At 65.4% G+C, this 57,078-nt stretch carries 51 protein-coding genes (2 of these 51 only partly in view); 16 read left to right on the forward strand and 35 right to left on the reverse strand.

Annotated elements, in window-relative coordinates; genetic code table 11:
- Positions 1 to 650, forward strand: the 3' portion of a protein-coding gene (locus CI41S_RS20905) for a LysR family transcriptional regulator (RefSeq protein WP_139861388.1). It extends 289 nt beyond the left edge of the window; 650 of the gene's 939 nt are visible here — the last part of the coding sequence; its start codon lies beyond the left edge, outside the window; the stop codon is at positions 648 to 650.
- Positions 651 to 809: 159 nt separating this feature from the next.
- On the opposite strand, the gene CI41S_RS20910 is transcribed toward CI41S_RS20905, so the two are convergent.
- Both CI41S_RS20910 and CI41S_RS20915 read right to left on the reverse strand, forming a co-directional pair.
- Positions 810 to 1,424, reverse strand: coding sequence for a TetR/AcrR family transcriptional regulator (locus CI41S_RS20910; protein ID WP_139861389.1), 615 nt, complete (start codon positions 1,422 to 1,424; stop codon positions 810 to 812).
- Positions 1,425 to 1,490: 66 nt separating this feature from the next.
- Positions 1,491 to 2,027 (reverse strand): PaaI family thioesterase, encoded by a 537-nt coding sequence (locus tag CI41S_RS20915; protein WP_139861390.1) that lies wholly within the window; start codon positions 2,025 to 2,027, stop codon positions 1,491 to 1,493.
- A 133-nt stretch (positions 2,028 to 2,160) separates the two neighbouring features.
- Between CI41S_RS20915 and CI41S_RS20920 the strand changes: the two genes are divergently transcribed.
- Positions 2,161 to 2,931 carry an enoyl-CoA hydratase gene (locus tag CI41S_RS20920; RefSeq protein WP_139861391.1) on the forward strand — a complete coding sequence of 257 codons (771 nt, stop codon included), beginning with the start codon at positions 2,161 to 2,163 and terminating at the stop codon, positions 2,929 to 2,931.
- A gap of 108 nt (positions 2,932 to 3,039) precedes the next feature.
- Here the strand turns inward: CI41S_RS20920 and CI41S_RS20925 are convergent, their stop codons facing one another.
- Positions 3,040 to 4,452, reverse strand: coding sequence for a sensor histidine kinase (locus CI41S_RS20925; protein ID WP_139861392.1), 1,413 nt, complete (start codon positions 4,450 to 4,452; stop codon positions 3,040 to 3,042).
- A 52-nt stretch (positions 4,453 to 4,504) separates the two neighbouring features.
- Between CI41S_RS20925 and CI41S_RS20930 the strand changes: the two genes are divergently transcribed.
- Positions 4,505 to 5,269, forward strand: a complete 765-nt coding sequence (locus tag CI41S_RS20930; protein ID WP_139861393.1) for a hypothetical protein — start codon at positions 4,505 to 4,507, stop codon at positions 5,267 to 5,269.
- A 78-nt stretch (positions 5,270 to 5,347) separates the two neighbouring features.
- Here CI41S_RS20930 and CI41S_RS20935 read toward each other — a convergent pair whose 3' ends face one another.
- A complete protein-coding gene (locus tag CI41S_RS20935; RefSeq protein WP_139861394.1) occupies positions 5,348 to 6,610 on the reverse strand; it encodes an MFS transporter in 1,263 nt (420 codons plus the stop codon).
- A 275-nt stretch (positions 6,611 to 6,885) separates the two neighbouring features.
- On the opposite strand from CI41S_RS20935, the gene CI41S_RS43600 reads away from it, so the two are divergent.
- Positions 6,886 to 7,053, forward strand: a complete 168-nt coding sequence (locus tag CI41S_RS43600; RefSeq protein WP_172628119.1) for a hypothetical protein — start codon at positions 6,886 to 6,888, stop codon at positions 7,051 to 7,053.
- Between the two features lie 12 nt (positions 7,054 to 7,065).
- Here the strand turns inward: CI41S_RS43600 and CI41S_RS20940 are convergent, their stop codons facing one another.
- From CI41S_RS20940 to CI41S_RS20980, 9 genes are all read right to left on the reverse strand, one after another.
- A complete protein-coding gene (locus CI41S_RS20940; RefSeq protein WP_139861395.1) occupies positions 7,066 to 7,428 on the reverse strand; it encodes a hypothetical protein in 363 nt (120 codons plus the stop codon).
- Between the two features lie 301 nt (positions 7,429 to 7,729).
- Positions 7,730 to 8,689 carry a carbamate kinase gene (gene arcC, locus CI41S_RS20945; protein ID WP_139861396.1) on the reverse strand — a complete coding sequence of 320 codons (960 nt, stop codon included), beginning with the start codon at positions 8,687 to 8,689 and terminating at the stop codon, positions 7,730 to 7,732.
- A gap of 4 nt (positions 8,690 to 8,693) precedes the next feature.
- Positions 8,694 to 10,202, reverse strand: coding sequence for an acyl-CoA synthetase FdrA (gene fdrA, locus CI41S_RS20950; protein ID WP_139861397.1), 1,509 nt, complete (start codon positions 10,200 to 10,202; stop codon positions 8,694 to 8,696).
- Positions 10,199 to 11,449 (reverse strand): YlbE family protein, encoded by a 1,251-nt coding sequence (locus tag CI41S_RS20955; protein WP_139861398.1) that lies wholly within the window; start codon positions 11,447 to 11,449, stop codon positions 10,199 to 10,201. Before CI41S_RS20955 ends, fdrA begins: the two co-directional genes overlap by 4 nt.
- Positions 11,450 to 11,459: 10 nt before the next feature.
- On the reverse strand, positions 11,460 to 11,648 hold the full coding sequence (locus CI41S_RS20960) for a hypothetical protein (protein ID WP_139861399.1): 189 nt from the start codon (positions 11,646 to 11,648) through the stop codon (positions 11,460 to 11,462).
- Positions 11,649 to 11,830: 182 nt separating this feature from the next.
- Positions 11,831 to 12,772: an oxamate carbamoyltransferase subunit AllH family protein gene (locus CI41S_RS20965; RefSeq protein ID WP_139861400.1), complete on the reverse strand. Its 942-nt coding sequence runs from the start codon at positions 12,770 to 12,772 to the stop codon at positions 11,831 to 11,833.
- A 15-nt stretch (positions 12,773 to 12,787) separates the two neighbouring features.
- Positions 12,788 to 15,322, reverse strand: coding sequence for a branched-chain amino acid ABC transporter ATP-binding protein/permease (locus CI41S_RS20970; RefSeq protein WP_139861401.1), 2,535 nt, complete (start codon positions 15,320 to 15,322; stop codon positions 12,788 to 12,790).
- A complete protein-coding gene (locus CI41S_RS20975; protein WP_139861402.1) occupies positions 15,319 to 16,194 on the reverse strand; it encodes a branched-chain amino acid ABC transporter permease in 876 nt (291 codons plus the stop codon). The genes CI41S_RS20970 and CI41S_RS20975 overlap by 4 nt, the downstream gene beginning before the upstream one ends.
- A 40-nt stretch (positions 16,195 to 16,234) precedes the next feature.
- Complete coding sequence (locus tag CI41S_RS20980) at positions 16,235 to 17,371, reverse strand: ABC transporter substrate-binding protein (RefSeq protein ID WP_172628120.1); 1,137 nt, start codon at positions 17,369 to 17,371, stop codon at positions 16,235 to 16,237.
- 205 nt (positions 17,372 to 17,576) lie between these two features.
- Here CI41S_RS20980 and CI41S_RS20985 point away from each other — a divergent pair, with 205 nt between their 5' ends.
- From CI41S_RS20985 to CI41S_RS20995, 3 genes are all read left to right on the forward strand, one after another.
- Positions 17,577 to 18,560 carry a polysaccharide deacetylase family protein gene (locus CI41S_RS20985; protein WP_139861404.1) on the forward strand — a complete coding sequence of 328 codons (984 nt, stop codon included), beginning with the start codon at positions 17,577 to 17,579 and terminating at the stop codon, positions 18,558 to 18,560.
- A gap of 17 nt (positions 18,561 to 18,577) precedes the next feature.
- Positions 18,578 to 19,798: an amidohydrolase family protein gene (locus tag CI41S_RS20990; protein WP_139861405.1), complete on the forward strand. Its 1,221-nt coding sequence runs from the start codon at positions 18,578 to 18,580 to the stop codon at positions 19,796 to 19,798.
- A gap of 142 nt (positions 19,799 to 19,940) precedes the next feature.
- A complete protein-coding gene (locus tag CI41S_RS20995; RefSeq protein ID WP_139861406.1) occupies positions 19,941 to 20,678 on the forward strand; it encodes a TetR/AcrR family transcriptional regulator in 738 nt (245 codons plus the stop codon).
- A 151-nt stretch (positions 20,679 to 20,829) separates the two neighbouring features.
- Here the strand turns inward: CI41S_RS20995 and CI41S_RS21000 are convergent, their stop codons facing one another.
- Complete coding sequence (locus tag CI41S_RS21000) at positions 20,830 to 22,422, reverse strand: gamma-glutamyltransferase family protein (RefSeq protein ID WP_139862083.1); 1,593 nt, start codon at positions 22,420 to 22,422, stop codon at positions 20,830 to 20,832.
- Between the two features lie 231 nt (positions 22,423 to 22,653).
- Here CI41S_RS21000 and CI41S_RS21005 point away from each other — a divergent pair, with 231 nt between their 5' ends.
- A complete protein-coding gene (locus CI41S_RS21005) occupies positions 22,654 to 23,850 on the forward strand; it encodes an acetyl-CoA C-acyltransferase (RefSeq protein ID WP_139482842.1) in 1,197 nt (398 codons plus the stop codon).
- 271 nt (positions 23,851 to 24,121) lie between these two features.
- Complete coding sequence (locus CI41S_RS21010) at positions 24,122 to 25,426, forward strand: MFS transporter (protein WP_139861407.1); 1,305 nt, start codon at positions 24,122 to 24,124, stop codon at positions 25,424 to 25,426.
- Positions 25,427 to 25,434: 8 nt separating this feature from the next.
- Here CI41S_RS21010 and CI41S_RS21015 read toward each other — a convergent pair whose 3' ends face one another.
- The 3 genes from CI41S_RS21015 to CI41S_RS21025 form a co-directional block, all read right to left on the reverse strand.
- A complete protein-coding gene (locus CI41S_RS21015; RefSeq protein ID WP_139861408.1) occupies positions 25,435 to 26,784 on the reverse strand; it encodes a carbohydrate porin in 1,350 nt (449 codons plus the stop codon).
- Positions 26,785 to 26,808: 24 nt separating this feature from the next.
- Complete coding sequence (locus CI41S_RS21020; protein ID WP_139861409.1) at positions 26,809 to 27,828, reverse strand: transporter; 1,020 nt, start codon at positions 27,826 to 27,828, stop codon at positions 26,809 to 26,811.
- Positions 27,829 to 27,994: 166 nt separating this feature from the next.
- The gene (locus CI41S_RS21025; protein ID WP_139861410.1) at positions 27,995 to 28,777 is read right to left on the reverse strand and encodes an acetoacetate decarboxylase; all 783 of its coding nucleotides are present in this window, start codon (positions 28,775 to 28,777) and stop codon (positions 27,995 to 27,997) included.
- A gap of 221 nt (positions 28,778 to 28,998) precedes the next feature.
- Here CI41S_RS21025 and CI41S_RS21030 point away from each other — a divergent pair, with 221 nt between their 5' ends.
- Positions 28,999 to 30,174 (forward strand): patatin-like phospholipase family protein, encoded by a 1,176-nt coding sequence (locus tag CI41S_RS21030; RefSeq protein WP_139861411.1) that lies wholly within the window; start codon positions 28,999 to 29,001, stop codon positions 30,172 to 30,174.
- Positions 30,175 to 30,274: 100 nt separating this feature from the next.
- Here CI41S_RS21030 and CI41S_RS21035 read toward each other — a convergent pair whose 3' ends face one another.
- Together CI41S_RS21035 and CI41S_RS21040 are read right to left on the reverse strand one after the other, a co-directional pair.
- Complete coding sequence (locus tag CI41S_RS21035) at positions 30,275 to 31,834, reverse strand: acyl-CoA carboxylase subunit beta (RefSeq protein ID WP_139861412.1); 1,560 nt, start codon at positions 31,832 to 31,834, stop codon at positions 30,275 to 30,277.
- Positions 31,764 to 32,738 (reverse strand): IclR family transcriptional regulator, encoded by a 975-nt coding sequence (locus CI41S_RS21040; protein WP_139482855.1) that lies wholly within the window; start codon positions 32,736 to 32,738, stop codon positions 31,764 to 31,766. Before CI41S_RS21040 ends, CI41S_RS21035 begins: the two co-directional genes overlap by 71 nt.
- Positions 32,739 to 32,883: 145 nt before the next feature.
- Here CI41S_RS21040 and CI41S_RS21045 point away from each other — a divergent pair, with 145 nt between their 5' ends.
- From CI41S_RS21045 to glsA, 4 genes are all read left to right on the forward strand, one after another.
- The gene (locus CI41S_RS21045) at positions 32,884 to 33,105 is read left to right on the forward strand and encodes an acyl-CoA carboxylase biotin carboxyl carrier protein subunit (protein WP_139861413.1); all 222 of its coding nucleotides are present in this window, start codon (positions 32,884 to 32,886) and stop codon (positions 33,103 to 33,105) included.
- Between the two features lie 155 nt (positions 33,106 to 33,260).
- Complete coding sequence (locus CI41S_RS21050; RefSeq protein WP_139861414.1) at positions 33,261 to 34,424, forward strand: TAXI family TRAP transporter solute-binding subunit; 1,164 nt, start codon at positions 33,261 to 33,263, stop codon at positions 34,422 to 34,424.
- Positions 34,425 to 34,572: 148 nt separating this feature from the next.
- A complete protein-coding gene (locus CI41S_RS21055) occupies positions 34,573 to 36,636 on the forward strand; it encodes a TRAP transporter permease (RefSeq protein WP_139861415.1) in 2,064 nt (687 codons plus the stop codon).
- Between the two features lie 22 nt (positions 36,637 to 36,658).
- A complete protein-coding gene (gene glsA, locus CI41S_RS21060; protein WP_139861416.1) occupies positions 36,659 to 38,518 on the forward strand; it encodes a glutaminase A in 1,860 nt (619 codons plus the stop codon).
- Between the two features lie 338 nt (positions 38,519 to 38,856).
- Here the strand turns inward: glsA and CI41S_RS21065 are convergent, their stop codons facing one another.
- The 16 genes from CI41S_RS21065 to CI41S_RS21140 form a co-directional block, all read right to left on the reverse strand.
- A complete protein-coding gene (locus tag CI41S_RS21065; protein WP_244626617.1) occupies positions 38,857 to 39,492 on the reverse strand; it encodes a class I SAM-dependent methyltransferase in 636 nt (211 codons plus the stop codon).
- Between the two features lie 104 nt (positions 39,493 to 39,596).
- Positions 39,597 to 40,124, reverse strand: a complete 528-nt coding sequence (locus CI41S_RS21070) for a carboxymuconolactone decarboxylase family protein (RefSeq protein WP_139861417.1) — start codon at positions 40,122 to 40,124, stop codon at positions 39,597 to 39,599.
- 544 nt (positions 40,125 to 40,668) lie between these two features.
- A complete protein-coding gene (locus CI41S_RS21075) occupies positions 40,669 to 41,028 on the reverse strand; it encodes a Zn-ribbon domain-containing OB-fold protein (RefSeq protein WP_139861418.1) in 360 nt (119 codons plus the stop codon).
- Entirely contained in the window at positions 41,025 to 42,161 is a 1,137-nt protein-coding gene (locus tag CI41S_RS21080; RefSeq protein WP_139861419.1) for a thiolase family protein, read from the reverse strand. Before CI41S_RS21080 ends, CI41S_RS21075 begins: the two co-directional genes overlap by 4 nt.
- A 163-nt stretch (positions 42,162 to 42,324) precedes the next feature.
- The gene (locus CI41S_RS21085; protein WP_139861420.1) at positions 42,325 to 43,491 is read right to left on the reverse strand and encodes an acyl-CoA dehydrogenase family protein; all 1,167 of its coding nucleotides are present in this window, start codon (positions 43,489 to 43,491) and stop codon (positions 42,325 to 42,327) included.
- Positions 43,492 to 43,502: 11 nt separating this feature from the next.
- Positions 43,503 to 44,705, reverse strand: a complete 1,203-nt coding sequence (locus tag CI41S_RS21090; protein WP_139861421.1) for a CaiB/BaiF CoA transferase family protein — start codon at positions 44,703 to 44,705, stop codon at positions 43,503 to 43,505.
- A gap of 123 nt (positions 44,706 to 44,828) precedes the next feature.
- Entirely contained in the window at positions 44,829 to 45,035 is a 207-nt protein-coding gene (locus CI41S_RS21095) for a hypothetical protein (RefSeq protein ID WP_139482877.1), read from the reverse strand.
- Positions 45,036 to 45,086: 51 nt separating this feature from the next.
- Positions 45,087 to 46,619 (reverse strand): class I adenylate-forming enzyme family protein, encoded by a 1,533-nt coding sequence (locus CI41S_RS21100; protein ID WP_139861422.1) that lies wholly within the window; start codon positions 46,617 to 46,619, stop codon positions 45,087 to 45,089.
- A gap of 17 nt (positions 46,620 to 46,636) precedes the next feature.
- Positions 46,637 to 47,809: an acetyl-CoA acetyltransferase gene (locus tag CI41S_RS21105; protein WP_139861423.1), complete on the reverse strand. Its 1,173-nt coding sequence runs from the start codon at positions 47,807 to 47,809 to the stop codon at positions 46,637 to 46,639.
- Between the two features lie 45 nt (positions 47,810 to 47,854).
- Positions 47,855 to 48,505: a bifunctional 4-hydroxy-2-oxoglutarate aldolase/2-dehydro-3-deoxy-phosphogluconate aldolase gene (gene eda, locus CI41S_RS21110; RefSeq protein WP_139861424.1), complete on the reverse strand. Its 651-nt coding sequence runs from the start codon at positions 48,503 to 48,505 to the stop codon at positions 47,855 to 47,857.
- Positions 48,502 to 49,458: a sugar kinase gene (locus CI41S_RS21115; protein WP_139861425.1), complete on the reverse strand. Its 957-nt coding sequence runs from the start codon at positions 49,456 to 49,458 to the stop codon at positions 48,502 to 48,504. Before CI41S_RS21115 ends, eda begins: the two co-directional genes overlap by 4 nt.
- Before the next feature lie 30 nt (positions 49,459 to 49,488).
- Positions 49,489 to 50,475, reverse strand: coding sequence for a D-erythronate dehydrogenase (gene denD / locus CI41S_RS21120; RefSeq protein WP_139861426.1), 987 nt, complete (start codon positions 50,473 to 50,475; stop codon positions 49,489 to 49,491).
- 49 nt (positions 50,476 to 50,524) lie between these two features.
- Positions 50,525 to 51,448, reverse strand: coding sequence for a carbohydrate ABC transporter permease (locus CI41S_RS21125; protein WP_139861427.1), 924 nt, complete (start codon positions 51,446 to 51,448; stop codon positions 50,525 to 50,527).
- Positions 51,441 to 52,400, reverse strand: a complete 960-nt coding sequence (locus tag CI41S_RS21130; RefSeq protein WP_139861428.1) for a carbohydrate ABC transporter permease — start codon at positions 52,398 to 52,400, stop codon at positions 51,441 to 51,443. The genes CI41S_RS21125 and CI41S_RS21130 overlap by 8 nt, the downstream gene beginning before the upstream one ends.
- A gap of 106 nt (positions 52,401 to 52,506) precedes the next feature.
- The gene (locus CI41S_RS21135) at positions 52,507 to 53,826 is read right to left on the reverse strand and encodes an ABC transporter substrate-binding protein (RefSeq protein ID WP_139861429.1); all 1,320 of its coding nucleotides are present in this window, start codon (positions 53,824 to 53,826) and stop codon (positions 52,507 to 52,509) included.
- Between the two features lie 75 nt (positions 53,827 to 53,901).
- Complete coding sequence (locus CI41S_RS21140) at positions 53,902 to 54,969, reverse strand: ABC transporter ATP-binding protein (RefSeq protein WP_139482892.1); 1,068 nt, start codon at positions 54,967 to 54,969, stop codon at positions 53,902 to 53,904.
- 206 nt (positions 54,970 to 55,175) lie between these two features.
- Between CI41S_RS21140 and gntR the strand changes: the two genes are divergently transcribed.
- Entirely contained in the window at positions 55,176 to 56,204 is a 1,029-nt protein-coding gene (gene gntR / locus CI41S_RS21145; RefSeq protein ID WP_139861430.1) for an HTH-type transcriptional regulator GntR, read from the forward strand.
- Positions 56,205 to 56,416: 212 nt separating this feature from the next.
- Positions 56,417 to 57,078, forward strand: partial view of an IlvD/Edd family dehydratase gene (locus CI41S_RS21150; RefSeq protein ID WP_139861431.1) — the 5' portion only. It continues 1,189 nt past the right edge of the window; 662 of the gene's 1,851 nt are visible here — the first part of the coding sequence; the start codon lies at positions 56,417 to 56,419; the stop codon falls past the right edge of the window.

Consider the following 57,078-nt stretch of genomic DNA (forward strand, 5'->3'; position numbering starts at 1 on the left):
TCACCGGCACGGTGCGGATCGGGGCGCCCGACGGCTTCGGCAGCCACTTCCTGGCCTCGCGGCTGGTCAAGTTCACCGAGCGGTATCCCGATCTCGATCTGCAGCTGGTCGCCACCGCGCGGCTGTTCTCGCTCTCCAAGCGCGAGGCCGATATCGCCATCAGCCTGACCATGCCGAAGGAAGGCCGCATCGTCGGCCGCAAGCTCCTGGACTACACGCTCGGGCTTTATGCCGCACCGGCCTATCTCGCCAAGGCGCCTGATATCGCCGCGCGCGCCGATCTGTCAAAGCACCGCTTCGTCGGCTACATCGAGGAATTGCTGTTCACGCCGGAACTGGACTATCTGCCGCAGGTCTCGCCAAAGATTTCCGCCAAATTCCGCAGCGCCAATCTGATCGCGCAGCTCAACGCCACCATCGCCGGCTTCGGCATCGCCGTGCTGCCGCACTTCATGGCGACGGCGCATCCGGAGCTGGTGCCGGTGCTGCCCGACGAGGTGCGGATCTCCCGCACCTTCTGGCTCCTGATGCACGCCGACAGCAAGGACCTGGCGCGCATCCGCGCGGTGGCGGATTACATCTACGAGACGGTGGAAGCCGAGCGGGCGTTGTTTGGGGGAAGTGTAACTCCATCCACCCCGTCATCCTGAGGTGCGAGCCTTGCGGCGCACTTGCGCCGCTGGGCGAGCCTCGAAGGATGAATCGGCCCGGCTGGTGGCCGCCGATCCTTCGAGGGCCGCTGAAGAAGCGGCCACCTCAGGATGACGGGTCTGGCTTTTGAGCGCGCTGCGCCAGTCCAGCTCGACGGCTTAATTCACCTTCTTCTTCGCCGGCGCTTTCGCCGCCGGCGCGGCGCGGCCGAGCACCGCCTCGCGGCCGGCGCCCAAAATCTCGTCCGACAATTCGCCGGTGCCCGCGATCCGCGACATCACGATGGTGCCCATCATGGTGGCCAGCACACCCATCGCCTGCTTGCGCGCGGCCTTGCGCGGCACGTCGACGATCTGGTCGGCGATCATGTCGATCATCTGCTCGAGCTTGAGCGCAAACGCCTTGCGGGTCTTCGGGCTCTCGCGGGCGATCTCGGCGCCGAGCGACGGCACCGCGCAGCCCTGGCCCGGATCGTCGCGGTGAGCCGCGGTCAGGTAGCCGTCGACGACGGTGGCCAGCCGCTTCTCCGGCGCCACATCGGCGGTGACCTTGCGCCAGCGCTCGGTGGCGCGGTCCATCGCATAATTGAAGGCCTCGATCACCAACGCCTCGCGCGAATCGAAATGCGCGTAGAAGCCGCCATGGGTCAGCCCGGCGTCCTTCATCAAATCGGCAACGCCGATGCCGTGGGCGCCCTTCTCGCGCAGCCGGGTTGCGGCCTTGCGCACGATCCGCGCGTGGGTCTCCTGCTTGTGTTCCTTGGAATAGCGCATGCCACTCTCATGAAATGTTTCTAATCATATAATAGCAGATGTACGGCGGAAAAGCTCCAGCTATTTCTATTTCGCCTTGGCCGGCTCGCCGACCATGGAAAAGGTCGCGGTTGCGTGCACTGCGAGATTGCCCTTGCCGTCGCGCACGAAGCCCTCGGTATAGCTGGTCTGGCGGCCGAGCTTGATGATCTTGCCCTCGGCGGTGATGGTTCCCGAGCGCACCGACAGCGGGCGCAGATAGGCCAGCTTGAGGTCCAGCGTCACCGAGGTCTGCCCCGCCGGCAGCATGGTCGAGATGGCGCAGCCCATGGCGGTGTCGAGCAGCGCCGCCGCGGTGGCGCCGTGCAAGAGGCCAATGGTGTTTTCGAGGCTCTCGTGCGGCTCGAGTTCCATCACGATCCGCCCCTCCTCGACCACGCTCATGCGCAGACCGATCAGCCTGGCCATCGGCGGCGGCGGCAGAACGCCGTCGCGGATCGCCCGCATCGCCTCGATGCCCGACATCGGCGCCGCCGCCTGCGCGGCCGGCCCCGGCGCCTGCCACTCCACCACGCGCACGCGCAGCAGGTCGGGCGAAAACAGGTCGGTGGTCTCCGCGGTCATGACGGCTCCATTGGAATGATGATCATAATTCTATCGGAGCGCTCCGTCCGGCGCAACCTTGGCGCCGCTCCCTTGACAAAGCCGTGCCTTGTCCGGGACATGGCGCGATCAACTCCGGCGCCGGGACCATTCCATGGACATGCTCAATCCCCATTGCGGCATCGACCGCGACTTAAGAGGCGTCGTCCGCCTGACCATCTGCGACGCCGGCAAGCTGAACATCGTCAGCTCTGCGGTGACCGACGGCGTCCGCGCCGGCTTCGAGCATCTGGCGTCCGATCCGACGATCCGTGCGGTGATCCTCGCCGGCGAGAGCGAGCGCAGCATGATCGGCGGCGCCGACATCAAGGAAATGGCGAAGCTCGATCAGAAGTCCGCCGAGGCATTCATCACCCGGCTGCGCGACCTCTGCGAGGCGATACGAAAGTTTCCGGCGCCGGTGATTGCCCGCCTGCCCGGCTGGTGTCTCGGCGGCGGCCTCGAGGTTGCGGCGGCCTGCGACGTCCGCATTGCGGCGCATGATGCGATGTTCGGCATGCCCGAGGTGCGCGTCGGCATCCCCTCGGTGATCCACGCCGCGCTGCTGCCGCGCCTGATCGGCTGGGGCCGCGCCCGCTGGCTGATGATGACCGCGGAGAACATCGACGCCCCGACCGCGCTGGCCTGGGGCCTGGTCGACACGGTGGCAAAGCCTGGCGGCCTCAATGAGGCCGTCGAGCACACGGTCAAGGCGCTGCTGGAATGCGGCCCCGAGGCGCTGCGCATCCAGAAGGATCTGCTGCGGCAATGGGAAGAGTTGCCGCTGACCGAGTCGGTCAACCTCAGCGTCGGCGTGTTCGGAAAGTCCTTCCTGACCGGCGAGCCGCAGCGCCTGCTGCGGGGGTTTCTGGACCGGAAGCGATAGCGGTCAGGCACTTGTAGCCCGGATGCAGCGCAGCGCAATCCGGGGCCGCGTTGTCCGCGGATCGACTTGCCCCGGATTGCGCTCCGCTCCATCCGGGCTACGCTTGCCTTATCCCGACACCGGAATCTCGATCGCCACCAGCGTGCCGCAGTTCGGCTTGCTGTCCAGTTCGATACGCCCGCTGAGCGACGACACGACGATGTTAAACACGACGTGCAGTCCGAGGCCGATATTGCCCCTTTCCCGTCCGGTGGTGACGAACGGATCGAACACGCGCCCCTGCATATCGCTTGGAATTCCAATTCCCCTATCGGCACAAACGATCCGCACCGCGGTCGGCTCCGGTTGCGAGACCGTCACCATGAAGACGCCTCCTTTGCCGTCCGGATAGGCGTGCGCCGCCGCGTTGAAGGCGAGGTTGCTGATCACCTGCGCCAGCGCACCCGGATAGCTGTTGAGGATGATCCCCTGCGGGCAGGTGACGTCGACGATCAAGCCCTGGCGCGACAGCAATGGCCCGAGCTTTGCGACGAGCTCTGAAAGCCATCCCCCGAGTTCGAACGTATGGCTCTCCTCGTCGGCCTGGTGGATGGCGACCTGCTTGAAGCTGTGCACCATCTCGGACGCCCGATGCAGGTTTTCAAAGGTGATCCGCAGCCCCTCCCCCAGCCGTCCAATGCCTTTCATCAGGTCGGACCGCCGGACCGCAGTGCCATTCAGGGTGCGGGCGATGGTGCGAAGGTCGGTCTCCATGGCCGTGGACGTGGTCAGCGCGAGGCCGAGCGGCGTGCTCACCTCGTGCGCGACCCCGGCGACGAGTTGTCCGAGCGAAGCGAGCTTCTCGGCCTGGACGAGATGCGATTGGGTCGCGTGCAGCTCGCGCAGCGAGGCCTCCGAGCGTTCCTTCTCCTGCTTCAGGGCCTCGGCAGTGCGGAACTGCCTGCGCGCGCGAAACTCGCGGGCGGCGACGGCATAGAGCGACAGCGCGTAGGCGTTGCAGACCAGCGAATGGTTGATGAAACGCAGCCCTGCCGGCAAGGCGGGGGCAAAGGATTCAGCGATGCACAGGGCGATCCAGGTCGCGAAACAGAACACGGCCAGCGAGCCGACCCGCAGCGGCAGCATGGTCGAGACGAACAGGATCACCATGATCATGCCGGGCGCGGCGTAGGTGAACCCCGAGGGCAGCACGAGATAGACGCTCGGCAGCACGCAGCCCGGAACCACGCAATAGACCAGGAAGATGGTTTCGGCCCAGCTCTTCGCCGCCGGAACCGAAAGCAGCAAGGTCAGCGGCAGCAGCACGAACAGCGCGGTTCCACCGCGGATCGCCAGCGTGGTCGACACGACTTCGGGGTAAAGCACCCAGTCCCAGAAGGCATATCCGGCGTAGGTGAGCACACCGAGCAGCATCGCTACCTGGGTCCAGCCGATATTGCCCCGCACATACTGGTCGACGAACCGGCGCTCTTCGACGACGTCTTCAAAGCGCAGTCCAAGGCGGGTCAAAAGGCCATGCATTACGGGTATTGCGGGTGAAAAGGTCTCGGCACTGGAAAATGGAGCTCGGAAAATGATCTACGACAGCGGCGCCGCGCTGTCGCTGCCTTTTTGGTACATCCTTAGTGGAAGCGCGGCAACACGCCGCGCCCGCTCCCTCACCTTGCATTCGCCGGCGCGTGGGTCGGCCAGAGGTCGGCCCGCCAGTGCAGCGCGATGCCGAGCGGGGCCGATCATCCGGGATATCGCTTCGCTCATCCGGGCTACTTGCTTCTTGTATGATGCCGTAGCCCGGATGGAGCGCAGCGTAATCCGGGAACGCATGATCCGCGGATCGCGTTATCCCGGATTGCGCTCCGCTCCATCCGGGCTACGCTTTTCAGTGCGTGGGAAACGGGACCATGAGGTCGCCTTCACATTGTCAGGCCCCACAATGAAATATCCGAATTCGCAGTCCGTCATTCTCACCATCCTCGCGCTATGGATTCTGTGGAGCTTCGGGTTTCAAACCTTGTGGGCGCGATACGCCACCGAACTCGATGGCGTCGTCGTTTCCAGCCTGGATAAGCCGTCAAAAGGAGCCCCCAGATATGCGACCGAATACGTTGTTCGCGATGCGAGCAACCACGACACCCCCTATGTCGCAGGCCCAACCGACGCTTTCCTGGAGCGAAGCATTCCCGTCGGCAGCCGAATAGAAAAGAAATGGGGTCAGCTGGGCTATCGGCTGGATGACCGGTGGCGGAGCTTCCCTGTCACTTTCTATTCAGCCGTCATGGGAGCGGCATTCTTCATGCTTTTCTGGGCGGCGCTCGTGCAGTGGCGGACCAGGGAATAGCCCGCAGCCCGCATGAGCGGAGCGACATGCGGGATCAGTCGTCCCCGGATATCGCTTCGCTCATCCGGGCTACGCGCCTCACCTTGCGTTCGCCGGCGCGTGGGTCGGCCACAGATCGGCGCGCCAGTGCAAGGCGATGCCGAGCATCGCGAGGAAGCCGGCGGCGGCGAGCAGCGTGCCGGTAGCGGTATAGCCGATCAGGTCGATCAGGCTGCCGGCGGCGAGCAGGCCGAGCGGCAGGCCGTAGATCACCATCATCCGCACGCCCATCACCCGGCCGCGCAGATGCGCGCTGGCGTTGCGCATCAGCATCACGGCGGCGGCGATCATCGACATGCTCTGGGCGATGCCCGCCAGCACCAGGCAGGCCATCGCCACCGGCATGGTGCGGAGCTCGACGAACACCAAGAGCATCGCGTACCAGGCGAGCGTCGCGCCGATCAGAAGCCGCGCAATGCGCACGCCGCCGGCCATGCTGAGCGTGATCGAGCCGATCAGCGAGCCGACCGCAAAGCTTGCCGAGAGATAGCCGAGCCCGGTCTGGTCGGTCTGGAAGATGTCGCGCGCGACATAGGGCAATAGGCCGTTGGTCAGCGGAAACGCGGTGAGATTGGCGAGGAACGCGACGCAGAGCGCGGCGCGCATGCCGGGGCCACTCCAGGCATAGACGATGCCTTCCTTGAGGTCGCGCAGCAGCGTCGCGCTGAACGTGGCGCCCGCCGCGTGATCCGCCATGACATGGGTTTTCGCCGGCCGCCTCATGCAGAGCATCAGCACGGCGGCGATGAAATAGAAGCAGGTGATGCCGACATAGACGTAGCCGAGGCCGAGCGCGGCAAACAGCCCGGCGCCGGTCAGGGCGCCGGCGATGCGCGCCGAATCCTGCGTGGTGCGCGCCAGGCTGATGGCGCCGACCAGCCGCTCGGGCGGCATGATGTCGGCGAGCAGCGCGCCGCGCACGCCGAGATCCGACGGGCGGATCAGGCCCATCAGCGCGACGATGATCATGACATTGAGCGGCGCCAGGTGCCCGGTCAGCGCCATCGTCATGATGGTCCCTGCCAGCGCCGTGTAGGCAAAGCGCATCACCGCCAGGAGATCGCGGTGGCCCATGCGGTCGCCGATCATGCCGACCACCGGCGCGACCAGCGTGCCGACATATTGCAGCGAGGCGAGCACGGTCAGCAGCAGCACCGAGCCGGTCTCGACCATGATGTACCAGCCGAGCACCAGCGTCTCGACCTCGAACGCCCAGGAGGTGAGCAGGTCGGACGGCCACTGAAAGCGATAGCTGCGGATGCGAAATGGCGCGAGCGCGGATGTCCGCGTGGGCCCGCTCAAGACGCGATGACGGGATTCACGGCGCTCCCTGCCCCTTTTCTTGGTTCTTCTGGGTCTTGATTCTCTGGGAAAACTTCCCTGTTGCGGCAGGGTAGCCCCGAGGCTGCCGGTGTCAATTGATGCCGCCGCATGCGGCCATGCGCCGCCGCGCGTCCGGCCAGCCCGGCGGTCGTCAGGGCGCGCTCGCGATCTGATTCCGGCAATCGCGATCATGGCCGGCCCTTTTACCTGGCCATCGTGGTATGATCCCGGTCTCGAAATCGCGGAGGAACGCCATGAGGGCCTTCGAAGTTTTCGCGATCTATGTCACGCCGTTCGTGATCGTCGCGGTGGCGATCAGGCTGTTGATGAAACATTACGCCGTCGATCTGCCTGAGGTCCGCAAGCAGGCGGGCCCGTCGCCAAAACGCCGGTTCTTGCTCGGCGCCTGGCGCTCGGACTAGGCGAGATCGGACTCAGCGCGCACGCGCGCGGCACGACGCCCTGCGTGCCAGCACCAGAAATGGATGGACGACGCCAAGCACGAGGATGGCGTCAAGACCCGCAACGAAAAGCATCAGGAAGCCGTTTGGCGGGACAAGCCCGGAAGCCGTGAAGACAGGCGCGAACACCAGAAGAAGCGGCCAGTTGAGCAGCACTTCGGCGGCACGACCAGGCAGTCCCGGCCCACAGGTAAAGACCGCCACCACCCCTGTGGTCCATGTGCACCCGCTCGCGCCGATGATGGCTTGCGGGAGCACCATCTCGCAAACCGCAGCGGCACTGCCAAAGGCCAGAATGCAGAAGCAGGCGAAGCACAAATCCCGAAAGCTCTCCATCTTCCTTGACCCCGATTGCCGGGTCGATGCAGGCGCAGGACAGTTTCGGAAGAAATCGCGGGCAAGGCGATGGCACGTACGTGCTAGCCGTGCCGTCGTCGCTGAGGATGCGCCGCGCCGCGTGTCAGCGCAATGCGAGTTGCGAGTCGTAGGATGGATATGAATGGAGCGAAGCGATACCCATCATCTCGCGGCGCGGATGCAATCGATGGGTTTCGGACAAGTCATGTCGCGGGAATGCGGAAGCATGGCTGCGCTGCTCCGCGCGGGCGAATGTCCCGCCGACACGCCAATCCCGGTGTTACTGAACGACGTGCGTCCCCGTCTCGCCCCGCAGCGCCGCCATGGCGCAATCGAGGTGACTGATGATCGCGCGCTTGCCGCCGCCCTCGAGAAACCGGATCGCCGCATCGACCTTGGGTCCCATGCTTCCCGGGGGAAAATGGCCCTCACGGTGGTAGGCCTTGATCTCCTCGAGACTGACCTGATCCAGATCCCTCTTGTTCGGCTTGCCGAAATTCACCGCGACGCGCGGGACTGCCGTCAGGATCAGCAACTCTTCGATGCCCAACACATTCGCGATATGAGCGGAGGTCAGATCCTTGTCGATGACCGCCGGCACGCCAGTGCGCACGCCTCTTGCATCACGAACCACGGGAACGCCGCCGCCGCCTCCCGCGATGACGATCGTTCCCCGCTTGACTAAGGCATCGACCAGCGAGATGTCGCAGACATGCTTTGGCTTCGGCGAGGGCACGACGTGACGCCAGCCTCGCCCCGAATCCTCACGCATCGCCCAATTGAGCTCGGCGCCGATCTTCCTGGCCTCGTCCTCGGAAAAGAACGGTCCGACGAACTTCGTCGGATTCTTGAACGCGGGATCGTCCTTGTCGACCTCTACCTGGGTCAACAGGCTTGCCACATGGCGCTGGTTGCCCTGTTCGCGCAGTGCATTCTCGATCGCCTGCATCAAGAGGTAGCCGATGCCGCCCTGGCTGTGCGCGACGCAGATGTCCATGTCCATCGGCGGAATTCGGCTCATCGTCAGCATCTGGCGCATCATGATCTTGCCGACGACCGGGCCGTTGCCGTGCGTGATGACCAGTTCATTGTCGAGTTGCGCAAGCGGCAGCAGCGCTTCCGCAGTTATCTGCGCGACTGACTTCTGCTCCTCTGACGTACCCCTGATGTCTTCGGGGTGAACCGCATTGCCACCGATCGCGACCACCAGGCGACGCGGCACGTCATTGAGTGTACGCATTCGCCTACCTCCCGGCATTCTGGACGATGGCAACCGCAAGCTCGCACGCCTGCGCGTTCGACGGCGCAACGAGGATTCCGGCCTGCTCCAGCTTGCTGACCTGCGCGGAGCGCCCTTGCGGATCCTGCTCGGTGCCGACGACGGACGCGACCAAAGCCGGCGCATCCTGCCCGCGATCAGCGACGATCCTGGTCAGATGCCCGGCGGGATCGGCATGCGCGCCGTAGCCGAGCACAAGATCGAGCAGGACCACCGAAAGATCGCGATTCCTGAGTGCAGCACGCAGCGCATCATCGCGCACTGACGGGTCGATCATCGGGTGCGGCCGGCCACGGGTATATTCGTCGTCGCCGAGGTCGATCAGCCGATCCCGCCCGGCGTTCGGCTCGACGCCGAGCTTGACCACGCCGGGGATGGCGGCGTTCGACGTCACTCTTCGACCTGCAGCGGCGAGGATCACCTGAGCTTCGGCACACAGCGTTCCGCCGGCGAACAAGCCCTCGATCCCGCCTCGACCGTTTCGCGGAAGCCGTGACGCGACGGCGTTTGCATCGAAGCCTGCGCCGATCTTCTGGTGTCCCAGCGCCAGCTCCGCGGCGCCCTTCAGCGTCGGCGAGAAGCGGGCGTTCGGCGGCAGCTCGATTTCCGAGGCACCGATGAAGCACACGGTAAACGACTTTCTGCTTAGGCCGATCCGCTCAAGGACGGACCTGGCGACATCGGGATGCGGCGGCTTCGAGATCAGCACCACGTGATCGGTTTCCGGATCGGCATCGAACGCATCGATCGCCATCAGCGTGGTGATGCCGCCGATATCCTTTTTCAGATCGCGCCCGCCGACTCCGATGGCATGGGAGATTCCCGCGCCGGCTTCCGAGATCAGGCACGAGACTTCCTGCGTTCCGGTACCCGACGCGCCGATGATGCCGATCCTGCCGCGCCTGATCCTGTTGGCGAACGCCAGCGGCGCGCCGCCGATCACGGCAGTTCCGCAATCCGGCCCCATCATCAGGAGGCCGGCCGCCCGCGCCTGCTGCTTGAGCGACAATTCGTCCTCGAGGGATACGTTGTCGCTGAACATCAGGACATGCAGGCCGCGATTGAGCGCCTTGCGGGCCTCGGCGGCGGCGAACTCGCCGGGAACGGAGATCAGCGCGAGATTGATCTCCGGCCGGGCCTTCACGGCGGCGGCGATCGAGTGCGGCCGCCAGGCGGCCTGCGCCTCGCCTTGGGTCTTCGGCTTGTCGAGCGACTTGATCGCCTTGTCGAGGGCTTCGCGGGCAGCGGATTCGGATTCAGCCTTGACCGCGATCACGAGGTCATTGCCCTTGACGACAGCGCCCTCCTCCAGCAGTCCCGCGTTGCGCATGATCGCAGCGTTCGACGGAGTTCCCATCATCAACGCCGCCTCGATCACGCCGGGCGACCCGGCCACCTCGCGCGACAGCCGCATCAGCGCGACCGAATCGAGATAGAATCCCTTGCGGACCTCGTTCAGGACAACGACGTTCATGACACCCCCAAATCCCTGGCGAGGGCCACGATGGCCTGCTGGAAGCACGCCAACGGCGCCTTGACCACGCCGGCACCGACCTGCCCGATGCCGGGCTCGCGATGCGCGATGCCGGTGTTGATGACAGGCACCACGCCGGAATCGACGACGAGGCGGATATCGATGCCGGTCGGCACGCCGGCGAAGTCCATTGCGGCGATGGTCCATTCCGGATTCTGCGCAACCGTGATCTCGCCCATCGAGCGGGTGAAGTTGCTGGCCTCGGACGGCGCACCGGCACCCACGAAGCCCGCGACGGCGGGCGCCGCCGCCATCGCAAATCCACCCAGGCCGATCGTCTCGACGATGGCGGAATCGCCCATGTCCGGATTGGCGTCCTTCTCGGAATAGCCCGCGAAATACAGCCCCTCCGGCATTTCGACCGGCGCGGTGAACCATTGCTCGCCGAGCCCGCTGACGCGGATTCCGAAATCGGTGCCGTTGCGGCACATGGTGGTGACGATGGTCGAACCACGAATGCCGTTCGCGGGGTCGGTGATCGCCTTGCCCATCGCCATCGCGATGTTGAGAAAGAACTGATCGTTCTGCCCGATGAACGCGAGGCATTCGGCGAGAACGGCGTTGTCGGTCGAGGTTCGCGCCATCCAGGGCGCGATCTCGCGAAGGAAAACGCTCGAGCAGGCGAGATTGCGCTGATGCAGCTCGTCGCCCATCGACAAGCCCCGCGCGACGATCGATTTCAGGTCGATGCCGCCGGCGGCGCGGATCGCCTTGCCCAGCGTTGGCCCGAACACGTCGCGCAACCAGGCGAGCCGCTTCAGCACGCTCGCGTCGTTGCCGCCGAAGCGCATCACCTTGCCGAGCCCCTCGTTGATCGCGCAATAGGCGCGGTTGGAGAAGCGCGCGTTCTCGACCACGAACAACGGCATCGACATCGTCGTCATGCCGGTCATGGGGCCGACCGCCCCGAAGTGATGGTTCGGGTGAAATTCGATCTCGCCACCGGCGGCGAGCTTGGTCGCAGTCGGCAGATCCTGCGCCCAGCCCTCGAACACGATGGCGCCTGCGACGGCACCGCGCATCGGGCCGCACATCCGGTCCCAGGAGATCGGCGGTCCGGCGTGAAGGATCATCCGCTCGCGCAAGGCCGGGATCACTTGGCGGGCCGGAACGATGTCGACCAGCCGCGGCTCTCCTTCGAGGATCCGGGCGAGCACCTGCTGGTTTGCGTCTTCGATCAGCTTCATCGGTGCGCCCTCACACACCGAGTTTCGCGAGCAGCGCCGCCATCTGCGGATCGCCGCCCGCCGACGGCTTCCAGTCGACATGAACGACGTCGATGCCGCAGTCGCGGAGGTCCTTCACGAACCCTTCAAGCCCGACATTTACGACTTCGACCTTGCTCGCCAGCAACTGCTGATACTGCGGCCTATCCTGATCCGTCATCGCCTCCGCCCTAACAAAGCTGGTTTCGTTGTGCCGAGCTAATAAGAAAACACTTACTTAGTCAAGGTTGGATTCTCGCAAGATGCGAATCTCGGTGGCGAAGAAAATCCCGGCTCTAAAAAAGAACTCCGAACTTGGTTCGGAGCAGTTTGGGAGAACTCGAAATTCGATTCGCAACGGCATCATCGCTCGCGGAGGGCGTGGCGCAGGACGATCAGACTGCCCGCAAAGGCATCCAGTCCGGATGTATGCCCGATCTCCATCAGGGCCGTGAGCGCGCGACGAAATCCGGCGACCTCGCCGCTCATCGTTGCATGAATGGCAGCGTGCAGCGCCGCCGCGCCGTAACCCAGCGCCGCCGCGCGCAGATGGGTTCGGCTGATGTCGTTGGTGCCGTCGAGCAGCGGGCGGCAATGGCCCCACAAAGCATTGCGGCATTCGATGCGTCCCAGCGCCGCCAACGCAATCAGCGCACCGCAGATCAGATCGTCGCCGGACGGCGTAAGCCCCGGCCCGAGACCGATCAAGTCGGCAAGCCCGGACTCTCGATCCGCATCGACATCCGAGCCAGCCAGGACTCGCCCCAGCGCAGCGAGACCGGGCCTGGCAGCCCGAACGAGGAGAGAAGCGTCGCTCGGCACATGTCCGGAGCCAGCCACGGCGAGCCCCTCGGAAGTCAGATCACCGCCCCACACCGCATCGACGGCATCAAGGCCGCGTCGCAGGCTGCTCATCGACCAATGCGGTGCAGCGCGCGGCGCCCAGACCGACCGCGCGGCGAGATTTGCGAGCGGCGCTCCTGCGACCCACAGAATGGAGCCCGCGATCCGCACCGGATCGCCGACCGTCAGTCCCGGCCATCGGAAGTCGCCGAGCACGTGCAACGGACCCGATCCGATACCGGTCCGTCCAACGCAGATCCAGATGCCATCGATGACGGCGTAGAACGACCGTTCGAACACGGCGACGACCTGGCCCGCGGCGCGATCGCGAAGCGCCCTGTCGGCAAGCAGCCCCACTTCCACACCGGCACAGACCGCCGCTGCGGGCTCGGGACACCGCTCGGCCGGCACGCTCCGGCGACCCGGCTGCCTCCCGTCGCCTTCATGGCCTCCGACAAACATCCGCCCTCGCCTCCCTCAGCGTGCCTGGGCCGCGAACCGTTGCGGCGCGCCGGCCTGGGCCTCGCCGCCCAGATAGGCCGCCTCAAGCAGCGGATCCTCGGCGATGATGTCGGCGGCGCCGCTCTTCAGGATCGCACCGGTCTCCAGGAGATAGGCCCGGTCGGCCAGCGCGAGCGCGTGGCCCGCCATCTGATCGACCACGATGATGGTCATGCCCTCGCTCCGCAGCCGCTCGAACGACGCAAACAGTTCGTCGACGACCAGCGGCGCCAATCCGAGCGACGGCTCGTCCAGCATGAAGATCTTCGGCCCGGTCAGAAGCCCGCGCGCGACCGCCAGCATCTGCTGCTCGCCTCCGGACAACAGGCCGGCGCGCTGGTCGATGCGCTCCTTCAGCCGCGGGAAGCGCACGAACATCGCCTCGATCGCGGCATCGAGGTCGAGCCCCTTGCGCGCATAGGCGCCGAGCTGGAGGTTCTGCTTCACCGTCAGCTCCGGAAACACCTGCCGCCCTTCCGGCACCAGCACGACGCCGGAGCGGGCACGAACATGCGCGGGAAGCCTGTCGATGCGCGTCTCGGCGAGCCGGACTTCACCCGTCGATCGCGGCGGTTCGAGACCGGCGATCGACCGCATCAGGGTGGTCTTGCCGGCGCCGTTGGCGCCGAGCACGGCGACCGCCTCGCCGGGAGCCACCACGAGATCGATACCGTTCAAGGCGCGCGACAGGCCGTAGAATGCGTCGAGCGTCTTGACCTCGAGTGCGGTGCCCTGCCGCGCCGGCCGGGGCGCGCGGCTCTTCTCGCCCGGCGTGGCGTCGCCAAGATAGGCCTTGCGGACCAGCGGGTCGTTGCGGATCGCCGCCGCATCGCCGATCGCGATGCGCTTGCCGCCGTCGAGCACGACGATGAGATCGCTCAGCGACATGATCATCGGCATATCGTGCTCGACGATGATGACGGCAATTCCGAGATCGGCGATCCGTCGCAGCAGCGCGGTCAGGCGCTGCTTGTCGCCCTTGGAGAGGCCGGCCGCGGGCTCGTCGAGCAACAGGATGCGGGGCCGCAACGCCAGCGCGCGCGCGATCTCGACCAGCCGCTTCTCGCCATGGGACAGCGAATCCGCAAGACGATCGGCGTCGCCGTCGACGCCGGCAAAGCGCAGCAGGAAGCGCGCGAAACCCTCCGTCTCGGCGTTGCGCAGCGCGGAGACAATGCCGCCGAGACGGCCGACCCGCTCGGCCAGCAGGATGTTTTCCAGGATCGAGAGCGAACCGAACAACTGCGTGGTCTGGAACGTGCGTGCCACCCCGACCCGTGCCAGCAAATGCGACGTCATGCCCGTGATATCGCGATCGCCGAGCTTCACCGTCCCTGCCTGCGACCGGTAGAAGCCGCTGAGCAGATTGAGCGCGCTGGTCTTGCCGGCGCCGTTGGGGCCGATGATGCTGGTGACGGCACCGGGCGCCGCCTTGAACGTTACGCCCTGGACCGCGCGCACGCCGCCGAACGAGATCGAGAGATCGGTGACGTCGAGCCCGGCAGCGCTGCGTGTCGCGAGGATCGCCGCATCGACATTGGCCGCCGCGATCGCGGGCTCCGCCACGGGCTTGCCCGCCGGCAGCAGTTTTGCGGCGAGCTGTTCGGCGAGGCCAACGATGCCGGAGGGCGCGGCGCGCAGCACGACGAACAGCAACACGCCGAAGGCCAGCAGGCGATACTCGGCGAGATCCGACAGCGCTTCCGGCAGCAGCACCACCAGCGCAGCGCCGATCACCGGGCCGAACGCCGAGCCGGCGCCTCCGACCATGACGCCGAACAGCAGCAGCACCGATTGCAGGAACGGAAACGAGCTCGGGCTGATATAGCCCTGCAGCGGCGCGAACAGCGCGCCGGCCAGCGCCATCGCGGCCGCCGAGATCACGAAGGCCACGGCGCGGACATGCACCAGATCGATGCCGAGCGAGCGCGTCGCGACCTCGGTATCGCGGGCAGCGCGCATGGCATAGCCCCAGCCGCTGCGCTTCAACCGCTCGAACAGGATAAGGCCGGCAAACACCAGCACGATGCCGGCGATGGCAAGCGAACGCTCGGACAGCGCATAGCCGAACACGCTCGGCGGCGCGCTCAGCATCAGGCCGTTGCCGCCGCCGGTGAGATCGCGCCACTCGATCGTGACATGCTCGACGATGAAACCGAAGGCAATCGTCACCATCGCCAGATACGGTCCGCGCACGCGCAGCGCCGGCATCGCGAGCAGGCCGCCGACGATGCTGACCAGCACGATGGCCCCCGCCGTCGCGGCGAGGTAGGGCCAGCCGGCCTTCTCCATCAGCAGCACGGTGGTGTACGCACCGATGGCCATGAAACCGATATGTCCGAGCGAGATCTGGCCCGCGAGGCCGAGCAGGACGTTGAGGCCGATGCAGGCGATCGCCGTCAGCGAGATCGTCGCGATCAGGAACACCGCATAGCTGTCCGCGACCGCGGCGTAGCCGAGGGCAATCGCGAACACCGCGACTGCGACGAGAAGGGAAGCGCGAGAGGTCATACCTTCTTAACTCCAGCTCGGCCGAGCAGCCCGTGCGGCATGATGACGAGGATGACGATGACGGAGGCGAACGTGATGATCTGGGTGTAGACCGATCCGAGGTAGTTGGTCGCGAACACCTCGATCAGGCCAAGGCAAAGTCCGGCCAGCATGACGCCCCAGGCGCTGGCAAGACCGCCGATGATCGCAGCGGCAAACGCCTTGATGCCGAACAGCGTGCCCATCTCGGACGAGACGTTGAACAGCGGCGCAATCAGCAGCGCAGCAACACCGGCCAGCATGGCCGACACCGCGTAGCTTGCGGCGATGGCGCCGCTGACATTGATGCCCATCAGCCGCGCGGCGTTGGGATTTTGCACCACCGCAAGCATCGCGACACCATGCCGCGTGCGGCGGCTGATCAGATGCAGCGCCAGCGCAAGCAGGAGGCCAACCACGGGAATCAGGAGCTGCAGCGGGTACACCCCCGCGCCCTCCACGATCTGGATCGGCTTGGCCGCCAGCATCGACGGGAAGCTGCGCGGCTCCTTGCCGAACACGAACAGCATCACATTGTCGACGATGATGCCGACCGCAACGGTCGCCATCAGCCAGTTGTCCGAGCCGCGCTGCACGAACGGACGAACCGCGAAGCGTTCAATCAGGACGCCATATACCGCGCAGACCAGCAGCACCGCCGGGATGCCGATCGCGGCCGGCCAGCCCCACACGACGAGGAAGAAGTATCCGGCAACGGCCCCCAGGGTCATCGAGCTGCCCTGCGAGAAGTTGACCGTGCCGGACACGGCGTAAGTGACGTGAAAGCCCAGCGCGAGCAGACCGTACATGCTCCCCAGCGCCATTCCGGTTATTATCGCCGAAAGAAACGACATCGATGATCACCCCAATCTGCTTGCTGGACGACCCTTGCCGTCACTTCTTGAACGGCAGGATGTGGTTGTCTTCGAAGTGGGCCCAGATGTAGTCCTGTGCCGTCAGCGCATCGTGCTTGTTCTGGGCGAACGGCTTTTCATAGGTCTTGATCAGGCCCTCCAGCCGGTCGATTCCGTAGAAGCCGTCACGAATCGCGGCCGGATCAATGCTGCCGGCCTTCTGGATCGCGCTGGCGATCACCATGACGCTGTCATAGGCGTTGGCGAAGCCGACCGCAGGCGTCACGTCCTCGGGACCCTTGATATCCGGATACTTCGCCTGCAACTCGGCGAGCACGCGCTTGCCGACCGGCGAGAGGTTGCCGAAAAAGCTGTAGGTCTGGACGAAGATGACGTTCCCGGCGCTCGGACCGGCGAGCTCGGTGAAGCGGCCGCCGGCCGGCCCCCAATGCGACACGATCGGCGGCGCCCAGCCCATCCGGTCGAGCGATTTCACGACCTGCGAGGATGGACCGACATTGCCCACCAGGAACAGGGAGTCGGCGCCCGCCTGCTTGAGACGAGACAACTGCGCGACAACGTCGACATCGTTCGCCTCGAACTTCTCAACACCCGCCGGTTCGATGCCGGCCGCCTTCAGCGCCGCGCGCAGGCCATGCTCGTTCGATTCACCCCAGGGATTGTTGACGAGGATGAGGCCGGGCTTCTTGGCTGCGAAGGTCTTGCCGGCGAACGCAACGATCGCCTTGTCGACCTCGTCGTCCATCGCCGAGACGCGGAACACATAGTTGGTCGCCGCGCCGTTCTGCGTGATGTTGGTTCCGGCGGCCCATGGCACCACGAACGGCATCTTGACGTTGTTGACGAACGGCACGATCGCAAGCTGGACGGGCGTATCGAGACCGCCGAGCAGCACCGCGACCTTCTCGCGCTGGATCAGCTCGCGCGCGGCGGTCAGCCCCTTCGCGGGATTGCTTTCATCGTCGCGGCGTACCAGCTCCAGCGGACGGCCGAGCACGCCCCCCTTGGCGTTGATGTCCTCGATCGCGATCGTGGCGCCGCGGGTCAAGGCTTCGCCGGCGCGTGCCGACTGCCCCGACAGCGCCGTGACCAGGCCGATCTTGATCGGCTCGGCGGCCGGCGCCCGCTCCGCAAACGGCAGGGAACCAATGAGCATTGCGAGCGCGCCCTGCAAGACAACGCGGCGGCACGGCCCGGTGGTGGGGGTACAAGCGTAGTTCATTTCTGCAATTCCTCCCGCTCCGGCGGCTCCCCGGCCGCCCTGGTCCGTTGCCGCCGTTTCCGCGGCCTTGACGGAAGTAAAAACTTTCTTCACAAATTCACAAATGTCAAGCGGCCGATCGCGACGAACGGAGATTGCAATGCAGCGGGAGATTGGATCGAGGCCGGACCGAGCCGCCCCGGATGGCGGCCTCGGCGGCGCAACAGGCGCGCAAACGCCGGACTCAGCGCGCGGTCTGCGCTCGCATGACCGCTACCGCTACAGCGCGATCACGCGCCGCCCCGACTTCGCGTGGCCGAACGGAAAGCGGCTCGCGGTTTACGTCGCGCTCAACCTCGAGCATTTCGCTTTCGGCGACGGTCTCGGCGCCGAACTTTGCCCGGGCGGACCGCATCCGGACGTCCTCAACTACGCCTGGCGCGACTATGGCAACCGGGTCGGCGTGTGGCGACTCATCGATCTGTTCGACGAACTGAAACTGCCGATCTCCGTGCTCGTGAACAGCAGCATTTATCACTATTGCCCGGAAGTGATGGACGCATTTCGCGCCCGCGGCGACGAGGTCGTCGGTCATGGACGGACCAATTCCGAACGCCAGGGCGTGCTCTCGCCCGCCGAGGAGCAGCGACTGATCGAGGAAGCGACGGACATCATCACGCGCGCCGAGGGACGACGGCCGCTCGGCTGGCTCGGTCCGTGGATCTCGCAATCCGACGTGACGCCGGACCTGCTCGCCGAAGCGGGCTACCAATACCTGCTCGACTGGTGCATGGACGATCAGCCGGTGTGGTTCTCGACAAGGGGCGGCGGGCGCATCCTGTCCGTCCCCTATCCACAGGAACTGAACGACATCCCCTCGATTGTCGGACGCAAGGACAGCGGCGAACAGTTTGCGACCATGATCGCAGACACGTTCGAGGAAATGCTCGCTCAATCCACCAAGCAGTCGCTGGTGATGGGCATCGCGCTGCATCCGTACCTGGTCGGCCAGCCGCACCGGCTGCGGCCGCTGCGACGTGCGCTGCAGGCGATCGCCGCAAGGCGCGAGGACATCTGGATCACCACCGCCGGCGAGATCGCGGCATTTTCGTGCACCCTGCCCGACGGCATCGTGCCGACTTGAGAAACTGGAGACGCGAATTGACAACCATCGACACACTTTTTCAGAACGCGCGGCTGACCGACGGCCAACTGGTCGACATCGCCGTCCGCGGCGGCAAGATCGAGGCGATCACGTCGTCCCGGCAAAGCTACGGCGCAGTCGGCGAATTCCGCGATCTTGGCCGACGCCTGGTGCTCCCTGGCATGGTCGAAGGTCATATCCACCTGGACAAATGCTTCATCGGCGATGACTGGAAGCCGCATCGGCCCTGCACCGCGGGCTTCAGCGTGCGCGAGCGCGTCAAATTCGAAAAGGAAGCGCTCGCCCGCGCCAAGCCCATCGCAGTGCGAGCGGCGGCGCTGATCGATCTCTGCGTCTCGCAGGGCACGACTCACATGCGCAGCCATGTGGATGTCGACGCAGAGGTCGGCCTGCGCCATTTCGAACCGATCGCCGCCGCGCGGGAGGCTCACCGGGAGAAAGTTTCGATCCAGATCGTGGCGTTCCCGCAGAGCGGCATCCTGACATCGCCCGGAACGGCCGACTTGCTCGATGAAGCCGTTCGCGCCGGCGCCGATCTGGTCGGCGGACTCGACCCTGCTAGCCATGATGGTGACGTTGCCGGGCATCTTGACGTCGTCTTCGGTATCGCCGAGCGGCATGGCGTCGGCATCGACATTCATCTGCATGACGGCGGTCTGCAGGGCATCTCGGAGATCGAGGAAATCGCGCGACGGACCAAGGCGTCGGGCCTCGGCGGCAAGGTCACGATCAGTCATGCCTACGCGCTCGGCGAAGTCGCAACTGACGTAGTTCAACGTACCGCGCACCAGCTTGCCGAGGCCGGCGTCGCCATTCTCACCAATGCCCCGGGTGCGCACGCCTTTCCGCCGGTGTTGCTGCTCCGCGAGGCCGGCGTCAATGTGTTCTCCGGCAATGACAACATCCGGGATTCCTGGTGGCCCTACGGCGACGGCGACCTGCTCGAACGCGCAATGATGGTCGGCTACCGCTCCGGGTTCAACAGCGATGATCAATTGGCCGTGGCCTTCGACATGGTGACGGCCAACGCAGCACGCGCGCTCGGCCTGACGGACTACGGCCTCACTGTCGGCGGCACGGCGGATTTCGTCGTGCTGGACGCCCGGCATGTCCAGGAAGCCGTGGTCGCCCGTCCCAAGCCACGCGATGTCTACAAGGCTGCCCGACTCGTCGCGCACGACGGCGTGACGGTGACCGCCGGCGCCCGGAGGCAGTGAACATGGAGGAAACGCCCTTGACGAACCGCCGTATTGCCGATCTCAATCCGAGCTGCTTGCGCCGGGAACTGGTCCGCAGCCCCGTGTGGCCTGATGGCGACCTGCCTTGCGCGAATACCCGAGCCCAGCCAAGGTTGACGCCGTGACAGAGACGACAGCACAGAGCAACCCTAGCCGCAGTACCACGCGCGGAAGGCGACCTCGCGACTCAGCGCTCACCAAGGAGGCGATCCTGCGTGCGGCGACCTTCGAGTTCTGCCACAATGGCCTCGGCGGCGCACGGGTCGAGGCCATTGCGCAACGCGCCAAGGCCAACATGCGCTTGCTGTACGCCTATTTCGGCGACAAGAACGGGCTCTACATCGCGGTCCTCGAGGACGTCTACACCGAAATTCGTGCGGCCGAACAGCGGCTGAAACTGGATGATCTCGAGCCGATCGCCGCAATGAGCGAGCTGATCGATTTTACATTCACGTTTTTCGGGCAGCACCAGAACTACATCGCCCTTATCAACACCGAGAACCTTCAACGCGGGCGCAATATGCGCAAGTCGCGCAAGATTGCCGATCTTACCCTGCCCCTGGTTGCAAGCATCGAAAGCATCCTGCGGCGCGGCGTGGCTGCCGGCCTGTTTCGCAGTGATGTCGATCCGATCCAGCTTTATGTCTCAATCACTGCGATGAGCTATTTCCACGTTTCCAACCGGTACACGCTGTCGGCGATGTTCGACAAGGACCTCGGCGATTCGGACTGGCTGGCGCGACGCCGTGAGCATGCGCAGGACATGATCTTGACCTGGCTGACGGCTGCCGCCGGGGAACGCAAGCACAAGTCTGCAGGATCGAAGGCGACGGCGCGCCTCGGCAAGCCCTCCCGCTAAAGCGCGACGAGATTGGGTTGAATCATCGTCGCGCTTTGACTCCTCGTTTGAGCATGATCTCTGCGCAAACGCTCCGCGTTTGTCGCGAGGGAAAACCGCTTCACCCGAGCCGCACGTGCCGCAATCCTGCGGATCGTGCGCCGGGAATCCCTCAGCGGGTCGCCACGACGCCGTCGCTGCGCGGATCGCTGGCCCCTTCCATCAGGCCATCCGGATGCCAGACGATTGCGCCGGCGTGTCCCATGAACTCCTCGAACGGACCGGCCATTTGAATGTCGTGGCCGAGCGCGTGCAGCCGATCGATGATGGCGGGATCGAAGCGGGATTCGATCTTCAGGTTGTTGTTTTCCTCGCCCCAGGTGCGACCGAGCAGCCAGCGGGGCGCCGTAATCGCGGACTGCAGCTCCTGGCCGTGCATGGCGTAACGGCTGAAGATGGCGGCCTGGGTTTGCGGCTGCCCCTCGCCGCCCATCGTGCCATAGGATATCAGCCGGCCATCACCGAGCTCTGCCATTGCGGGCTGGATCGTGTGAAACGGCAGGCGTCCCGGATCCAATCGATTGGTGTCGGTATCGCCGAGGCTAAAGCTCGTTCCGCGATTTTGCCAGGTGACTCCACTCTCGGGGAGGATGACGCCCGAGCCAAATTCCCAATAGACGCTTTGAATGAAGCTGACGCTGAGCCCGCTGCGATCGGTCGCGGCGAGCCACACCGTATCGCCTGGTTTGGACGGATCGGGCCACGGCGCGGCGCGGCGGTCGGATACGGTTTCGTGAAGCGCGGCCAGCGATTCCTCGGACAGGAATTCGGCGGCGGGGCGCTTCATGTAGTCGGGATCGGTCACGTGGTTGTTGCGAATACGGAACGCAGCCTTCGTGCACTCGACGAGCCTGTGCAGATGATCGACGCCATCGGCTTCGTCGGCCATGCGCCGGGCATAAAGCGCCAGGATCAAGAGCGAGGCCAGCCCCTGCGTCGGCGGAGGCATGTTGAAGATTTTGTGTCCGGACACCTCGACCGAGAGCGGCGTCACCAGCGCTGCTTGATGTCGCTCCAGATCGGCGAGCCGCAGCGGGCTCCCTACCCGCTCGAGGTCGGCCGCCATCGAGCGCGCCAGCTCGCCGCGATAGAAGTCGGCCAGGCCGACCTTGGCCAATCGCCGCAACGTCTCGGCGACACGCGGCTGCCGCAGCCGCGCTCCGACCGCAAGCGGGATGCCTTGCGGCAGATAGACCTCGGCATAGCCGGGCACGCTTTCGAGCTCGTGCCGCTTCTTGCGAATGTTTTCATGCAGCGTGCTGGTGACGGCTACGCCCTCCTCGGCATGCCGGATTGCCGGCTCGAGCAGCCGCGCCATCGGCAGCCGGCCGTCATGACGATCGCGGCTGAGTTCATAGGCCTTCTGCCAACCGTCGACGGTACCGGCGACGGTGAGCGCGGCAAGCGGGCCGCGACCGGGAATGCTGCTGCAGCCTCGCTGGCGATACCAGCCGCGATCCGCGGCCATCGCAGCGCGCCCGCAAGCCTGAATCCCGACCGGCATCGAACCGGCGCGGCCGACGAGCCAGAAGCTATCGCCACCGAGGCCGTTCATGTGGGGATAGGCCACGGCGATCGTCGCGGCCGAGGCGATCATGGCCTCAATGGCATTGCCACCTTCCGACAAGACGGCGAGTCCAGCCTGCGCCGCGAGGTGGTGCGGCGCGGTTACCATGCCGCCATAGCTTCGTTTTGTCTGCAACATTAGCCGCTTCTCCGAACACAGCTTTGTAATAATATTTTTACTTACAATGTCAAGCAACCAAAGCCCCCTGTCTGAGGCCGCATTGCCCGCTATTCGCGCAGCCGCGGCCTCGCGACGGTCATGCCATGTCATCCGAGCACGACAATTTGTCATGCCCGTTGCACTTTTTTGCGACGCATCATATGATGCATATAATTCAAACAAATCTCCGGCACCCAAGGGAGTCCTGCCATGTCATCCAGCGCCGATCCCGTCGTCATCCTGTCCGCCGCCCGCACCCCGCTCGGCCGTTTCATGGGGGAACTGACGCCGCTCGCCGCGCACAAGCTCGGCTCTCATGTGATCGGCGCGGCGCTGGAGCGCGCCAAGCTGGCGCCGGAACGGGTTGACGAGGTGTTCATGGGCAATGTGCTGCCGGCCGGCCAGGGCCAGGCCCCTGCCCGCCAGGCCGCGCGCGGCGCAAAACTGCCCGATGCCACCGGCGCCACCACCGTCAACAAGGTCTGCGGCTCCGGCATGAAGGCGACCATGCTCGGCCACGATATCATCAAGGCCGGCTCCGCCGAGATCGTGGTGTCGGGCGGCATGGAGAGCATGAGCAACGCGCCGTATCTCCTGCAGAAGGCGCGCGGCGGCTATCGCGCCGGCCACGACCGCATCATCGACCACATGATGATGGACGGGCTCGAGGACGCCTATGAGACGGGACGCTCGATGGGCGATTTCGGTGAGGCGACCGCCGAGGCCTACCAGTTTACCCGCGCCGATCAGGACACCTATGCGATGGAGACGCTGACCCGCGCCCGCAAGGCGGTCGAAGGCGGCGCGTTCAAGGCCGAGATCGCGCCGATCACGCTGGCCGAAAAGGCCGGCCCCCGCATCATCGGCAATGACGAGCATCCGCTGAAGGTCGATCCGGCCAAGATCCCCGGCCTGAAGCCGGCGTTCCGCGCCAATGGCACCATCACGCCGGCCGCCTCTTCGGCCAATGCTGACGGCGCCGCGGCGCTGGTGCTGGCCCGCCGGTCGCTGGCCGATCGCGACGGACTGCCGGTGTTCGCCGAGATCAAGGGCCATGCCACCCACAGCCAGGAGCCGCAGTGGTTCACCACCGCGCCGATCCCGGCGATCCGCAAGCTGCTCGACAAGGTCGGCTGGAGCGTCGGCGACGTCGACCTGTTCGAGATCAACGAGGCGTTTGCCGTGGTCGCGATGGCGGCGCAACGCGACCTCGGCATTCCGCGTGACCGGCTCAACATCAATGGCGGCGCCTGCGCGCTCGGCCACCCGATCGGCGCCACCGGCGCCCGGCTGATCGTGACCTTGCTGCACGCGCTGGAGGCGCAGAATCTGAAGCGCGGCGTCGCCGCTTTGTGCATCGGCGGCGGCGAAGCCACCGCGATCGCGGTGGAGCGCGTGACGAACTAACTGGCGGGTGGCGAGCTGCGCAAAGTCACGCAGCGTGGCTCTATCCCCGTCATTGCGAGCGAAGCGAAGCAATCCATTTCACCGCGTATGCGGACCGATGGATTGCTTCGTCGCGGAGCCTGTCATCGTTCGCGCGACCCGTTGGCTCCTCGCAATGACGCCCCAAGTACCGAGTCCGAAAACGAGGGAACTACGTCATTTTAGACATAGCGCCCTCGTGGCATATTAGGCATCACGAACAATACCCTCATCGCATTTCATCCGGGGCCCAATGATCTCGAACTGGCTTGCTTCCACCCTCGCCCGCCGCAACGTCCACTATGGCTGGGTGATGGTTGCCGTCACCTTCTTTGCCGCGCTGATCTCGGCCGGCACCGTCGGCGCGCCCGGCGTCTTCATCGTTCCGCTGCAGAAGGAGTTCGGCTGGTCGACCGCGGAAATCTCCTCGGCGCTGTCGATCCGCTTCATCCTGTTCGGGCTGATGGCGCCGTTCGCCGCCGCGCTGTTGAACCGCTACGGCCTGCGCAACGTCACGCTGGCGGCGCAGTTGATCGTGGTCACGGGCTTGCTCGCCTCGCTGGCGATGACGCAGGTCTGGCAATTGATCCTGCTGTGGGGCGTCGTGATCGGGATCGGCACCGGCATGACCGCGCTGGTGCTCGGCGCCACCATTGCATCACGCTGGTTCGTGGCGCGGCGCGGGCTTGTGATCGGGATCATGACCGCGAGCGTCGCAACCGGGCAGCTCGCCTTCCTGCCGTTGATCGCCACGCTCACCGAACGCTACGGCTGGCGTCCTGCGCTGGCCGTGGTCTGCGCCGCGCTCGGCGTCGCCGCCTTTGCCGTGCTGATGGTGATGCGCGACCGGCCGAGCGATCTCGGCCTGCGTCCGTTCGGCGACGACGGCACCGCGCCGCTGGCAACCCCGCCGCCGGCCAATGCGCCGATCATGGCGGCGGCGCTCGGCACGCTGCGCGACTCGTCAAAATCGTCGGTGTTCTGGATCCTGTTCGCGACTTTCTTCGTCTGCGGCGCCTCGACCAACGGCCTGGTCCAGGTCCATCTGATCCCGATGTGCCTCGACTTCGGCATCCCGCAGGTGCAGGCCGCGAGCCTGCTCGCCGCGATGGGCATCTTCGACTTCTTCGGCACCATCATCTCCGGCTGGCTGTCCGACCGCTACGACAACCGTTGGCTATTGTTCTGGTATTATGGCCTGCGCGGGCTGTCGCTGCTGTTCCTGCCGTTTTCCGACTTCTCGTTCTACGGCCTGTCGCTGTTTGCGATGTTCTACGGGCTCGACTGGATCGCGACCGTGCCGCCGACGGTGCGGCTGACCGCGCAGCGCTTCGGCGCCGAGCGCGCCAACCTGGTGTTCGGCTGGATCTTCGCCGGCCATCAGCTCGGTGCCGGTGCGGCGGCATTTGGCGCCGGCGTGTCGCGCACGCTCTATGCGAGCTATCTGCCGGCGTTCTTCATTGCCGGCGCGCTCTGCGTGTTCGCAGCGCTGATCGCGCTCGCGATCACGCGGCCGCAGCCGAAGCCGGTCACGGAGGCGAAGCCGGCCGCGGCCTGAGCGCGTATTCAGTACGACAGGATGGTGCGCATCCCGAACACCATGCTGTCCCTGATCCGATGCGTCTGCGTCGGATCGTTGGGATCGACCGCGCCGCCGCCGGGATGGGCGATGTACTGAAACATCGGCTGCATGGTGAAGTTGACGCTGACGACGTGCTGGTAGGTGATTTCGAGGATCGCCTCATAGTCGCGGATCGGATACGCCGTGCCGGTGAAGATCTGGGTATCGCGGTCGAGCGCGCGGGCGGCGCTGGAGATCTTGCCGAAGATCCCGGCGATGCCGAACCGGTCGTCCGGGAAGCTTTCGCTGAAGCCGGCGAACAGCAAGCCGCCGTCGACATAAGCGCTGATCAGATTGCGGTCGGAGGGGCTGATCGAGGCGCGCATGAAGAACGCGATGCCCTTGTCGACATCAGGCTTGGCGCGCGCCAGCAGCTGTTCGTAGACCATGAAGATGCCGTTGTCCCGCCGCAGCCAGCGCGGATCGCCGGAGCTGTCCGGATCGGCCAGCGACAGCCCGTCGGCGCCAAAGCGCTGATCGGCGAACGACATCATGTGATACCAGGCGCCGCCGGTGATGGTCGCCGGCAGCCTGCTCTCGCCGATATCGAATTTGTACTTGAGCTGGCCGATCCACCACGGCGGATCATTGACGCGGAACAGGATGCCGTGCGGGTTGGCGAGTTGCGGGTCCACGGTTGCCTGCGGCGGCGCGGACGAGCCGTCGAACAGGCCGAGATAGGCCGTGAGGCGGTCGGTCAGGCCGGCCTTGATGCGGATGCCCGGCACCGCAAGCGCCGGCGAAGGTCCGCCGGCCGGAAGGTTGACGCCGGTGATGCCCGGCCAGCCCAGCGCCGAGTTGATGAAGATGTCGTCGTACTGGCTGTCGATGAACTCGACGTCGGAGCCCTGCTGGCCGACGCGGATCGCGAGCCGGCCGTCCATTAGCTTCTGCTCGATCCAGAGTTCGTAGAGCCGCGTCGCCGGCAGCGACTCGACGCCGGACACCAGAAACAGATTGCCGACATAGCCGCGCGACAGCCCGTCGCCGTGGATCTGAAACATGTTGGCGTGGAAGGTCGCGCCGGTCCAGCCCATCACCTTCTCGAGATCGATCGTGGTGCCGAGGTCGAGACGGCCGGTGTAGGCCTTGCCGGTGCTGACGCCGCCCGAGGCGTTGCCAAAGCCCTCGCCGATATAGGTGATGCTGAACTGGTAGCCGGCCTCCTCCAGCGCGGCGCGCGCATCGGCGATGCGGTCGGCGACCGGCTTGTCCTCGGCGCGCGCCGGCATCGCGGACGCGCAGAGCGCGAGGACCGCGGACACCAGTGTTGCGCGGAAGAGGCCTCTGCACATGGCTGTTATCGCGGAGCGCTCGCGCTATTTGACGATTCCGAGCCGCCGCATGATCAGATAGGCCAGCAGCGACGAGCCGACCAGCAGACCTGCCGCGACCAGGAAGCCGCTTTCGTTCTCGGTGAGCGGCAGCCCCTTGGTGTTCATGCCGAAGATGCCGGTGACCAAGGTCGGCGGCAGCAGCATCATGGTGACGACGGAGAGCGCATGCAGATGCTTGTTGCTCTGCTCCTCGAGCTTGAAGCGCAGCTCCTCTTCCAGCAGGCGGCTGCGCTCGTGCAGCTCGACGATGTCGTGATCGAGGCCGTCGAGCCGCTGCGCCAGCTTGCCGGCCTGCAGCCGCAGCGCCGGCGTGAGATTGTCGGTGTTCTTCTGCTCGAGCCGGTGGAACAGCACGCGCAGCCCCGCGAGCTGGCGATGCAGCCGCACGCAGGTGCGCCGCATCTTGCCGAGACTGCTGCGCAGCTCGGATCCGGTGTCGTCGGCGAGCACCTTCTCCTCGATGCCGTCGAGATCGGTGCCGATCTTGTCGGCCATGCGGTCCATGGTGTCGGCGATCTCGTCGACGATCTTCTCCAAGAGCGCCGCGACGCTCTCGACGCGATGGCCGCCCTCGAGCACCCGGCGCGCCGCATCGACCGAGCTCAAGGCCTGATGACGGCCGCTGAGCAACAGACGCTCGGTCATCGCAAAGCGGAGGAAGCCGGTCTCCCTGGTCGCGGCATCGATGTCGCGGACCAGATCGGAGAACACGCCATAGACGCAGTTGTCGACGATGTGGATCTGCTGGAAATTGTCGTTCGACAGCAGCAAGTCGCGCGCCAGCTGCGGAACATGGAGATTGGCAAGCCACGCCCGGGTGCGCAGATCGGTGAGGTTGAAGTGCAGCCAGAGCCGTCCGTCATGGCTCGGCTCGATCGGCACATCGATCGGAAGCGGCTCGGCGCTGCCGTCGTGGTGCAGGCGAAACGCCCACACCAGCCCGGGGACCGCGCCCGGCGTCAGCAGCGGCGCAACATTGGCAGCAGGCCGATCAGCCAGCATGGCCGGCCTCCGGGAAAGCCGCCAGGAAAACTGCCAAGCACACAACGAAGGCAATCGCGTGAAATGCCATGCTCAAACCCCCGCCCCCGCGCAAAACAGACAGGCGCGTCCCTCTGTCGCAGCATAGGAGGACGCGCTTGTTACAGTTTTATGTCAAGGCCCGGCCCTACTCGGCCGCGAGACCGGTCGGCGCCACTGCTGCTGCTTCCTTGTTGTAGTCATGCACCACGCGACCGAACGGCAGCGTCAGGTCGGCGAGGAAGTGATGCGCACCGACCACACGCTTGACCGGGAAGTCGGCGACCGGCGCGTTCACGTGCGGCACCAGATGCAGCCGGCCCGGCCCGATCCACGAGCCCTTGACGACGATGTCGGTCAGGTTGATCGCAACCAGCTGGCAGACCTCGAGGTGGCCGTCGACGCCCGGGATCATCTTCAGATTAACTTGCGTCTTCGACAGCGTGGCGCGGGTGATGTCGCCATTGCCCGCCATGCTCTCGTGCTTGTAGCCCATGGTGCCCATGGCGACGAGCTGCCCGGCATATTCCAGCGTGCCGGTCAGCGTGTCCTTGACGATTTCGAGCTTGGGGTGGGCGTACTTCTTCGGAAAGCCCCAGATCTCGCGGCCGGCCGCGATCGGCGGATCATCGTCGAGATACATCTGGCAGACGAAGTTGACCTCCTCGCCATGCAGGCGCGCCGGAATCACGAGGCCGGACTCGGTGTAGCTGCCGAAGCCGGATGAGTCGGGCATCTTGATCCATTCATAATGCACGATCGGCTGCGCGATCGGCTCCAGCGGCTCGGGCAGGCCGGCGCGGATCAGCTCCGGATCGGTCTCGTAGGTGATGACGAGGAATTCGCGATCGACGAAGCGATAAGGGCCGGCGGGATAGCTCGGGCCGGAAGCCGGCATCGACGGAAGCTTGAGCAGATCTTCCCTGCGCATCGCAATAACCCCTGTTTCGAAATGATTGCGCGGGAGGCTAGCGGCCGAGATTGACAGCGATGTGAGGGATTTCCGTCAGCGGCATGACCTGCGCTTCAGGCAAGCGACCGATGCCAACCATGCAGGCAAGCGCATCGGACGTGCGCGGTGCGCGCGCGGCGCTTGTCATCACGGCGTCATCGCCGCGCTGAATTCTCGCCGCGCATATTGGAGTGTCAGTTATGGATGCGCGAGCCCCTCATTTCCAAGACCCTTTCCAGGACATCGATCACGCGACGCCCGGCTGGCGTCCGGCGGGCTGCGATCGGGTGGCCCTCGTTCTGCAGGGCGGCGGCGCGCTCGGCGCCTATCAGGCCGGCGTCTATCAGGCGCTGCATGAATCCAACATCGAGCCCGACTGGGTCTGCGGCGTCTCGATCGGCGCCATCAACTCGGCGATCATCGCCGGCAATCCGCCTTCGAGGCGGCTGGAGCGGCTGCACACGTTCTGGGACCGCGTCACCAGCCGCAAGATCTGGCACTACACGCCAGATGGCGACATCTTCCGCAAGGCGCGCAATTTCACGAGCTCATGGATGACGACGACGCTGGGCCAGCCCGGCTTCTTCAGCCCGCACGCGACCAACCCGTGGTTCAGCCCGGCCGGCGCCCGCACCGCCACCAGCTATTACGACACCACGCCGCTGCGCGAGTCGCTGCTCGAGCTGGTCGACTTCGACCGCATCAATTCCAAGAAGATCCGCTTTGCGGTCGGCGCGGTGAACGTGCTGTCGGGCAACTTCATCTATTTCGACAACGCCCATGACGAGATCATCCCCGAGCACATCATGGCGAGCGGCGCGCTGCCGCCGGCGCTGCCGATGGTCAAGGTCGGCACCGATCATTTCTGGGACGGAGGCATCGTCTCCAACACGCCGCTGCAGCATCTGCTCGACCAGGAGGACAACGCCAACTCGCTGGTGTTCCAGGTCGACCTGTTCTCGGCGCGCGGTGCGCTGCCGCGCGACATTCAGGACGTGATGGCCCGCCACAAGGACATCATGTATTCCTCGCGCACCCGCTACAACACCGACGTCTACCGCAAGACCTATGCGCTGCGCACCGCCTTGCACAACGCGCTCGGCAAAATTCCCGACGACCAGCTGTCGGAAGACGAGCGCCAGCTCAAGCAGACGAACAGCAAGCTGCCGGGCATCACGCTGCTGCAACTGATCTATCAGCAGAAGGCCTATGAGGGCGACGCCAAGGACCACGAATTCTCGGGCACCTCGATGCGCGAGCACTGGGTGAGCGGACACGAGGACACCAGGCGCTCGCTGAAGCGGCGCGACTGGATCAAGATGCCCGAGAACGGCATGGGCATCGTGATCCATGACGTGCATCGGGAGAGCGAGTAGGAAGCAGCGCCGTTCCGGGATGGTCCGAAGGACCAGACCCGGAACCTCGAGATTCCGGGTTCGGTCCTAACGGACCGCCCCGGAATGACGGTGGCAAATCTTACGGCCGCGTCGACATGTTCCGCGGCGGCCCGACCTCGCGGATCGGCTCGGCGAGACGCACGAACTCGCACAGCAGCGAACGCGTCTTGCGCGGGTCGATCACCTCCTCGACCCAGAATTTCTCGGCCGAGCGGAACGGCGAGCGCAGCTTGTTGAGGCGGTCCTCGATCTCCTGCAGCTTCGCGGCGGGATCGGCGGCGGCGTCGATCTCGGCACGATAGGCCGCCTCGATGCCGCCCTCGAGCGGCAGCGAGCCCCAATAGGCCGACGGCCAGGCATAGCGCATCGAGAAGCGATTGGCCGGCTGATGCACCACGCCGGCAACCCCGAAGGCATTGCGGACGATGATGGTGCACCACGGCACCGTGCTCTGGTTGACCGCCGCCATCGCCCGCACGCCATGGCGGATGGTGGCGGATTTCTCCGCTTCGAGCCCGATCATGAAGCCGGGGCAATCCATCAGATAGACCACCGGCAGATGGAAGGTCTCGGCGAAGTCGACCCAGCGTATCACCTTCTGGCAGGCGTCCGATGTCCAGGAGCCGCCGTAGTGGAACGGATCGCTCGCCAGCAGCAGCACCGCCCTGCCCTCGATCCGCGCGAGGCCCGTGATGATCGGCCGGCCGAAGTTGGCGGCAACCTCGAAGAACGAGCCCTTGTCGACCACAGCCTCGATGATCGGCCGCATCTTGTAGACCTGCCGGCGGTTGCGCGGCACGGCCTTCAGCAACGACTCCTCGGCACGCTCGGGATCGTCGGTGCAGGGAATGGTCGGCGGCAGCTCGTAGACCGACGACGGCAGATAGGACAGGAAGCGCTTTGCGCAGTCGAACGCCTCCTCCTCGGTCTCGACGGCCTGATCGATTGCACCGGCGCGGGTCTGGATGTCGGCGCCGCCGAGCTCCTGCTTGGTCAGATCCTGTCCGAGGCGCTTCACCACCGGCGGGCCGGCGACGAACATCGCCGAGTTCTTGGTCATGACCGAATAATGCGTGGCGGCGAGCCGCGCAGCGCCGAGCCCGGCGACGGAGCCGAGCCCGAGCCCGACCACCGGCACCCGCGCCAGATTGGCGGTCGTGTACCAGTACCAGCGTGTGCCGCCGACGCCGCCGGGCAGATTGGCCGCGCCCCGCGTCTCGATCGTCTTCACCGAACCGCCGCCGCCGGAGCCTTCGATCACGCGGATGATCGGCAGGCGGAAGTCGTGCGCCATCTCCTCGGCCATCAGCGGCTTGGCGGAAATCGACGCGTCCGCAGAACCGCCGCGCACGGTAAAGTCGTCGCCGACCACCACCACGGTGCGGCCGTCGACCTTGGCGCGGCCGAACACGCAATTCGCCGGCGTCAGATGCCTGAGCTCGTTGTTCTCGTCGTATTCGGCGATGCCGGAGATGGCACCGATCTCGTGAAAACTGTCGGGGTCGACGAGCTTGTCGAAGCGCTCACGAACCGTGAGCCGGCCCTGGTCGCGTTGCCGCTTGACCTTGTCAACGCCTCCCATCTCCCGCGCGAACGCTTCGCGCCGGGCGAGGTCGTCGAGTTCCGGCTTCCAGTTCATTCAGGGCCTCCGTCTTGATCATTTTATTGTTGTTATGGGCGGTCACCGGAAGCGATTTGCGCTCGATCCGATTAGCGAAGATGTCACCGTCGGCGCCTTCCAGCAGGCTGCCGATCGCGGCACCGAGTTCGACCATCTGCGGCGCCACCTCGCGATGCAGCCGCTTCTCGTCATACATCGCCGAGAGCAGGCCGATCGTGGTGACCACGTAGGTCTGGTACTGCGGCGACCACATCGGCACCGCGACGCCGTTGATATGCGGGCTCCACAGGCCGCAGGCGACGACATAGCCGTGCTCCTGGAGATGACGGCGGTTGGCCTCGATGCGCGGCGTCAGCAGCTTGGCGCTGTCGGGCAACTCGCGCTCCATCTCGGCAATCAGCGCGTCGCCGATCATCGGATCGAGCGCCGCTGTGTAGGCGTGGCCGGCGGCGGTGGTCGCCATCGAGATCCGACTGCCGGTGGCCTCGTGCAGGCCGAGCGCATTCGCGGCGCGGGCGAATTCGAGATAGACCAGATGAAAGCGGTCGGGGATCACGAAGCCGACGGTGCCGGGCAGTTGATCGGCGACGTCCTGCAGGCGCAGCCGGATCAGATTGCGCAGCTGCAGTCCCTTCATCATCGAGGTGCTCATCGCCACCGCGCTCGGGCCGATGCGATACTTCTGATCACGCGGCAGATACACGAGCTGCCCCATCCGCGTCAGCGTGTGCGTCAGCCGCGACACCGTCGAGCGCGGCAATCCGCAGCGGTTGGAGATTTCGAGATTGCCGAGCCGGGCCTCGTGCCCCTCGAAGCATCGCAACACATCGAAGGCGCGCGATACCACCTGGATGACATCGCCATCGCCTGTTTCGCTGGCGAGCATTCCCTGCCTGCTTAGCCGTTCCGAGCGCCGTCCCATTTTTTAGTGGCTCCGTTTTTATGGCTCCATTCCGTCACGCGGAATAAAATTCCACTTGAAGAACACGCTACCTCAGGCAATCTGCCGCCACAACAAAAAGCCGTTCGCCGGATGAAATTTCCGCAAGACGGTATCGGAGAGTGGAATGCCTGAGATCAAGGTCGTGACCGAAGTTGCGGGGCGCGTTTGCGCGCTTCCCGTCGAAGCCGGCAGCCGCGTCGGCGACGGCGACGAGATCGCTTTCGTCGAAGCGATGAAGATGGAAATACCTGTTACCTCGACCACAGCAGGCAAAATCAAGTCGATTCTGGTCAAAATCGACGACGTAATCGCCGAAGGCCAGGCGGTCGCGATCGTCGAGACCTGAGCACCGCCCGCCAAATCCTCCGCCGCGACAATCTGTCCTGTGATGTGACCGCCAAAACCGCGGGCATGCGTCGGAGGTAGCGTTGCCATCGCCGGGAGGCGATGCAATCATCCGACCCATAAAAGTTTCGCAGAGCGAAACAAAAGGGAGGAAATATGATGCATCGGCTGCTGGCGCTTGCGCCTGCCCTTCTCGCCGGCCTTTCCGTAGCTTTGGCCGCGCCCGCCTCGGCCGAAGACGTCAAGCTGCCGCCGACCATGGCGGTCACCGCCTATGACACCGGCACCGCCGGCTTCAACATCGCGGTCGGCGTCGGCAAGATGATGAAGGACAAATACGGCACCGATGTCCGCGTGTTGCCGGCCGGCAACGACGTCGCGCGCCTCGCGCCGCTGCGCGCCAAGCGCGCGGTCTCCTCGGCGATGGGATCGGGCACCTATTTCGCGCAGGAAGGCGTGTTCGAATTCGGCGCCAGGGAATGGGGTCCGCAGGCGCTGCAACTGCTGCTGTCATCGGTCGACTGCAATTGCGGCGCGCTCGGCGTCGCGGCCGATGCCGGCGTCAAGGAGATGAAGGACCTCAAGGGCAAGCGCGTCGGCTTCGTGGTCGGCTCGCCGGCGCTGAACCAGAACGCGCTGGCGATGCTCGCGTTCGGCGGCCTCACCCAGAACGACGTCAAGATCGTCGAGTTCGCCAGCTACGGCGCGATGTGGAAGGGCCTGATCAACAACGACACCGACGCCGCGTTCGGCACCACCATCACCGGCCCCGCCAAGGAGGCCGAGACCTCGCCGCGCGGCCTGATGTGGCCGCCGCTGCCCGCCAAGGACAAGGAGGGTTGGGCGCGGGTGCAGAAGGTCGGCTCGTTCTTCTTCCCGCAAACCGCGACTTGCGGCGCCGGCATCTCGCCGGACAAGCCGATCGAGCTCGGCAACTACCCCTATCCGATCTTCGTCGCCTATGCCTCGCAGCCGGCCGAGCAGGTCTATTCGATCACCAAGGCGATGATCGTCAATTACGACGCCTACAAGGATTCAGCGCCGGGCGCCGGCGGGCTCGCAGCCAGCCGGCAGACCAAGAACTGGGTGGTGCCGGTGCATCCCGGCGCCGTGAAGGCGCTGAAGGAAGCCGGGCAATGGACCGACGAGCAGGAGGCGCACAACAACGCGCTGTACAAGCGCCAGGAGGTGCTGGCGACGGCCTGGGCGGACTACGGCAAGTCCAATCCGCCGTCCGACGACAAGGCGTTCCTCGACGGCTGGATGGAGGCGCGTGCCGCGGCACTCGCCAAGGCCAATATGCCTAATGGCTTCGAGTGAGACCTGCCAAATGCGCGATGAGATCGGGTGAGTCGTCATCGCGCTTTGGCGCTTTGTTCGAGCATGATCTTTTGCGGAAAACCGCTTCACAGCTTTCCGGGTCATGCTCTAGGCTGCGGCCAAAACCAACAGCATTGGGGGATGCGCGATGCCCGATAGCGCCGCGGCTGCGCCTGCGAAGAAGATCGAGTTCGAAGATCCGCATGCCGGGCTCGGCAATCTGCAGGAGGCCGAGGTCACGCGCGTGCGCACGTTGCGCGGCGTCTGGCGCTGGGCGCTGGTGATCGCGACGGCCGCGACCATCCTGCTGTGCATCAACCAGCAATTCTCGCTGCGCTTCTTCATCGACTACACCCAGCTCAACACCGAATATTTCTATTTGCTGATCGCGCTGATGCTGCCCTTCACGTTCCTGATCTTCCCGGGAACGGAGACCGCGCCGCTCAACCGGATTCCCTGGTACGACCTCCTGCTCGCGCTCGCCACCTTTGCGGCCTCGATCTGGCTGATGCTGAACGTGCGCAAGGCGGCACAGTACGGCTGGGAATCCGACGGTGCGCCACGCAATGTCATCGTCGCCGGCCTCGTGATGTGGGTGATGCTGATGGAGGCGCTGCGGCGCACCGGCGGCTGGAGCCTCTTGCTCAGCGTGTTCCCCTTCACCGTCTATCCGCTGTTCGCCGAGGCGAGCTGGCTCGGCCCGTTCAGAGGCTCGCAGCTCACGCTCGACCAGGCCACGGCCTATCACGTGCTGTCGGGCGAGAGCCTGCTCGGCATTCCGATCCAGGCCTTTGCCGACACCGTGATCGGCTTCCTGGTGTTCGGCACCGCGCTGATGATGACCGGCGCCGGAAAATTCTTCATCAACATTGCCTTCGCGCTGTGCGGCACGTTCCGCGGCGGTGCGGCCAAGGTCTGCATCTTCGCCTCCGGCCTGCTCGGCATGATGTCGGGCTCGATCATCTCCAACGTGCTGACCGCCGGCACCATGACCATCCCGGTGATGAAGAAGAGCGGCTTTCGCGCCTCCTATGCCGGCGCGATCGAAGCCTGCGCCTCGACCGGCGCGGTGCTGGCGCCGCCGGTGATGGGCGCGACCGCGTTCGTGATCGCGCAATTCCTCAATGTCAGCTATGCCGAGGTGGCGGTCGCCGCGATCATCCCGGCCGCGCTCTATTACATCGGCCTGTTCATGCAGGTCGATTCCTACGCCGCGCGTCACGGGCTGAAGGGCATTCCGCGCGCCGAGCTGCCGCGGGTGATGGATACGATCAAGGACGGCTGGTACTACGTCTTCGTCATCGCGCTCTTGATCGTGATGCTGCTCTACTTCAAGCGCGAGAGCCACGCGCCGTTCTACGCCACCGCGCTGCTGCTGGTGCTGAACCAGGTGTTCTCCAAGGACACCCGCTGGACGCTGGGAACGATCGCCAAATTCCTCGAGGTCAACGGCCGCACCTTCGTCGAGCTGGTCGGCATCCTCGCCGGCTGCGGCCTCCTGATCGGCGCGTTCTCGATGACCGGCGTGGTCTCGAGCCTCGCCAACGACCTGCTGACACTGGCCGGCGACAATGCCTTCCTGCTGCTCGCGATGTGCGCCTTCACCAGCCTGATCCTCGGCCTCGGGCTGACCACCACGGCCTGCTACATCTTCCTCGCCATCCTGGTTGCGCCCGCGCTGGAGAAGCTCGGGTTGAACCGGATGGCGGTGCACATGTTCATCTTCTACTGGGGCATGCTGTCGTCGATCACCCCGCCGGTTGCGATCGCTTCCTTTGCCGCGGCCGGCATCGCCGGCTCGCCGGCGATGAAGACCGGCTGGGAATCGATGTGGGTCGGCAGCATCATCTACTTCATCCCGTTCTTCTTCGTGCTGAACCCGGCCTTGGTGCTGCAGGGACCGAGCCCCTATCTCGCAGGGCTCGGCCTGATGGCAATTGCGGCCGTCGGCACGCTGTTCATCTGCGGCGGCATTCAGGGCTATCAGGCCTTCGTCGGCGACCTGCGCGGCACCGGGCCGCTGGAATGGCCGCTGCGGGTGCTGCTGGTGATCGGCGGATTCGTGATCGCAACGCCCGGCGGCGGCATCAATCCGCTGTCGCAGTGGCACATGACGCTGCTCGGGCTTGCGATCCTGGCGCCGACCGCCCTGCTCGCGCTGGTGCTGATCCGCCGCCAAGCGCTGGTCCCGAACCAGTTGCGCGCGCCCTGATTGCGTTGCAAAACAGCGGGCGATGAAACAATCGCCGCCGCCCGTCACCGCCAGCACCGTCAACTGGACCCGCGCGCAGCCGCCGCTGCTGCGGTTTCTGCACGCTTGTTACGCAAATTTCCTGCCCGAGGACGGCGGCGCCGTCGCCGACTACATCCCCGAGCTCGGCAAGGCCGACCCTGCCCATTTCGGCATCGGCCTCGCGACGCTGGACGGCCATGTCTACGAGGTCGGCGACACCCGGATCCCCTTCACGATCCAGTCGATGTCGAAACCGTTCGTGTTCGCGCTGGCGCTGGATACGCTCGGCGCCGAGCGGGTCGAGCGCGTGATCGGCGTTGAACCATCAGGCGATCCCTTCAACTCGATCCGGCTCAATGCCGAAAACCACCCGTTCAACCCGATGGTCAATGCCGGCGCGATCGCCTGTTCCGGCCTGATCCATGCCGACAAGGGCGACGGCGCGTTCGAATATATCCGCCAGGCGCTCGGCCGTTTTGCGGGCCGCGAGCTTGACGTCGACGAGGCGGTCTATGCCTCCGAAAGCGCCACCGGCGACCGTAACCGGGCGATCGGCTACCTCTTGCGCACCAACGGGGTGATCACCGAGAACGTGCCTGATGTGCTCGACGTCTATTTCCGGCAATGCGCCATCCTCGTCACCGCGCGCGACATCGCGGTGATGGCGGCAACATTGGCCAACCGCGGCATCAACCCGCTGACCGAGCAGCAGGTGATGACGCCCTATGCGATCTCCCGCGCGCTGTCGGTGATGACGTCGTCGGGCATGTACGACTTTGCCGGCGAATGGATCTACCGGGTCGGCGTTCCCGCCAAGAGCGGCGTCGGCGGCGGCATTCTGGCGGCGCTGCCGGCGCGGCTCGGGCTAGGCAGCTATTCGCCAAAGCTCGACAAGCACGGCAACAGCGTGCGCGGCATCAAGGTCTGCCAGGCGCTGTCGGCGCATTACGACCTGCACATGCTCAACCGCAGCGACGACGCCCGCCACAGCATCATCGCCGACTACAATATCGGCAAGAACCCGTCGCGGCGGCTGCGCCGGCCGCAGGAGCAGGAGATCCTGGCCAGGCATTTCCAGGAGGTGCGCGTGATCGAGCTGGTCGGCACGCTGTCGCTCTCCAATGTCGACTATGTCTCGCGCCGGCTCGGGGGCGGACCGCGGCCGGAATTCGTGATCTTCGACCTGCGCCGCGTCACCGCGACGACGCGCGCCGGCGCGCGGCTGGTGGCGGAGGCCTTCAAGGAGCTCGCCGAGCTCGGCGTCACCGTGATTCTATCAGGCATCAAGCGGACGTCGCGGGAGTGGAGTGGCATCAGCGAGTGGACCAGCCGGCTCGGCAATGTCAGGGATTTCTATCTTCTCGACACCGCGATCGAATGGGCCGAGGACCAGATCGTCTACCGCTATGGCGGCTCGATCGACTTCCTCGAGACCACCGAGCTTGCCGAGCAGCCGCTGCTCGCCGGGCTGGACGCAGCCGAGCTCGCCGATCTGGCCTCGCTTTGCACGGTCCGGACTTACCAGCCGCACCAGACCATCATCGCGGCAGGCGATGCGGCAACCTCGCTGTTCTTCCTGCGCAGCGGCGTCGTCCACGTCACCCTGCCCGACGGCGTCCGCCTCGCGACGCTGACCGCCGGCATGGCGTTCGGCGAGATGGCGCTGCTGGAGCCGAAGCGGTCCGCCGACGTGCTGGCCGACATGTCCGCGACCGCCTACGAGGTGACGATCGCGGACTTCGAGCGCTTCCGCACAAGGCACCCGCGCGCCTGCGAGCGGATCATGCGCAACCTCGCGCAGCTGCTCGCCGAGCGGCTGATCGTCGCCAATGCCAAGGTCGACCTGCTGACGTCGGGCTAGCTGTTTGCTCTTTCCCTCTCCCTCTCCCCGTTCTTACGGGGAGAGGGCTGCGGTGAGGGGCATCCATACGGCGAGCAGTTTGCGATGTGTTGGGCAGCGTGCCTCGCCCCTCACCCGGATCGCTCACGCGATCCGACCTCTCCCCGCAGAAGGGCGGGGAGAGGCGAAAAGCGCCGCATGGGCGCACTATTTCGGAATGATAGAATAATACCGGTGAGTTGCCCGACGTGTCAAGTCGTCGGGTCGAGCGCCGGCCGCCGCCGGCTACTTTGCATGGGGTTGTTTTTCGGGTTTTGGACAGGCCGCGAGGCAAGCCCGGCCGGAGAGCTCGACAACCCTTACCCCGGGCGCTGCCATTCCATCACGACGAACCACGGCACGCGGCGAAAATCGGCCTGCCGGGTGGCTTCGCCGGACACCGGGGCCGGTTCGGCAAAGAACCTCAGCAGCAGTCCCTGCTCCAGCAGCGCCGTCATGTAGGCCGACAGCGGCCGGTGCCAGTTCTCGATGCGGATGCCGGCCCATGCGAACGACATCGGGAACTCGTCGAGATAGCGGTCGACGGGGAAATGCAAACGGCGTCCCGCCTCGTCCCTGACCCAGCCCTGCTCGGCGCCGGCCGAGGTGAAGCCGGTGAGATTTGCGATCAAGAGCGCGCCGCCCGGCCGCAGCACCCGCGCCATCTCGCGGATCGCCGCCCTGAAGTCGGGGATGTCGACCAGCGTGATGTAGCTGACGACGAGGTCGAAGCTCGCATCAGGGAATTCGAGCTGCTCGGCGCGGCCGCATCGATAATCGCCGGAAGGATCGCGCTGCCTTGCGGTGTCGAGCAAGGCCGCCGTCGGCTCAATGCCGATCGGACTGACGCCGGCGGCCTTGAGGACCCGGCAGAACCGCCCCTCGCCGCAGCCGACATCGAGCGCATTGCCGAACCGGCCGCGGCCGATCCGCTCGAGCATGACCGGATCGAGCACATGCTCGCGCCCCCAGTCGCCACGCTCGCCCTGTGATTCAATCCAGGCCTGCGCGGAGGCGTCCCACCCGTTGAAGCGTTCCTCCGAACCGCGGAGGAAGCGGCCTAGCTCACCACTTCCGTCACCGGCTGCATGTCGATCGCAAAGGTCTCGAGGAATTTTGAGGTCATGATGTAGAAACCGACCGAGAGCTGCAGTTCGATCAGCGCCGCGGGCGTCAGCTTTGCCGCGATCGTGTTGAAGGTCGCGTCGGTCGGCTTCTTCAGCTTGACGATCTCGTCGGTGAAGGCGAGCGCGGCGCGCTGCACCTCGTTGAAGCAGGCTGCCTGCTGCCAGTTCTCCAGCGCCTCGTTCTGCTCGTCGGTGACGCCGACATTCTTGCCGATCCGCTTGTGCGCGACGATTTCGTACGGCGCTTCGCAGAGGATGCCGGTGCGGGTGATCGCGAGCTCGCGCACCACGGGATCAAGCTCGCCCTTGTGGCGGATCGCGCCGCCGAGCCGGCAGTACTGCTCAAAATAGCTCGGCGAATGCGCCATCATGCGAAAGATGTTGGCGTTGCGGTTCTTGTCGAGGATTTCGCGGGTGCGCGGGCTTGCCTTTGCGGGATCGGAGTAGTCGATGCGGGCCATTTCCTAACCTTCGTCGTTGCCGTTTCTGTCGAGTTTCGAACAGTATCCGCCGCCTGTCGCGGGAGCAACACGCCCGAGTCAAATTGCCGCCGCATTCCCGGACAACCCTGGTACCGCCGGTATTCGCTGAGTGGGGACTCATCAAGCGAATGCCCGGCGCGGGGTGTTCCGAGTAAAAAATCTGACCGTCTAGCGCGCTCGTCGCGCAACGATGAGTTACGCCCGAAGTCTAGGGGAAACGCATGAAGGAAGCCACCAAGAGGGCGGCCTCGGAGGCGCTTGCGCAAGCGCTGGCGGTGACGGCAATGCTCGTCATCGCCAGCGTTGTACTCTATTGGCGGTGACGGCTGTCCAGTCACGCGTAGCAGCCGTCACCGTGAGGAGCTCGCGCCAAAATTGCCGAGCAAAGTTGCGCTGAAGCCACCGCCGTAGCTTCAGCGATGCTGGAAGTGATCCATGCTTCCCCGTCCAGCCATGGATTGCTTCGCTGCACCTGTCACCCGGCGGCGCTCTCGCGCCGACCGGGTGACTCGCAGTGATTGCGTCACTTCGCCTTTGCGAAATAGGGCACCAGCCGTCCGGCAAATTGCGTGAAGCGCGCCGCAACCTTGTCGCCGATGGCGAGGTCTTTGTCGCCATGGGCCATCATGCGAAAGCCGTCATCGGCATCGACCAGCACGATGTTGTAGGGCACATGCGCGCGGGTCGCAGGCGTTGCGGCCCGGCAGACCAGCGAGGTCGCGTACACGGTCCCTGCCCCGCTGGCGCGATGCTCGGCGAGATCGGACGAGCCGCAGGCGGCGCAGAAGCTGCGGCGAAAATACTGCCGCGCGCCGCAGGCGCTGCAGGTCTGGTAGACAATGGCTTCCGCGCCCTTGGTCCAGTCGGCAATCGGTCCGCTCATCGCACCCGCTCCAGGAACATGCTGACATGCGACGACAGCACACCACCGTCGCCGTGCAGCAGCGCGACCGAGGCGTCGCGGACCTGACGAGTTCCGGCGCGGCCGGTCATCTGCAAATGGGCCTCGACCAGATGCGCCATCGCGCCGCCGACGCCGCAATGGCCGTAGCTGAGCAGGCCGCCATGGGTGTTGAGCGGCATCTCGCCATCGCCGTTGAAATAGCCGGCGCGCACCCGCGCCGCGGCCTCGCCACGCTTGGCGAGGCCAAGATCCTCCAGCAGCATCGCCAGCGTGATGGTAAAGCTGTCGTAAACCGCGGCGTAACGGACATCCGAGATCGCGACGCCCGCCGCCTGCTTCGCCTTCGCGATCGAAATCTCGGCGCCGAGCTCGCTCAGCGCCGGCGCTGCCGTGATGTGCTGATGGGTGTGCGCCTGGGCGCAGCCGCGCACGCGGACCTGCCGCTCGCCGGTCGGCGCGCGGCTGATCACGCAGGCTGCACCGCCGTCCGACACCGGGCAGCAGTCCAATAGCTTCAGCGGCAGCGCCACCGGTTTCGAGGCCATCACATCGGCAACCGTGATCGGCTCGTGGAACTGGGCGCCGGGATGCATCAGCGCATGCTTGCGCATCAGCACCGCGAACTCGGCGAGGTCTTCTTGCGTGACGCCGTACTCATGCATGTAGCGGCTCGCGACCAGGCCGTAATAGGCCGGGATGGTCGGCCCCAAGGTCACCTCATAGTCGGGATGGCCGACCTGGGCCAGCGCCTGGATCGAGGCGTCGCGGCTCTGCCCGGTCAGCCGGTTCTCGCCGCCGACCACCAGCACGTGCCTTGCGACGCCGGCGTCGACGAGATGATGCGCCAGCATGGTCATCGCAAGCCCGGTGGCGCCGCCGACCTGCACGGCGTGGGCGTAGGCCGGACGGATGCCAAAATGCTCGGCGAACACGGTGGCCAGCATGATGTGCGGCGAGACCGTGGAGTAGCCGCAGAGGATGCCGTCGATCTCGGCGCGCTTCAGCCCGGCGTCGGCGATTGCAAGCTCGGCCGCCATGCTCATCAGGTCGAGCGAGGACGATCCCTCATGCTTGCCATAGGATGTCAGGCCGACGCCGGTGACGAAGCTCATCTTTTCACCTCCCCTTGCAAAGGGGAGGTCGGCTTGCGCCAGCAAGCCGGGTGGGGATCTCTCCCCACCTCGCGCGATCTCGCCCGTGGCTGACCCCCACCCTGCCCTCCCCCTTTCAGGGGGAGGGAGATGACGGCGGCGTGTCTCTGCGACTGCATTCTCATCAATACGACTTCGGAAGGCCGAGCACCTTCTCGCCGATGAAGCTGAGGATCAGTTGCGGGCTGATCGGCGCGATGCGCGGGATCAGCGATTCCCGCAGGTAACGCTCGACGTGATATTCCTTGGCATAGCCGAAGCCGCCATGGGTCATCACCGCCTGTTCGCAGGCATGGAAGCCGGCTTCGGCGGCAAGATATTTTGCCGAATTCGCGGCCGGGCCGCACGGCAAATTCTGGTCGTATTGCCACCCGGCGCGCAGCACCATCAGCCAGGCCGCCTCGAGCTCCATCCAGCATTTCGCCAGCGGGTGCTGGATCGCCTGGTTCATGCCGATCGGGCGGTTGAACACGATGCGGCCCTTGGCGTAGTCCAACGCCTTCTTCAGCGCGATCTGGCCGAGGCCGACGGCTTCGGCGGCGATCAGGATGCGCTCGGGGTTCATGCCGTGCAGAATGTATTCGAAGCCGCGGCCCTCGTCGCCGATGCGGTCTTCGACCGGAATTTCAAAATTCTCGAAGAACAGCTCGTTGGAATCGACCGGCTTGCGGCCCATCTTCTCGATCTCGTGCACGGTGACGCGCTCGCGGTCGAAATCGGTGTAGAACAGGCTGAGGCCGTGGGTCGGGCTGCGCACCTCCTCCAGCGGCGTGGTGCGCGCCAGCAGCAGGATCTTGTTGGCGACCTGCGCGGTCGAGATCCACACCTTCTGGCCGTTGACGATGTATTTGTCGCCCTGGCGCACCGCGCGCGTCTTGAGCTGGGTGGTGTTGAGGCCGGTGTTCGGCTCGGTCACCGCAAAGCAGGACTTGTCGCGGCCGTCGATGATCGGCGGCAGCATGCGCTGGCACTGCTCTTTCGTGCCGAACACCACCACCGGATTGAGCCCGAACACGTTCATGTGCACCGCCGAGGCGCCGGACATCCCGGCGCCCGACTCCGCGATGGTGCGCATCATGATCGCGGCATCGGTGATGCCGAGCCCGGAGCCGCCATATTCCTCGGGGATGCAGATGCCGAGCCAGCCGGCATCGGCCAACGCACGGTGAAAGTCGGCCGGGAAGCCGCCCTCCTTGTCCTTCTTCAGCCAGTAGGCATCGTCAAAGCGCGAGCAGATTTTTGCGACGGCATCGCGGATCGATTCCTGGTTGGCCGAGAGTGCAAAATCCATCTGTCGTGCTCCTATGACTTTGCAGCGGACTTGACGACACCGTCGCGCACCATCGCCGCGATCTCGTCGTCGGAAAACCCTGCCTCGCGCAAGATCTCCGCGCTGTGCTCGCCGAGCCGCGGCGCGAGCCGGCTCGGCTCCACCTTGGTCTGTGACCACCGCGCCGAGGCCGTCATGCTGCGGATGCGGCCCTCGGTCGGATGGTCGACGACGGGAAACACGCCGGTCGCGACCATATGCGGGTCCTGCAGCAGGCTTTCGAGATCATGCATCGGCATGACAGGCACATCGGCCTTTTCGAGAATCGCGTTCCACTCGGCCGTGGTCTTGGTCTGCAGAATGCGCGCAAGCTCGGCGTAGACCACGTCGATATTGTTGGCGCGGCCGGCGAAGGTCGCAAACTTCGGATTGCTGCGCAGATCGTCGCGGCCGGTGGCCTTGAAGAAATTCTCCCACTGCTTGTCGTTGTAGACGATCACACAGATGTAGCCGTCCAGCGTCTTGTACGGCCGCCGGTCCGGTGAGAGGTGGCGCGCATAGCCGCCCTTGTCGAGCGGCGGATCGTAGGTCAGCCCGCCCATGTGGTCGCCCATGACGAAGCCGGCCATGGTCTCGAACATCGGAATGTCGACGCGCTGGCCCTGCCCGGTGCGGTCGCGATGCACCAGGCTGGCGCAGATCGCGCCGACCGCGGTGAGACCGACGATGCGATCGACCAGCGCGTTCGGCACGTAGCGCGGCACGCCGTCCGAGGTCTGCGCCATCAGCGCCGGCAGCGCGGTGGCGCCCTGGATCAGGTCGTCATAGGCGGGTTTTGCGGCATACGGCCCTTCCTGGCCGAAGCCGAACACGCCGGCATAGATCAGCCGCGGATTGATTTGCGCGACCACGTCGTAGCCGAGCTGCAAGCGTGCCATCGCCTGCGGGCGCACGTTGTAGACCAGCACGTCGGCGCCTGCGATCAGCCGCAGCACCGCCTCGCGCCCCGCGGGCTTCTTGAGGTCGAGACAGATCGAGCGCTTGCTGCGGTTGGTGTTGAGGAACACCGGCCCCATGCCGGGATGCCGCGTCGGCCCGATCTGTCGCGTCACGTCGCCGTCGGGCGATTCCACCTTGATGACGTCGGCGCCGTAGTCGCCCAGCATCTGCGTGGCATAGGGTCCCATCAGCACGGTCGTCATGTCGACGACCTTGATGCCCTGCAGCGGTCCCATCGTCCTGTGCGCTCCCGGCTGTTTTGGTTACGAACCTAGTAACGGGAGGTTTTTGCCAAGATCAAGCTGCGCCGGGCGTATGGCCGCATGCGCACCGGCCGCAGTTCCGCAGGGCGGGCAAAGCTAGGGCGAGCCGCCCGTCATCGCGTCGCGCGCCGCCACCAGCTTTTCCAGCTCCGCGTTCTGCTGCTCGATGCGCTGGGAGATGCGCTCCTCGACCTCGGCTCCGGAGGCAGCCGCGGCCTGCTCGATCAATTGCCTGATGTTGTCGCGCAGGATCGCGATGCGATTATTCAGTTCGGATAGCGACAGCGAAGTTTCAATACTCATGGACCGTTCTCCGGGTGACCGGCGTAGATTAGCGCGGCCGGGCGCTGCGGCCTATCCCTTCGCCATCATCTCGCGCAGCGTGGTTTTCAGCACCTTGCCATAATTGTTCTTCGGCAGCGCATCGAGATAGACATAGCGCTTCGGCCGCTTGAACCGGGCGATCGAGGCGAGGCAGTGCGCGTTGAGCTTGCCGTCATCGGCCACGGCCCCGTCCGCCAGCACGACGCAGGCGACGACGATCTCACCCCATTCCGGGTCCGGCACGCCAATCGCCGAGACCTCGCGGACATCGGGATGGGTCAGCAGGGCTTCCTCGACCTCGCGCGGGTAGATGTTGGTGCCGCCGGAGATGATCACGTCCTTGGAGCGGTCCGACAACGTCAGGAAGCCGTCGGCGTCGAGCCGGCCGACGTCGCCGGTGCGCAGCCAGCCGTCCCGCAGCGTCTCGGCATTGGCCTTCGGGTTGTTCCAGTAGCCGAGCATGACGGTCGCGCCCTTGACCTCGATCTCGCCGGTCTCGCCGGCCGGCAAGGGATTGGAGTCCTTGTCGGTGATCCGCACGGTGACGACGCTCTGCGCTGACCCGACCGAGGCCAGCCGTTCGAGGTAGCGCGGGTGATCGCTGCGCCGGTGCCACTCGCGCGACAGCGCGGTGATGGTCATCGGCGACTCGCCCTGGCCGTAGATCTGCACGAAGCGCTGGCCCATGGTCGCGATCGCATCGCGGATGTCGGCGGTATACATCGGTCCGCCGCCATAGATGATGGTGCGCAGCCCCTCGCCGTTCTCGCCGCGCCTCTTCGCGGCATCGACCAGGCGGCGCACCATGGTCGGCGCGGCGAACATCACGACGTTGTCGAGCTGGCGGCCGAGGTTGAGCACCTCGTCGGGATCGAAGCCGCCGGATTCCGGCACGACGTGGCGGCCGCCCATCCTGACATGCGGGAAATTGTAGAGGCCGGCGCCGTGCGAAATCGGGGCGGCATAGAGCGAGGCGTCGTTCGGCGTCGCCGGATCGACATCGGCGAGATAGCACAGCGACATCGCGAGCAGATTGCCGTGGCTCAGCATGACGCCCTTGGGCCGGCCGGTGGTGCCCGAGGTGTAGAACAGCCAGGCGAGATCGTGGGTCTCGCGCGGCAGCGGCGCCGGCGCGCCCTCGCCGCTGCGCATCGCCTTGTAGGCGTCGCTGTCGACCAACAGCATGGTCATGCCGGCGGGACAATCGTCCTTGGCTTCGGTCAGCGCGTCGATCGTGTCATCGGAGACGAAGGCGAGCTTGGCGCCGCCATTGCCGCAGATCCAGGCCGCCTCGCGGCCGTGGAGCTTTGCGTTGATCGGGATCGCGGCGGCGCCGATCCACCAAATGCCGTAGAGGCATTCGAGATATTGCGTGCAGTTCGACGCGAACAGCGCGACGCGGTCGCCGGCGGCAATGCCGTGATCGCGCGCCAGCGCCGCCCCGATCGAGGCGGCGCGGCGGGCGAAGGTTGCGTAATCGGCGTCGAGGTCGAAACCGGTCAGCAGCGCCGGCGCGTCGGGACGCGCCCGCGCCGTCGCCGCCAGCCATTCGGCAATGTTCATCGCCGAACGCCCTGCCCTTACTTCGCCGGCTCGAGGATCGAGACGTAGTTGGCGACCGCGGCGCCGCCCATGTTGAAGATGCCGCCGAGCTGCGCGTTCTTGAGCTGCATGCCCTCCGGCGCCTGGCCCGTGAGCTGCATCGCGCTCATCACGTGCATGGAAACGCCGGTGGCGCCGATCGGATGGCCCTTGGCCTTGAGGCCGCCGGACGGATTGACCGGCAGCTTGCCGTCCTTCTGGGTCCAGCCTTCCATGATCGCGCGGGCGCCCTGCCCCTTCGGCGTCAGGCCCATCGCTTCATATTCGATCAGCTCGGCGACGGTGAAGCAGTCATGGGTCTCGACAAAGGAGAGATCGGAGAGCTGCAGGCCGCCCTTCTGCAGCGCGCGCTGCCAGGCGGTGGTGCAGCCTTCGAACTGCAGGATGTCGCGCTTCGACATCGGCAGGAAATCCTGCGCATGGGCGGTAGCGCGGATGTTCACCGCCTTGCCCATGGTTTTGGCGGTCTCGGCGTCGGTCAGCACCAGCGCCGCGGCGCCATCCGACACCAGCGAGCAGTCGGTGCGCTTCAAGGGACCGGCGACGAACGGGTTCTTCTCGCTCTCGGCGCGGCAGAACTCGAAGCCAAAATCCTTGCGCATCTGCGCATAGGGATTGGCGACGCCGTTCTTGTGGTTCTTGGCGGCAATCATCGCCAGCGCGTCCGACTGGTCGCCATATTTCTGGAAATAGGCCTGCGCGATCTTGCCGAACACGCCGGCGAAGCCGCCGACCGTGTCGCCGTCCTCGGGCAGATACGACGCCTTCAAGAGGTTCTTGCCGATCTCCGGGCCCGGCGTCCGGGTCATCTGCTCGACGCCGACCACCAGCACGATCTTCGCCGCACCGGCCTCGATGGCGCGGATGCCCTGATGCACCGCGGCGGAACCGGTCGCACAGGCGTTCTCGACCCGAGTGGTCGGCTTGAAGCGCAGCGCGGGATTGGCCTGCAGCACCAGTGAGGCTGTAAAATCCTGCGGCGAGAAGCCGGCGTTGAAATGGCCGAGCATGATCTCGTCGACATCGGACGCCGCAATGCCGGCATCGGCCAGCGCCTCGTTGGCGACCTTGACGACGAGGCCCTCGACGGTCTCCGCGTCGAATTTTCCGAATGGCGTGTGCGCCCAACCCACGATGCTGGCGGCGGTCATGGCCGTATCTCCCTGTTCCTGTTCAGGGAGTTATGTAACCTACCTTCAGGCCGATTTCAGCGTTTTCATCGCCTTCGCACACATGGCGGTTATGCCGGCCCAATTGCCGGCGCGGATGTCGGAGGCCGGGCACAGCCAGGACCCGCCGACCGCCAGCACGTTCGGCTCGGCGAGCCAGGTTGCGGCATTGGCCTCGCTGACGCCGCCGGTCGGGCAAACCCTGACGTTCGGGAACGGTCCTGCCAGCGCCCGCAGTGCCTTGATACCGCCGGCCTGCTCGGCCGGAAAGAATTTGACCACGTCAAAGCCGTCCGCCAGCGCCTGCATCAGCTCGGACGCGGTCGCGATCCCTGGCGCAAACGGCAGCCGGCTCGCTGCTGCCGCCTGCAACAGCTCGGGTGTCGCGCCGGGGCTGATGCCGAACCTGGCCCCGAGCGCCTCGGCGCGCGCCAGATCCTCGCCGTTGAGGATGGTGCCGATGCCGACGATCGCTTCGGGCACCTCGGCGATGATGGCTTTGGCGGCATCGGCTGCGACCGGCGTCCGTAGCGTCACCTCGAGCGTACGAACGCCGCCGGCGACCAGCGCCCGGGCGAGCGGCACTGCGTCCTCCAGCCGTTCGATGGTCAGCACCGGGATCACGGTGGCCTGGCGGATCAGATCGGCGATCCGGGCCTGCTTGGGGTTCGCGGTCATTGGGAGGCCTTGCGGGAGGTTGAGGGCCGTGACGCCTTCTTCGGCGGCATGGCGTAGCGGGGAATGATCGCGCCGGGATAGCCCACCACGACGCCGGCGAGACGATGGCCGGCGCGCGCGGCATCCTCGGGCGCGGCACCACCGAGGCGCGCGGCGAGATAGGCGGCGGCAAAACTGTCGCCGGCCGCCGTGGTGTCGACCACGGGTTTTATGAGCGGTTCCGCCCTCACCTCGCGCGTCGCGCCGGCGGCGCGCAGGATGCAGGCGGGCTCGGCAAGCTTCAGCACCACCTCCGGGCTCGATATGCCCGCGAGCAGTGCGGTATGGCTCTCTCCGGGATAGAGCGGCGCCAGATCTTCGGTCGAGGCGAGCACGATATCGGCGGCCTCGAACGCGCTGGAGAAGACCTTGCGCGCGACATTGAGGTCGGGCCAGCCGCGCGCCCGGAAATTGGTGTCGAATGCGAAGCGCGTGCCCAGGAGCCGCGCGCGCTTCAGCGCCGCCATCAGCCGGTCGCGGCCATCCTGGCGCATGATCGAGAGCGTGATCGCCGAGAGATAGACGATGTCGTAGCTCGCGAGCGAGTTCAGGATGTCGTCGGTCTCGGGCAGATCCATCAGCTCGCGCGCCGCCGCGCTGTCGCGCCAATGGAAGAACCGCCGCTCGCCCTTGTCGTCGGTCTGGATCAGATAGAGCCCGGGGAGCTTGCCGGCCAGCCGCGCGACCCGCTTGGTGCCGATGCCTTCCGCCGCCCAGCCCGCGATCATCTCGTCGCTCAACGCATCGTCGCCGAGCGCGGTGATGTAATCGACATCGACGCCGAGCCGCGACAGGTAGACCGCGGTGTTGAGTGTGTCGCCGCCGTAGCCACGCGAATACAGGCCGCCGGGCTGCGCACCGGGACCCTGGCGCAGCTCGATCATGCATTCGCCGATGCTGGCAACCCTGGTCATCGCACGCGCCGTGTTCGCCCGGACGTTGCCTCAGGCGGCGAACTTGCCGCCGAGTTCGTCCTCGATGTGGATGCGGATGATATCATCAAACGTCTTCTCGGCCGTGGTGAAGCCGAGCTTGAGCGCGCGGTCGGCGACGAAATCGCGCGGCCAGCCCGAGACGATCCCGATGATGGTCGGATCGGGCACCCGCTTGATGCGCGCGACCACGTTCTTGCCGGCGACGCGCTCCAGCGCCGCGATCTGCTCGCCGACGGTGACCGACATGCCGGGCATGCTGAGATTGCGCCGCGGGCCCATGGCGTCGAGGTCCATGGTGCCGGCGTGGACCAGGAAGCCGACCGCCGATTTCGGCGAGGCGTGCCAGTGCCGCACATCCTCGGAGACCGGCAGGATCGCCTCCTCGCCCGCGAGCGGCTCGCGGATGATGTTGGAGAAGAAGCCGGAGGCCGCCTTGTTCGGCTTGCCCGGCCGCACGCAGATCGTCGGCAGGCGGATCGAGATGCCGTCGAGCAGGCCCTTGCGGGTGTAGTCGTTGATCAGCAGCTCGCAGATCGACTTCTGCGTGCCGTAGCTGGTCAGCGGCGTGTGGAAGAACTCGTCGCCGATCTTTTCCGGGAACGGCGCGCCGAACACCGCAATCGAGGAGGTGAACACCAGCCGCGGCTTGTAGCCGCCGCCGACGGCGCGGATCGCGTCGATCAGATAGCGGGTGCCGTCGAGGTTGATGCGATAGCCCTTGTCGAACTCGGCCTCCGCCTCACCCGAGACGATGGCGGCGAGATGGAAGATCACGTCCGGCCGCTCGGCGATCAAAGGCACTGCTGCGCCGGCATCGGCGAAGTCGGAGCCGATCACCTTGACCGGAATCTTGGCGCCCGCGGGCTTCTGCGGCTCGACCACGTCCTGCAGCGTCATCATGCCGATGTCGCGGTTGCCGAGCCGTCCCTCGCGCAGCAGACGCTCCGTCAGCTTGCGTCCGACCATACCGGCGGCGCCGAGAATCAGAATGTGCACGACCCTGCTCCTTTTCTTCTGTTCGAATTCAGACGCGGGCCTTGTGCGCTCATTCCTTCACGGCGCCGGTCATCGCCGAGACATAATGCTCAACGAAGAAGGCGTAAAGAATAACCAGCGGCAGCGAGCCGCATAGCGCCCCTGCCATCAGCGAACCCCAGCGATAGATGTCGCCGTCAACGAATTCGTTGACGATGGCGACCGGCACCGTCTTGTTCGGGGTCGATTGCAGGAACGTCAGCGCGTAGATGAACTCGTTCCAGCACAGCGTGAAGCAGAAGATGAAGGCCGAGATCAGGCCGGGCACAGCGAGCGGCAGCACGATCTTGATCAGGATCTGCCAGCGGCTGGCGCCGTCGATCAGCGCGCATTCCTCGAGCTCGAACGGGATGGTCTTGAAATAGCCCATCAACAACCAGGTCGAGAACGGGATCAGGATGGTCGGATAGGTCAGGATCAGCGCCAAGGGCGAATCGAACAGGCCGTACTGGAACACGACGGTTGCCAGCGGAATGAACAGGATCGAAGGCGGCACGAGGTACGCCAGGAAGATCAGGCCGCCGACCAGATTGGCACCCTTGTAGCGCAGCCGCACGATCGCATAAGCCGCGAGCACGCTGGCGATGATCGACAGCACGGTGGCGCCGATCGCCACATACATCGTGTTCCAGAGCCAGTGCGGATAGTAGCTCTCGAACAGCAGCTTGTGGATGTGCTTGAAGGTCGGACTCCAGGTCCAGAACGGATTGAATTTTTCGAGATCGAGCAGTTGCTCGTCCGGTTTGATGGCGGTCAGCGCCATCCAGTAGAACGGGAACAGCAGGATCACGACGATGATCGAGAGCGGCAGATAGAGCGTCACGATCCGCCGCGGCACCGACTGCAGGTAGCTCATGCCCTCGCTGTTGTCGACGCGGGCCGACGTCGACAGGATGGACTTGAGGTCGACCTTCTGTGCAGGAAGATCAGTCATTGCTTTCTCCCTGCTGCCACTTGCGGCGCTGCAGACCGAACCAGGACACCATGATCGCGGCGAGCAGGAACGGGATCATCGCGCTCGAGATCGCGGCGCCCTCGCCCAATTGTCCGGCGATGATCGCGCGCTGGTAGGACAGCGTCGCCATCAGATGGGTGGCGTTGACCGGGCCGCCGCGGGTCATCGCCCAGATCAGCTGGAAGTCGGTGAAGGTAAACAGCACCGAGAAGGTCATCACCACGGCGATGATCGGCGTCAGCAACGGATAGGTGATGTAGCGGAACATCTGCCAGCGCGTCGCGCCGTCGAGCGTCGCCGCCTCATAGAGCGAGGGCTGCACGGTCTGCAGGCCCGCCAGCAGCGTGATCGCGACGAACGGCACGCCGCGCCAGATGTTGGCAAAGATCACGCAGATCCGGGCCCAGGTGGTGTCGCCCAGGAAGTTGATGTTCTGGGTGATCAGGCCGAGATGCTTCAGCGACCACGAGATGATCGAGAACTGGGAATCGAAGATCCACCAGAACGCCAGCGCCGACAGCACGGTCGGCACGATGAACGGGATCAGCACCGCGGCGCGCAGCAGCGCCTTGAACGGCATGCGCTCATTGAGCAGCAGCGCCAGATAGAGCCCGATCGCGAATTTCACCGCGCTGGCGATGAAGGTGTAGATCAGCGTGTTGAACACCGACAGCCAGAAGATGGCGTCGTCCCACAGCCATTCATAGTTCTCGCTGCCGACGAAGTGACCGACCCGGCCGATCCTGGTGTCGGTGAACGACAGCCAGATCCCGAGCCCGAGCGGATAGGCCAGGAAGAAGATCAGGAACGCCATCGCCGGCAGCATGAACCAGAAGCCGAGCCAGTTCCTGTTGTGGCGCAGCTGCTCCCAGGCGGTCGCTTCGCGGATTTCGGTCTTCGCGCGGCGCGGCGCAAGGGCGATGTCAGCCATAGGCGATGTCCCTATTGCTCATGTGATGAGCATGACTACGCAAGAGTCCAATGATGGCATTCCAATGATCAGGCGCGGGCGGCGGTTGCCGCCCGCGCCGATCACATCAGCGATAGATGCGCTTCAGCTGCCGCTCGGCCTCGGCCATCGCGGCCTTGCCGTCCTTGGCGCCGGTGCAGTAGTTCGCGAACATGTCGACCACGATGAAGTCGGCGATCGCGGTCGCCGCCTTCTCGCCGGGCGTGCCGATGCCGGAGGCCGGCAGCGCGCGCTTGGAGGCCTGGCCGAACACGGCGTTGTTCGGATCGGCGGTCCAGACCGGCGCCGAGTCGTAGGCGTTCAGCGTCTGGGTCAGATAGCCCCGCGCGCCCGACAGCCACTTCTCGAAGTTTTCCTTCTCCAGCATGAAGGCGATGAAGGCCTTTGCCGCATTCGGATATTTGCAGAAGTTGAAGGCCAGGATCGGCACCGCGAGCTGCAGTTCGGTCGGCTTGCCGATCGGCCCGACCGGCCACAGCGCGTGGCCGATGTCCTCGGCGAGCTCCTTCTTGCTCGGATCGTCCTTGGCGGCGACATAGATCGAGATGCCGTTCGAAGTCAGGAACAGTTCGCCGGACAGGAAGGCCTTGTTGTTGGAGGAGTCGTTCCAGGATGCGACACCCGGAATGAAGGTCTCCGACAGCTGCTTGGCGTAGTCCAGCGCCTTCATCGTCTCCGGTGAGTTGATGATGACCTTGTCATCCTTGTCGACGGTCCAGGCGTTGTGGCCCCAGAGGATGTTGTGCACCCAGGCGTTGGCGTCGCCGGTGGCGTGGCCGAGCGCGAAGCCGGCCGGCGTGTTGTTCTTCTTGAGCGCCTTGCAGAGCTCGAGATAGGCCGGGAAGTCCGACGGCACCTGCTTGAAGCCGGCCTTCTCCACCGCCGACTTGCGGTAGGTCAGATAGCCGCCGACGGTGGCGACGGGGATGCCGAGCCAGTCATTGCCCTGCTTGCAGGTCTTGGCCGCGGCCTCGGTCCAGCCGCCATACTTGTTGCCGAGATAATCGGCAACGTCGTTCAGCTTGAGAACCTTGGTCGGGAACAGCTGCGGCAGCGTGTGCAGGCCCCAGGCGAGGTCGAGGCCCGAGCCGGTGTTCGCGGCGACCGACGCCTTCGGCTGCACGTCCTCGAAGGACTCGCTGAACACGTTCATCTCGGTGCCGGTCGCCGTCTTGAACGCCGCGACCATCGCATTGAAAGCGTCGTCTTCCGCCGGCACGAAGCGCTTCCAGCGCATCACGGTGAGCTTGGCGCCGGGCTCGGCCTTCCAGGGCGCGCTCTGCGCCCAGGCCTTGGCGAAATCAAGCAGCGCCGGCCCGGTAAGCATGCCGGTTGCAGCCAGCGCAGTGCCGCCCTGAAGCAGCGAGCGGCGAGTCAAATCGTGCATCGTCCTTCCTCCTATGAATGATTTTTATTATTGTTGAGCCCGGCTTGTTGGTCAGCCGTTGCAGCCGTCAATCCATCAGCTGTTAAGTCGCTTCCCCGTCGAGTCGTCGAAAAGATGAACCAGCGACGGATCCGGCTTCAGCCGAACCTTGTCGCCGGGGTTGAACAAATGCCGTTCGCGGAACACGGCGACGACCTGCTCGCCGCCGAGCTTGGCGAACACCTGGGTCTCCGAGCCGGTCGGCTCGACCACGACGATCTCCGCCTCGGCGCCGTCATCGGCGATGGTGAAATGCTCCGGACGCACGCCATAGACCGCGGGCTTGCCGTCGGAATTGGCCGGCGCCGATGCCAGCGGCAGCTTGACGCCGTTCGGTCCCTCGAAGAAGGCGGAGCCGTTGACCTTGACCTGGCCCTTCAGGAAATTCATCGCCGGTGAGCCGATGAAGCCGGCGACGAACTGGTTCTCCGGCTTGTCGTAGAGCTCGAGCGGCGAGCCCATCTGCTCGACGATGCCGTCATGCATCACCACGATCTTGTCGGCCATGGTCATGGCCTCGATCTGGTCGTGGGTCACGTAGACGGTGGTGGTGCGCAGCCGCTGATGCAGTTCCTTGATCTCGGTGCGCATCGCAACGCGCAGCTTGGCGTCGAGGTTGGAGAGCGGCTCGTCGAACAGGAACACCTGGGGATCGCGTACGATGGCGCGGCCCATCGCGACGCGCTGGCGCTGGCCGCCGGAGAGCTGCCGCGGATAGCGGTCGAGCAGCGGGGTCAGCGCGAGGATTTCCGCGGCGCGCTTGACGCCGGTCGAGATTTCCTCGGACTTGGCGCCGCGCAGCTTCAGCGAGAAGCCCATATTGTCGGCAACCGTCATGTGCGGATAGAGCGCGTAGTTCTGGAACACCATCGCAATGTCGCGCTCTTTGGGCTGGACATTGTTGACGACGCGGTCGCCGATCGAGATCGTGCCCGAGGTGATGTTCTCCAGCCCTGCCAGCATGCGCAGCAAGGTCGACTTGCCGCAGCCGGAGGGGCCGACCAGGACGACGAACTCGCCATCCTCGATCGGGATCGTCACGCCGTGCAGGACTTCAAAATTGCCGAACGATTTCCGCACGTCGCGAATCTGGACCGACGACATCCACTTCCCTCCCTCGAGTTCCCGGCGGCATACGACTGATGCCGCAACCGCTCTGTTTTGTTCCGGCCGCGCTGGGCACGCGGCGCTGTTGGACTGCTGTTATTGTCCGCAGTTTATTCGGTTTTGGCAATCGTTCGATTAGCAACCGTTTGGTAGCGCTGTCAATAATTCTTTGTCCGCCGCGGCGCCTGTGATATGAGCGGCAAATGGCCCGAAAGCGCATCACGCCAGGCAAGATCCGGCTCACCGAAGTTGCAAAACTCGCCGGCGTCAGCCCCATCACCGCCTCGCGCTTCTTCAGGAATCCCGAGGCGCTCTCGGTCGGCAAGCGCGCGCGGGTCGAAAGTGCGGCAAAGGAGCTCGGCTACGTCCCCAACCTCGCCGCGCGGGCGCTCGCCTCGCAGCGTACCGAGGTGATCGGTGTCCTGATCCCGTCGCTGACCAACAACGTGTTCGCCGACGTGCTGCGCGGCATCTATGACGCGCTCGACGGCAGCCGCTACAGCATCCAGCTGGCCAACACCCGCTACAGCATCTTGCTGGAAGAGCGCCTGCTGCGGCTGTTTCTGGCACAGAAGCCGGCCGGACTGATCGTCACCGGCATCAACCAGACGCCGGATTCCCGCAGCATCATGGAGACGGTCGATTGCCCGATCGTCCAGATCATGGAGATCGGTCCCTCGCCGGTCGACATGATGATCGGATTCTCGCATTTCGACGCGGCAAAAGCCGCCATTTCGCACCTGCTCGCGCAGGGCTACCGGCGGATCGGCTTCCTCGGCGCACGGATGGACCCGCGGGTGCAACGGCGGCTCGACGGCTATCGCTTCGCCATGACCGAGGCCGGGCTGTTCGATCTGCGGCTGATTGTCACGACGGCGATCCCCACCTCGGTGACGCTGGGCGGCACGTTGTTCGCCGACCTGCTTGCCAAGGCGCCCGACATCGACGCCGTGTTCTGCGTCAATGACGACCTCGCGCTCGGTGCGCTGTTCGAATGCAAGCGCCGGCACATGGCTGTGCCGGAGCAGATGGCGATCGTCGGCTTCAACGACCTCGAATTCATGGCGTCGAGCGAGCCGACGCTGAGCAGCGTGCGCACCAACCGCTACGAAATGGGCAGGAACGCTGCCATGATGGTGCTGGAGACGCTGGACGGACGCCGTCCGACCGAGCCGGTGGTCGATCTCGGCTTCAGTGTCATGGAACGGCAAAGCTCGACCCGGCGCAACTGACATCAAGGCGACAAATGCCCGTCACATCCGAACGAAAATGACAAAATGATAGCGCAACCAAAACTGTTCAACTAAGGTCCAATTCAGCCGGCGAGACACCTGTGCGTGATCGAGCGGGTTTGTAATGCGCGGCGATTTGCGCAAGGTAGAGACAGCGTGGAAATCAGAGCCCTTGAACGGGCCCAAGCAAGTTTGCATTGCGGGAGAAACCAATGACAGAACCCCACACCAACGGGCACAGCGCCGGCAAGACCAACGGCAAGGGCCAGGGAACAGGAAAGGGCCGCAGGCTCCGCTCCCAGGAATGGTTCGACAACCCGCACAACCCCGGCATGACCGCGCTCTATCTCGAGCGTTATCTGAATTACGGCCTGACCCGGGAGGAACTGCAGTCGGGCAAGCCGATCATCGGCATCGCCCAGACCGGCAACGACCTGTCGCCCTGCAACCGCCATCACCTCGAGCTCGCGCACCGGGTTCGCGAAGGCATTCGCGCCGCCGGCGGCATCGCGATGGAATTCCCCACGCATCCGATCCAGGAAACCGGCAAGCGCCCGACCGCGGCGCTTGACCGCAACCTCGCCTATCTCGGCCTGGTCGAGATCCTGTTCGGCTATCCGCTCGACGGCGTGGTGCTGACCACCGGCTGCGACAAGACCACGCCGGCCTGCATGATGGCGGCGGCGACCGTCAACCTGCCGGCGATCGTGCTGTCGGGCGGGCCGATGCTGAATGGCTGGCACGAAGGCCAGCGCACCGGCTCCGGCACCGTGGTATGGAAGGCGCGCGAGCGCCTCGCCGCCGGCGAGATCGACTATGAGCAGTTCATCGAGATCGTCGCCTCCTCGGCACCGTCGGTCGGCCATTGCAACAC

This window comes from Bradyrhizobium ivorense (assembly GCF_900696085.1).
Classification (GTDB): Bacteria; Pseudomonadota; Alphaproteobacteria; order Rhizobiales; family Xanthobacteraceae; genus Bradyrhizobium; species Bradyrhizobium ivorense.

What these genes read in the sequence shown, in the direction of transcription:
- CI41S_RS20985 (WP_139861404.1), top strand. Translation starts at nt 17,577, where the DNA reads ATGCAGCGGGAGATTGGATCGAGGCCGGACCGAGCCGCCCCGGATGGC.
- CI41S_RS21135 (WP_139861429.1), bottom strand. Translation starts at nt 53,826, where the DNA reads ATGCACGATTTGACTCGCCGCTCGCTGCTTCAGGGCGGCACTGCGCTG.
- CI41S_RS21075 (WP_139861418.1), bottom strand. Translation starts at nt 41,028, where the DNA reads ATGAGCGGACCGATTGCCGACTGGACCAAGGGCGCGGAAGCCATTGTC.
- CI41S_RS21030 (WP_139861411.1), top strand. Translation starts at nt 28,999, where the DNA reads ATGGATGCGCGAGCCCCTCATTTCCAAGACCCTTTCCAGGACATCGAT.
- gntR (WP_139861430.1), top strand. Translation starts at nt 55,176, where the DNA reads ATGGCCCGAAAGCGCATCACGCCAGGCAAGATCCGGCTCACCGAAGTT.
- CI41S_RS20920 (WP_139861391.1), top strand. Translation starts at nt 2,161, where the DNA reads ATGGACATGCTCAATCCCCATTGCGGCATCGACCGCGACTTAAGAGGC.
- CI41S_RS20980 (WP_172628120.1), bottom strand. Translation starts at nt 17,371, where the DNA reads ATGCTCATTGGTTCCCTGCCGTTTGCGGAGCGGGCGCCGGCCGCCGAG.
- CI41S_RS20930 (WP_139861393.1), top strand. Translation starts at nt 4,505, where the DNA reads ATGATCTACGACAGCGGCGCCGCGCTGTCGCTGCCTTTTTGGTACATC.
- CI41S_RS21025 (WP_139861410.1), bottom strand. Translation starts at nt 28,777, where the DNA reads ATGCGCAGGGAAGATCTGCTCAAGCTTCCGTCGATGCCGGCTTCCGGC.
- eda (WP_139861424.1), bottom strand. Translation starts at nt 48,505, where the DNA reads ATGACCGCGAACCCCAAGCAGGCCCGGATCGCCGATCTGATCCGCCAG.
- CI41S_RS21035 (WP_139861412.1), bottom strand. Translation starts at nt 31,834, where the DNA reads ATGAACTGGAAGCCGGAACTCGACGACCTCGCCCGGCGCGAAGCGTTC.
- CI41S_RS21090 (WP_139861421.1), bottom strand. Translation starts at nt 44,705, where the DNA reads ATGGGACCGCTGCAGGGCATCAAGGTCGTCGACATGACGACCGTGCTG.
- CI41S_RS21105 (WP_139861423.1), bottom strand. Translation starts at nt 47,809, where the DNA reads ATGACCGCCGCCAGCATCGTGGGTTGGGCGCACACGCCATTCGGAAAA.
- CI41S_RS21100 (WP_139861422.1), bottom strand. Translation starts at nt 46,619, where the DNA reads ATGAACATTGCCGAATGGCTGGCGGCGACGGCGCGGGCGCGTCCCGAC.
- CI41S_RS21140 (WP_139482892.1), bottom strand. Translation starts at nt 54,969, where the DNA reads ATGTCGTCGGTCCAGATTCGCGACGTGCGGAAATCGTTCGGCAATTTT.
- CI41S_RS21115 (WP_139861425.1), bottom strand. Translation starts at nt 49,458, where the DNA reads ATGACCAGGGTTGCCAGCATCGGCGAATGCATGATCGAGCTGCGCCAG.
- CI41S_RS20960 (WP_139861399.1), bottom strand. Translation starts at nt 11,648, where the DNA reads ATGACGGATCAGGATAGGCCGCAGTATCAGCAGTTGCTGGCGAGCAAG.
- glsA (WP_139861416.1), top strand. Translation starts at nt 36,659, where the DNA reads ATGAAACAATCGCCGCCGCCCGTCACCGCCAGCACCGTCAACTGGACC.
- CI41S_RS20925 (WP_139861392.1), bottom strand. Translation starts at nt 4,452, where the DNA reads ATGCATGGCCTTTTGACCCGCCTTGGACTGCGCTTTGAAGACGTCGTC.
- CI41S_RS21020 (WP_139861409.1), bottom strand. Translation starts at nt 27,828, where the DNA reads ATGCTGGCTGATCGGCCTGCTGCCAATGTTGCGCCGCTGCTGACGCCG.
- CI41S_RS21010 (WP_139861407.1), top strand. Translation starts at nt 24,122, where the DNA reads ATGATCTCGAACTGGCTTGCTTCCACCCTCGCCCGCCGCAACGTCCAC.
- CI41S_RS20975 (WP_139861402.1), bottom strand. Translation starts at nt 16,194, where the DNA reads ATGTCGTTTCTTTCGGCGATAATAACCGGAATGGCGCTGGGGAGCATG.
- CI41S_RS21130 (WP_139861428.1), bottom strand. Translation starts at nt 52,400, where the DNA reads ATGGCTGACATCGCCCTTGCGCCGCGCCGCGCGAAGACCGAAATCCGC.
- CI41S_RS21080 (WP_139861419.1), bottom strand. Translation starts at nt 42,161, where the DNA reads ATGAGCTTCGTCACCGGCGTCGGCCTGACATCCTATGGCAAGCATGAG.
- CI41S_RS20970 (WP_139861401.1), bottom strand. Translation starts at nt 15,322, where the DNA reads ATGACCTCTCGCGCTTCCCTTCTCGTCGCAGTCGCGGTGTTCGCGATT.
- CI41S_RS21070 (WP_139861417.1), bottom strand. Translation starts at nt 40,124, where the DNA reads ATGGCCCGCATCGACTACTCCGATCCCGCAAAGGCAAGCCCGCGCACC.
- CI41S_RS20915 (WP_139861390.1), bottom strand. Translation starts at nt 2,027, where the DNA reads ATGACCGCGGAGACCACCGACCTGTTTTCGCCCGACCTGCTGCGCGTG.
- CI41S_RS21095 (WP_139482877.1), bottom strand. Translation starts at nt 45,035, where the DNA reads ATGAGTATTGAAACTTCGCTGTCGCTATCCGAACTGAATAATCGCATC.
- CI41S_RS21005 (WP_139482842.1), top strand. Translation starts at nt 22,654, where the DNA reads ATGTCATCCAGCGCCGATCCCGTCGTCATCCTGTCCGCCGCCCGCACC.
- CI41S_RS21085 (WP_139861420.1), bottom strand. Translation starts at nt 43,491, where the DNA reads ATGGATTTTGCACTCTCGGCCAACCAGGAATCGATCCGCGATGCCGTC.
- CI41S_RS21040 (WP_139482855.1), bottom strand. Translation starts at nt 32,738, where the DNA reads ATGGGACGGCGCTCGGAACGGCTAAGCAGGCAGGGAATGCTCGCCAGC.
- CI41S_RS21050 (WP_139861414.1), top strand. Translation starts at nt 33,261, where the DNA reads ATGATGCATCGGCTGCTGGCGCTTGCGCCTGCCCTTCTCGCCGGCCTT.
- fdrA (WP_139861397.1), bottom strand. Translation starts at nt 10,202, where the DNA reads ATGAACGTCGTTGTCCTGAACGAGGTCCGCAAGGGATTCTATCTCGAT.
- CI41S_RS21045 (WP_139861413.1), top strand. Translation starts at nt 32,884, where the DNA reads ATGCCTGAGATCAAGGTCGTGACCGAAGTTGCGGGGCGCGTTTGCGCG.
- CI41S_RS20955 (WP_139861398.1), bottom strand. Translation starts at nt 11,449, where the DNA reads ATGAAGCTGATCGAAGACGCAAACCAGCAGGTGCTCGCCCGGATCCTC.
- CI41S_RS20910 (WP_139861389.1), bottom strand. Translation starts at nt 1,424, where the DNA reads ATGCGCTATTCCAAGGAACACAAGCAGGAGACCCACGCGCGGATCGTG.
- arcC (WP_139861396.1), bottom strand. Translation starts at nt 8,689, where the DNA reads ATGCGTACACTCAATGACGTGCCGCGTCGCCTGGTGGTCGCGATCGGT.
- CI41S_RS21000 (WP_139862083.1), bottom strand. Translation starts at nt 22,422, where the DNA reads ATGTTGCAGACAAAACGAAGCTATGGCGGCATGGTAACCGCGCCGCAC.
- CI41S_RS21055 (WP_139861415.1), top strand. Translation starts at nt 34,573, where the DNA reads ATGCCCGATAGCGCCGCGGCTGCGCCTGCGAAGAAGATCGAGTTCGAA.
- CI41S_RS20940 (WP_139861395.1), bottom strand. Translation starts at nt 7,428, where the DNA reads ATGGAGAGCTTTCGGGATTTGTGCTTCGCCTGCTTCTGCATTCTGGCC.
- CI41S_RS20965 (WP_139861400.1), bottom strand. Translation starts at nt 12,772, where the DNA reads ATGTTTGTCGGAGGCCATGAAGGCGACGGGAGGCAGCCGGGTCGCCGG.
- CI41S_RS21125 (WP_139861427.1), bottom strand. Translation starts at nt 51,448, where the DNA reads ATGACTGATCTTCCTGCACAGAAGGTCGACCTCAAGTCCATCCTGTCG.
- CI41S_RS21015 (WP_139861408.1), bottom strand. Translation starts at nt 26,784, where the DNA reads ATGTGCAGAGGCCTCTTCCGCGCAACACTGGTGTCCGCGGTCCTCGCG.
- CI41S_RS43600 (WP_172628119.1), top strand. Translation starts at nt 6,886, where the DNA reads ATGAGGGCCTTCGAAGTTTTCGCGATCTATGTCACGCCGTTCGTGATC.